A 50,867-nucleotide genomic window follows, 5' to 3' on the forward strand; every position below is an offset into this window, starting at 1 on the left:
CAGTCCTTTAAGCCTTAAAAAATTACAAACTAATGTCGCCGATTCTCTGTCTCTTGAAGGAGCCGAACTCCACTCTAAGTTTAAAACATCAATTTTCATATCTGAACCCCCTTCCCAAATATTATGTGTTGCTCCTTGGGTTCATAAGCATCAAGTAACATACTCGTTATGGCTTTAGGTAAGTTTATCTTCATATGCTCTGTTTGGCTGTCTGCAATCAAATGCTCTAAACCTTTCAGCTTGTGCATTTTAAACCATTCATAACCAGAGTTTGAAACCCCCAGCCATTTAAAGAAAGGTTTAATATTTACAGGTCTATCAGAATAAGCTTGATTAATTAGCATACCTTCTTGATCGTTGAGTCTACCATGTCTAATCTCACGGGCCACATGATCACAGATCTTTCGGTAACCAACCCTTTTATACTTTAAAACATCATGCAAACCATAATAAACAGAGCTTCCTGAACGTTCATAGATATCAAATGATGAACTATTTATCTCTGGGTGAAACCCAAAGTCAACAGAGCTTTTATTTTGTGATAAGGGATCCCATCGCATATAGTTACTAAGATACAGTCCACGAACGCCTCGGCGAGAAAGAGCACTTGTTTTAGGGTATCGGTAGTAGTTTAAGCTGCGCTCATCAACTTGCGCGCCATTACCAATCAAACATTTAGCTTCTACGTCAAACAGGTCATGCTCTCTACGGCTCCAACGACTCATTTCTGCAGCATCATGATGTGAGAACTTACCTACTTGCTCCACCGCTTGATTTTGGCCCCAAATGATTAAAGGGATTTTCCTTTCATAGGCTACGTGGATAGGAAATGATGTGTGAAGCTGCAAAAATGGCAGCATCATGTGATCAAACTTTCGCAGTGACGTTCTTACTAAATCTTTATACACCCTCATATCAGGGTTAAACACAAATGAATCAACATCAAAATGGGTAATTAGGTTGTGCAGGTTATACCAACCAATATCGTTTTTAAAATAGTCATTTACGCATATGACAAGCGGAGAAAGCCCAGCTTCAAGAACTTTGCTAAGCGTAAAGTAATCTTCAGCGTCACCTACTACAGGAACAATGCAATCGTATTTATTGTGCTGCTTTTTATATCCACGTAAGGTTTCTTCAAGCTCCTCGGCTTTCAAACTCCAATCGATTTGATTTTTTTCTTTGTGCGTTAAACAACCTGAGCATTCGTGCTCAGTGATAACCAAACCAAATGGATGATTAGCAGGGTAATGGCATTTAGGACAGTTTGATAGCATGTTTATAGCTCGTAATTGAATATTCTTTATGTAAGACTTTATTCTCAATCAGTACAGAGGCTAGGCCTTGCTCTCCAGCAATTCTCACCGACTCACGTCCAATTCCACCGCTCACTATCAACTTATGATTGCTAATTGGTATCTGATTCAACAACTCAAAATTAAATTTATCTACATGACCTTCATTAGTCACGTCCAATACAATAACTTCGTTGGCATACGCTTTAATAAAGTCGAAGTCGATATCTTCCTGAGAAACAAATATTGCTCTTTCTGAGCAATACACTTGTATGGCTTCTTGTTGCTGCCGCACAGGCAATAGACACTGAATTGCTTGATGACCAAAGAGGTCCTTGGCGGTCTCGAGTAGCTTGCTATTCTTCGATAAAAACGCTGAAGAAAACACTAGGCGTTCAATAGGTAAATCACTCAGAAGTGCTAAATGTTCAACCGTACGAATACCACCACCAAAGCTAATGGGAGTCATGGTTTTTAAACAATGTAAAACTTTGATGTCTTCTTCAAATTTCATCCATGTATCATGGTCTCTCACTGGACGAATGATAGCCACTTCATCGCACTGATACTCTTCTAAAGAATCCAGTACACCTTGCAACCCACCAAGCGGGCGCAAGGTATTCCAATCATAGGACTGCACACATTGCTGGTTGTGCAGTAACACGGTAGAACCGACTCGCATCTTTTCTCCCTAGAGAATCATATTGATTAAATCTGTACCTGAGACCTGACTTTTTTCAGGATGGAACTGAATACCGATGATGTTATCTTTTACTAATAACCCACTGTATTTTTTAAACGTTTCACTAGCTGGAATAACAAACGCTTTATCGCTCTCATTCACAACACCATATTCGTGATTGTAAAAAACACGTCCATTGAAAATACGTTTTTGAGTCAGTTGATGATGACAGCCAAATGATTGACCGTTCATTTCATTGCGATGAAAGGAAAGAGGCTCCCAGTCGTTATGTGAAATAGAGCCTGGTAAACGTTCTACGTATCCTTTGAGTAACCCAAGTCCTTCAACATGATCATCCTCTTCGGAATACTCCATCATGAGCTGAAAACCAAGGCAAATTCCCACCAAGCGCTTTCCCTGTTCAACATGATTTTTAACAGCTTTATCAAAATGCCCCGATTTCATGCGTTGCATATATGACCCGGCAGAGCCAACACCCGGAAGGATGAGCATTTCAGATTGAATATCTTCTGGCCGAGTCACGATACGAGTAGAAACGTGAGACTTCTCAATCCAGTTTTTAACTGAACGAATATTACCACTTCCTATATCTAGAATATCAACCTTCATAGTCCATCCCCACAGTGAATTTTCTTACTGGGCGCAGGCCTGGTCGAACCCTGAATATTGTTGGATTTATCCAATTATTCGCAATATTCCAAAATTCATCAATAGTAATTCCAACGTAGTCTGAGTAACTTTGAATAATGCGATCCGAACACAGACCATCGTATTTTTCTGCTATTTCGATACCTTGATCACGAGTTAACTTCCCGGAGCGAATTTTCTCGTTGACTGCGTCTGTCGCTCGACCAAAACCAAATTTGTAATACTTCAGCATCATGTTGATGTTCGTAAATTCTTCATCCAACATCGATGCGTTTGAAAGGTCACCCGTTTCAAGCTCCTCGCCCGGGCGTAGTGTCAACCCCTGCAACGAGGCGTAGACAGAATTGTCATCATTACTCCAATCATCCCAAGCAGGACCAAGATAAAAAATATTAATTTTCTTACGTTCAAATTCAATTTCATCTGGATACAGGTAATGTTTCGCCAAGTATGGGTTAGGAACGGATTCTTTCAACCACTCGGTTCCTCCCGCAGTTAAGGTATTCAATCGACGAAGGTTATTTCCATCAAACTCATCAAAACCTTCCACCGCAGCGTCACCGACTTGCAGAGCAGGGTTCTCTCCCCAAAAAATGGTGTTGACACCAAGTTCTATCGCCAAACGAGGTACCGTAGAAAATAATGACATTTCAGTCGATTTGCAGACGTTACCAAACTGCTTAAACGACTCTAAAGCCAATTGAGAGGCAGTTTGTGGTGCAGGTGTTGCAACAATGACATCAAAACCCATTTCAATCAGGTTAGTCAGATTTTGAGCCCCTATTTCTGACATCTGCTTTGGTGGGTAAGCACAACAAACCAGTAGTGGTCGTAGCCCTAATCGATCACGAACCCAGTGAGCTTGACGTGTACTGTCTTTACCGCCACTCACGCCTACAATACAATCGTAAGCACCTTTATTGCGCTGTTTTTGACGGCTATTTTTAATTTTTTCTTGTAGAAGCTTTAGCTTCAAGTCAACATTATCATCATGCTCTAAAGCTGAGTATCGGCAGGCAATGCAAACGCATTCAATCAGTGAGGAATTAGGACGTAGATCAGTCGTTAAACACGTTTTACAGTATTTCATTACTAACTCATCTCTATTACATCAAAAGAGAGTGCTGTCCCACGAGAAATATTCTGCTTTGCTTTTTTACCTAGTACTGCTGCATAATGTTTCGGTGCCAAACCAAATCCAGGGCGAATGCTACGTACGCAGTCAGGCGTCAGCTCTTCTCCCGCTTTCACGTCTTTGACAACATATAAAGAGCGACGAAATTTAACATTACCTTTTTCAGCTTCTGTTCTTTCATAGTTAACATTACCCAAAGCTTGCCAAGCTGTCTTAGTATCTTGACATAGTGCTTTTAGTTCTTGTGGTTCAAGAGAAAAACTGTCATCAGGCCCCCCACCATTCCGATCAAGCGTCACATGCTTTTCAATTAAACAAGCACCCAAGGCAATAGAGGTTACAGCAGTAGCATTATCTATTGTGTGGTCTGACAAACCAGTCAATACTCCAAATCGAGTATTCATATCTCTGATTGTTTGTAAGTTGTATTGATCCGCGGGCGCTGGGTAACCACTCACACAATGTAAGACAATAAGTTCTTTGCATCCGCTAGCGTGAGCAACATCTATCGCTTCACGAATTTCGTCTTCATTAGCCATCCCTGTTGACATTATCATTGGTTTACCTGTTTTAGCCACTCTTGCAATAAGGGCATGATCAACCAGCTCAAAAGAAGCAATCTTATATGCAGGGGCTCCTAACTCTTCAAGTAACTCTACCGCTGTAAAATCAAAAGGTGAGCTAAATATGGTGATTCCGATCTCTCGTGCTTTTTCAAATAACGCCTGATGCCACTCCCATGGAGTATGCGCCCACTCGTAAAGTTCATAAAGACTGTTACCATCCCAAAGACCACCATGTATTTGAAAGTCATCTTCATCACAGTCAATTGTTATAGTGTCAGCACGATAAGTCTGCAATTTTATTGCATCAGCTCCAGCTTTTTTTGCCTCTTCTATAATTCTAAAGGCATTATTAATGTCCCCATTATGGTTTGCAGAAAGCTCTGCAATAATATAAGGCTTAAAGTCTGGGCCAATTTTTCTTCCATCTATCTCAACAAAATCATTAATCATCCAACTTCTCCAACACTAGTTTATATTTTTGCCCATGAACAGTAATAAAAGCAGGGTATCTATCGGGGTCACTTACTCTCAACATATTAAATTGAGATTGAATACTGCTATTAATATCTAATTGACTATCCGCCGGAGTGCGTTTTCTATAGTAGCTCCCTCTAACTTCTGACTGTTTTTTCGATGTGGCATTAAAAATATTCTCACAAGCCCAGTCCAAAAGTTCAAGCTCAGCCTCAAAAAGCTTATGATTTATTTCATCAAAAAGCTCCAACCCATTTAGTGGAATTGTTTTCTTTTGCCAAATATCACCCGTATCAACTTCATCCTCAGCATTAAGCAAAGATAGTGTTAGCTCCGACTTACCACCTAGCACCTCCCAAATATGGGGACTCCACCCACGTCCATTGGGCAAGTCACTTGCATGCAGCACTAGAGTATAATTGAATTTCTCTCTAATTTTTTTATTTATAATTTCTGAACAAGAAACTAGGAATAATATATCCCCACCACTGTCAATTTCATTAGTAGATTTTAATAAATCTATTTGATACTTTTCCTTATTATATCCTTCCCAATCAAGAAGGTATTTATAAACAGGATGATTCTGGTCACTACATAAGATTGTTACTTTCATTTTCCAACTCTATAATTTTTTCTACAACTCGATTCACTCCAAGCCCATCACAAATAGCAAGATTAGCTTGTTTGAATGTCATCCATCGCTCAAGTACATCACGGTAAGCATCAATGAGCTTCCAGGAAATATCCTTGATTTCAACAGAAATAGAGGCATCGTACCTAACAAGTTGTTCACAAATCAGCCTCTGATTATCAGCTAAAGGAATTACGATATTCGGTAATCCGAGACAAGCTCTTTCCCAACTTGTTGTACCTGGAGCCCCGATCGCAATGTCGTGCTCTAACATCAAACCCGCCATATCTGAGACAAAATCCAAATGCACTACGTTGGATTGAATTGCGCACCACTGAGTAACCTCTTTATAATGAGGGGCACGTGAAGAAAGCAATACAGTAAATTGAGCATCAACCTTTTGGGATAAAGACTCCAATACCTTTAAAGTAGCATTTGGGGCATCAACTCCTCCCATAGAAACGAGTACTTGAGGTATCGTACCTGCACACTTTCGTGATAGCGCTAACGTTCGTTTGCGCGAAAAAGCGGGTTGAAGCATTGCATACTCACAGCCCAATAGCACGTTAGTACAGCTCCCTTCATAATCCGATTCAGAGCGACCAAGAGTTTGGTCAAGGATGATATCTGCATCATGAATACGAGCTAAGTCATCAATAGCAAACAATCGACAGTCTAAAGATTTCCTAATTTGGCGTTGCCACTGCTCACCTATTGCGTAGTGATCTGTAATGACAAGATCTGAACAAGTGACCGTTTCAATAAAGTCCTCAGCATCTTGGTCTACGCTTTTTTGCAACCAAGCACCATAATCGGCATCATATTTAGGAGTAATTATTTTCTGAGGCATTGGAAGCGTAGCCACATCAAACCCACGTTCTTGAATAAATGGCCGCATATCCCCTTCTAGTGGAGAGCAAGCAAAAAGAACTTCATGCCCCTTTAGCTTGAGCTGATCAGCAAGGACCAAGCATCGCATTACATGACCACTTCCAATCAGTAGGGAGGCATCTACTCGAAAAACAACTTTCATGACGACCTTAACTTTATTTATCTGCGAGTTTCAGCGCTGAATAGAGCGCCTCTGCTAACTCCCAATCTTCCCGTGTATCAATGTCCTGAACACGGCTTCGAGGCAATAGTACCGCTTTAGAGTGGGGAGAGAAAATGGACAGTTTGTTTGAGAAAGCATTGGTTTGTCCCCAATAGAACTGACCAGCATCGTGATAAGCTTCTTCAAGGTCTTGAGATCTTACCTGCTCATTCTCGGGCGCAAACATGGAAACAGAGCCTTGCTCATCTAACTTAATTGCACGTTGAATCGGGAATGGAAAAGAAGTGGCGCTAAAAGTGAACTGAACACCGGTACCTTGCAATAATTGGTATCCACATTTAAGGTCTTCTGGCAAAACAAATGGGGCTGTTGCGTACAAGCAACATGCCGCCTTAACGTCCCAGCCTTCATTTTTACACCAACCAATAGCATGCTCCATAACATCCATCGTCGTAGCATAGTCATCAGAGATATCAGCGGGGCGTAAAAAAGGCACTTCTGCGCCATATTGCTCAGCGACCTCAGCGATCTCTACATCATCAGTAGAGACAATGACCTTATCAAAGCAACCTGAAGCAACGGCAGCTTCTATGGAATATGCAATCATAGGCTTGCCATGAAAAGGCTTGATGTTTTTGCGAGGAATACGTTTACTGCCACCACGCGCAGGGATAACCGCAATTTTCATTATTTCCCCTTCAAAACTTCAGTAACTACACGAACAACCGTATCTTGTTGTTCTTCAGTCATACTGTGGAACATTGGAAGCGAGATGGCTTCGTGATAGTAGCGCTCCGACTCAGGAAAATCACCATCAGAGAACCCCATAGCTTGGTAATATGGCTGAGTATGAACAGGGATATAATGCAAGTTAACGCCGATACCATTTTCACGTAATGCATCAAAGACCTGTTTATGCGTTAAAGATATGTCATCCAACTTCAAGCGTATTACGAACAAATGCAGACCTGAATATGTATTTTCCAACTGATACGGAAGTACTAACGGCAGATCTGACAATAGTTGGTTGTAACGTTTAGACAATTCATGTCGTGCTGCAACAAACTCATCAAGCCGTTGCATCTGAGTCACACCCAACGCGGCTTGAAGTTCTGTCATTCGGTAGTTAAAGCCTAAATCGACTTGCTGATAATACCAACCACCATGAGAACCACCATCCATCAGTTCAGGATCACGAGTGATTCCATGGCTACGCAATAGAGCCATTTTGTCAGCCAGTTTTTTCTGATTGGTTAACGCCGCGCCACCTTCCGCTGTTGTTACAATCTTCACAGGATGAAAACTGAAAACAGTAATGTCGGAATATTCGCAGTTACCAATTGGTCGCTCATGATATTGACCACCGATAGCGTGAGATGCGTCTTCAATCACTTTGAAACCGTATTCTTTAGCTAATTTAGCAATAGATACCATATCACAAGACTGACCACACAAATGAACAGGAACAACCACTTTTGGCAGTGTTCCATTTACTTTGGCCGCGATTAACTTCTGTTCTAATTTGTCAGGGCACATATTATAAGTCGCCGAATCAATATCAACGAAATCAACTTTGGCACCACAGTAAAGACCACAATTTGCCGATGCGACAAATGTAACGGGTGTCGTCCACAAAAAGTCACCTTCACCCAAGCCTAAAGCGAGACAAGCAATATGCAGAGCAGATGTAGCGCTATTTACTGCTAACGCATATTGGGCGCCAGTATGTTCGGTTAGCGCTTTTTCAAACGCAGGTACTTTCGGCCCTTGCGTTAAAAAATCAGACTTAAGGACAGCAACTACGCTGTCAATATCTTGTTGAGTGATATCTTGCTTGCCGTATGGAATCACTTCATTACTCACACTGTAAATTTAGGATCAACGTGCTCTACAATGAGCTCGCGTAAGCTTTCAACGGTCTCCCAATCTGTATTCGTTCCAGAATTGTATTTGAAGCCAAACGGGACTTTTTCAGCTTTATGGTGCTCTAAGTATTCCTTTTCCGTATAGGTAAAAGAAACCGATGGAAGAATCGCGTAATAATGACCTAAATCAATCGTGTTAAGCGAGTCAGTATCGGTGATCATCTCTTCATGCAGCTTTTCACCAGGTCGGATACCAACCACTTTTGTACTGCATTCAGGTGCAATTGCTTCAGCGATATCCATAATCTTATAAGATGGAATTTTAGGGATAAATATCTCACCACCAAGATGATGATCTAATGCATACATCACCATATTCACGCCATCTTGTAGAGAAATATTAAATCGAGTCATTTCTTCATGGGTAATAGGTAATAGGCCTTCTTCTTTCTTTTTCATAAAGAATGGAATAACCGAACCTCGCGAACCCATTACGTTGCCATAACGCACAACACTAAAACGAATATCCTTAGAACCTTTAATATTATTAGCTGCCGCAAACAATTTATCTGATGCTAATTTTGTCGCACCATATAGGTTTATGGGAGCACATGCTTTATCCGTTGATAACGCAACTACATCTCTAACTCCGCATTGAAGAGCAGCTTGAATGACATTTTCTGCTCCATCGATATTTGTGCGAATACACTCTGTAGGGTTATATTCTGCAGTATCGACCTGTTTAATCGCAGCCGCATGGATGATCACATCAACGCCTTCACATGCTTGAATCATGCGATTACGATCGCGAACATCACCAATAAAAAACCTTAATTGAGGATAGTCTCTTTCTGGATACAGCTGCTTAAGATCAAATTGCTTAAGTTCATCCCTAGAGAAAATTATAATTTTAGTCACATCTTGATATCGTTCTAATATCGTTTTAATAAACTGCTTACCGAATGAACCCGTTCCACCAGTGATCAATACTGTTTTATTATTCAACATAATTACTTCCAAATTCCTTTAGTATCAACAGAGCGTATTTTTGTCTCGTTACCATGCTTAAATTCTTTATGGTCAACCAACATAACTTGAACGTCTACTGTTTCATCAATTTTATCGAACTCAACTAACTGGGCCTTTCTAAAGACAGAAGGCAATAACTTAATGTTAGGTTCTATTAACAAAATTTTTCCAGCATGCATATCTTCAATCTGTAATGCAATATTCATTGCCGGGCTTTCTCTTAAGTCATCAATATCTGGCTTGAAAGCTAACCCGTAGCACGCAATGGTCACGTCTTTAGCTCTTTTCTCAGGGTTAGCCTGAAGGAAATCAGCAACAGCTAGCATAACTTTCTCGATAACCCATTGAGGTTTGGCATCATTCACTTTGCGAGCAGTGTGAATCAACTGTGCCTCCTCCGGTGTTTTTGAGACAATAAACCAAGGGTCAACGGCAATACAGTGCCCACCTACGCCTGGACCAGGCTGTAAAATGTTAATACGAGGATGTCTATTGGCTAAAGAAATCAACTCCCAAACATTGATATCTAATTTGTCGCAAATTAAGGATAACTCATTGGCAAACGCAATTTGAACGTCTCGACAGGAGTTTTCTGTTAACTTTGCCATTTCCGCAGTGCGTGCATTAGTAACAACACACTCACCTTTCACAAACGTTTTGTACAGTTCAATACTGCGCAACGAGCACTTATTCGTTATACCACCAATCACTCGGTCATTATCAACAAGTTCACGAACCACATGCCCAGGTAGAACCCTTTCAGGGCAATGCGCTATATTAATGTCTGCATGCTCTCCTGATTGTTGAGGAAAGCTAAGATCAGGTCGCGCTTCTGCCAACCACTCTGCTAGTTTTTCCGTTGTACCCACTGGTGACGTTGATTCTAATATAACTAAATCCCCTTTTTTTAAAACAGGGGCGATTGCCATAGTCGCGGCTTCTATATATTTGAGATCGGGTTGAGGAACATCTGAATCTAAGTAATCATGAAAAGGTGTTGGCACTGCGATCAAAAATGCATCTGCAGGTTCGGGCGTCTTTACTGCTTTGAGGTAACCTTCGCTTACCGCGGCGTGGACAATCATATCGAGATCTGGCTCAACAATATGAATTTCACCTCGATTAATTGTATCAACCGTGGCTGGATTAACATCAACACCAATCACTTTTTTCTTCCGTGATGCGAACATTGCTGCTGTAGGTAAACCAATATACCCTAAGCCTATGACTGAAATTGTTTCAAATGACATTGTGTAATTCCCAGTTCTAATTCGCCAATTCGTTTAATATTCTTAGGCATGCCTGCCCATCACCATAAGGGTTGTGAGCGAAACTCATTGCTTTGTACGAATTGTCATCGGTAAGCAAAAGATCTAAGTTTGCCACGATTGTTCCCGTATCAGTCCCAACTAGTTTTACTGTTCCGGCTTCTACCGCTTCTGGACGTTCAGTAGTGTCACGCATGACTAATACCGGTTTTCCTAAAGACGGCGCTTCTTCTTGAATGCCACCAGAGTCAGTAAGAATGATATTGGCCCTACTCATAAGGTAAACAAAAGGCAAATACTGTTGCGGTTCAATCAAATGAATATTATCAATATTTGATAATATTCGATTTACAGGTTCTCTAACGTTAGGGTTTAAATGCATCGGGTACAATATTTGGACGTTAGTGTATTTCTTTGCCACCGTAGCCAACGCTTGGCATATAGATTCAAAGCCATCGCCAAAGCTTTCTCTTCGGTGACCAGTGACTAAAATTAGTTTTTTTGTTTTGTCCAAAAACGGAAACTTGGATGCGAGGCTTGTGCCCAACTCTTTATCTTGAACAATTTTACTTTGAATCATCAAGAGCGCATCTATTACGGTATTACCAGTAACAGTGATATTGCTTGATGTAATATTTTCACTTAATAAATTATCTCGTGAAGTCAGTGTTGGAGCAAAGTGGTATTTAGCTAATGCCCCAGTAAGGCGACGGTTACCTTCTTCGGGCCAAGGCGAGTAGAGGTTTCCTGTCCGTAAACCCGCTTCAACGTGACCAACAGGGATTTGTTCATAGTAAGCCGCTAAGCTTGCCGCAAAAGTAGTCGCGGTATCACCATGAACCAGTACAACATCAGGTTTAAAACTCTGCAACACTGGTTTAATCTCGAGTAATATACGGGCAGTCACCTCATTTAGATTTTGACCTTGCTTCATCAAGTCAAGATCAAAATCTGGTACTATTTCGAACAGTTCAAGAACCTGATCAAGCATTTCACGATGTTGAGCCGTGACACAGCATTTAGCCTCGAATCGTTCATCTGCATTTAAAGCATGAATAACAGGAGCCATTTTTATTGCTTCTGGGCGCGTACCAAACACTGTGAGGATTTTCTTCTTTTTCATGAGTTAATATTCAACCTTCAGCCCATCAGGGTTACTTGATCATTGACAATAATGCCGTTGTTTCTTGTCTTAACGAAAGTAAATATAAGCGAGAAATCACCTAGCTGTGTATACCCTTTGCACACAATAGATATGCTTATAAAATGTATGTCACTTTACGATCTGTCTTGCTTCAAAAACTAGCGAGGCAATGGAACATTTCCTTTAAGACAAGTACGCTACCGCCCTTGAGTCACGCCCCCAAAAGCAACCACTTAAAATTTATTCGTGCTCCTCAAAATCAACACTAGTGTTCCTTCTCCGTCACTAGAATTGACGTGACATTTGAGGTTAACGCGTCAAATTGTACCTGAGTTCACGAGTGAGTGCGACAGCTTATCATGACGCTAGATGGGCAAATAATTCAGTCTCTAACCTCTGATTTTAGTTGATGTTAAAAGATCAGTCACTTTCTCAATCAAGGCGTATTTACTACGACTTTCACCATGAATCAAATGCAATTGCTTTAGCCCCATATCCGAACCTTTGACAAAGTTAACCAAATCACTCTGACCAGCGTGCGCAGAGTAGCCCGACATCGTATGGATACTCGCATTAACCGTTATTTCACTTCCATCAATTAAGACGGTTGAAGCGCTTTGTTGTAATGCACTTCCCAGCGTTCCCTTCGCCTGATAACCGGTAAATATGACGTCCGTTCTCACGTCTGGTAACAGCGCTTGCAAGTAGTTCATCACTCGTCCGCCTTGGCACATACCCGATGCGGCAATGATAATGGCTGGCTCCCCGGTTGAGGCCAGTCGATTAACCAGTTTTAGGTGTGCTCGATGGTCATCAATAACCACGTGTTGTTTAAAATTAAGAGGGTGACGTCCCTGCGCATGCTTTCGTTTGGCTTCTTTGCTCCACAGTTTCCGATACTTTTTGTACGCATTAGTGACTTTGGCGGCCATAGGAGAATCGATAATAATAGGCAGCTGTGCATTCAAGTTGTGAGAATGCAGCAAAGATTCAATATCAAACAGCAATTCTTGCGTACGACCGACACTAAAAGCAGGAATAATAATCGCACCGCCGTTCTGCAAGCTTTTGTTAATCAAAGTAAGTAATTGCTCACTTCGAGTGGCAATACTTTCATGGTCTTTGTCACCATAAGTACTTTCCAAAAACAGATAGTCGGCTCGCTTGGGCGGCACTGGATCCGGTAACAACGGCGTATTGCTGGGTCCCAAATCACCTGAAAATACCGCAACCTCGTGGTTTGGGAGTTTAACCTCTACGTACGCACTCCCAAGAATATGGCCTGCCGGGTTAAAACGAAGATAAGTGAAATAGGCATTATTTGGGTCTTTAACTGGTATCCACGTCCCGTAAGTCACAGGGCATAAGTGCTTACTAACAAGATCGAGAGTGCGTGTTCTTTGATAGCGGTTTAGCCCTAATTGAAGTTTTAGGCCATCCTCTAGCATCAGAGGCACTAAGTGAGCTGTTGCTTGAGTGCAATAGATAGGACCACGAAACCCAGTGGCCAATAACCAAGGCAGCCGCCCGATATGATCAATGTGGGCGTGAGTAAGCACTAACGCTCTCACCTTTTTTATGCTGAACTCAATGTCTAGGCATTTGCCACCAGCGTCTTCACCTTGAAATAAACCACAATCAATCAGTATTGAATCTTGCCCTATCATCAGCTCATGACAAGAGCCCGTCACGGTGTTTTTTCCGCCATGGTGAACCACGTAAACATCGGGAGTTAACTGGATAGGCGTGTCTGTTTTTTGCATCGGTGTCCTTTTCATCGGCTTAACATTAGTCGGTACTTTCTCGCATATTCAAATGAACTCAATCCAATGAATAACGCTATACGTACTCGGTCGCAGTTCCTCATACTAAAATTCAACTTTCCCACGCAATGACCAAAGCTTTAACGGCGCTCCACAACCTCGTCATTCCTGCACAGGGATAACAATAGAAAGATAGGTGAGCGTTGATATAGAAATGAACCTTGATATAAAAATGAGCATTGAGCTAGAAGTGGCCGTTGATATGCAAGCAACCACCTTTAGATAGGTCACGGTCAGTACATAGATAACAAAATGACAAGCGATAAGTAAGAGCACAAACAAACAAGAGTGAGTGAGACGACGAAACTAATATGCAAAACCACTATGGCTAGACAACACGTAACAAACACGATAAGTTAACAAAACCGCAACATCACATTACAACTACAATATTGCACTGATGGCTTGCTTGTCACAGATGCTTTTAAGTTACTGCTATCAAGGAAGATTTATGGACTGCAGCTCTCTGACACTTTGGCTAGAATTGCCTGATACTCGCTTTGCCCTCGCTTGGGGACCAATACAAACGTTGGCCGCTTCAAAAAATCAATGGCAACACACCACAGCTGCAAAAGCTCAAGGGCAATATTCACTAGAGTTAAAAACCAAAAATAAAGTCATCAATAAACCTGTCGACGATTCAGAAGTCATGCAAATTTTAGCAAGCTGGCAGACGATACCTGAACACGAACAAAGTACATTAATCGGTCAGGACCTCGACTTGCATTGGTAACAAGCAACCAATAACTCACATAGAAATGGGGCACTTATCCGCCCTTTTCTGTAATGACCACATAAAGTCAGGCTTCACTTTAGCGTTCATCCGATGAAGCACGTTACATTCCGCGTAACTGATGTGCTTGCCTTCTTTTCATATATCCCAAACTTATTAATAAGTTTTATTATGCGCACTCACACTTATTGATAGCCTTGTAAATTAGAGCTTCATTCCACTTTTAAAATCCGCGTTTAATAAAATTATACTCCCTGCCGTATCCTTATAATGTTCATTATGAATAACCAAGTAACTTGATAAAAGATTTAAATAGACAGACCTCAAGGATAAGCGGTCGTCATCAATATTGGGAATGTAACTATTATGGGATTGTCACTCACACTTCGCTACGCTTCATTTCGCCATAAAAACAAAGGTGCTGGCCGCTTTGTTGAATTTATCGTCATAGCCTTGGCCCTCGCTGCCATTGCCATGCTATTGGTCACGGAAAATATCCAAATTATCCTAGCTTCGCTTTGCACACTTTTCTTTTGCTTAGGATCATTTTGGTTTTTTAAGAATGCAGACCAAATGCGACGAGCGATGCCAGACTAACGGTGCCTTTCAAGGTAGCCAAAACCACTTAAAAAACCAGACATTAACCCATCGGTGAACAATGCCTGGTTAGGGTTAAATGACTATGACTAGGACGCGAATAAGGTCCTAGTCAGCCATCAAGTCGTTGGCTTTTATCACCCCTGACTCGACCGGTTTTTATCGCCTCAAACATCGTCTGAATAATTGGGCTGATATTGCCTTTCTTATCGGTTAAAAAGTAGCTATGCCCAGCAGGGTAATCAAAGCGATTATTAAAGCCATCGCAGTCAAACTCGTACACCTTTTTCGGCAATAGCGATAAATTTTCTGGCCCTGTCATACCCAAACGGCGGGATGCAGTAATGTTTTTCAGGTTCGCGACTTTCGATGCCGACATCGCTAAATCATCACTGGCATAAAATACGAGTACATTTTTGCTAGCATCGACAATGTGTCGACCGGGTTCCTCTTCTTGCAAGCAGTGGTTTTCCACATCCGCTGCGACCATAAACACGTTTCTAAACAGTTGTGGCATCCCTCCTAATCGCTCATCCTCTACCCAAGATTTCATGGCGTTTTTTAATACGCGATTGCCCATGGAGTGCGCCAACACATTCATGCGCTTCAAACAGGGAAACTGTTGCTGCACACTGCTGCGGCGCCACACATCAAATTTATAAAATAAACGCGCAAAAGCAATACCAGAATGATCAGCCGCCTTTTGGTCATCCCAATAATCATCCACTAAGGCAGCACCATGATCATCGTCACACGGCCAAATAATCGGCACGACCAAAACTAAACCTTTTTGCTGCTGATCTAGCACCGTTTGCAGTTCGTTGGTGCGCTCAAAGACGTCCGGCTCCATATTGTTATTAAATCCGTGCAGGTAAAATAAAATCTGAGTCTCATTGGGTAGTGCCTTGAGCTTGGCAAACAAGGTTTCTGATAATACTTCCACATAGTCCCCGCTGGCGCGACGCTCACAAAAGTAAAGCCATTTAGAGATATCGGTATTTTGATAATTAAAAGAAATGGCACGGTTCTTTTTAGAACGCGCTGATTGGTTGGGAATTCGGTTGGTAATGAAAAGCATAGGGTTCCTCTCACAATGGTATTCATCAAAGGTTAGTTAGGAAAACCGCTTTAACATGAGAGAACTCGCTAGCTGCGAGTGAAGAAGCATTTTGCTGTTACCACCGCATTCAAAGTTGCAGGGTTCTGCCTTATCGCCCCGCCGCCCCATCACAAAGTTGTACTTAAACAAGTACGTAATATATTGAAGTGTGTTTTAGCAAAAGAGAAGACCAGTATGATGTGTAATGAATTACTCAGAGGTACGCTCAAACCTTAAGAATGTTTGCGATTAAGTCATTAATGACTGCGATACCAACTGTACTAGAAAATCTATCTGAAAGTAGAAGTTAATTACGTGGGTGGGTCAGTTTTACTTCGGCGATAACGTCGATAAGTGGGTCAATTTTAAACTGGCGTTGACACTGGATTTAAATCGACATATGTCATACAGCTAAGCAAGGCTTGAGACTTAAAGCACCCTTCCCAGAACCGGCCTTTACAGCCCTCTTCTTTATTGGCCTCACGTGCGACATACTCATTAAGATTACGCATAAACCAAGAGATATTGCTCAATCGGTCACGCCACTCATCTATGAGTTCGAGCGTTTTGCGCGTTTCAGCTTTGGACTTTAACTCGCCTTTGAGCCAGCGAGTAACTAGCATGGGTGCTTTGTATAACGTAGTCCAACGCTGAGCCACCTCTTCATCACTCCAAGACTTTGCGGTAGCGGTATCGACATGCAGTACTAAATGGTAGCGTCAATTATATGGGTGTCCAATTTATTCTCGTTTATTCTGCTCTTCTAATAAGGCTTAATAATGGTAACGACAGGAAATTATTGTTACTGCGTTATCATCAATTGCGTACACAAGCCGATTAGTGTCATCAATACGGCGAGACCAAAAACCAGATAAGTTCTCTTTTAACGGCTCTGGTTTACCAATACCCTCAAATGGAGAGCGCTTAACATCATTGATGAGTTTATTGATGCGCTTAAGCGTTTTCTTTTCTTGCGTTTGCCAATACAGGTAATCATCCCAAGCGTCGTCAGTCCACGACCGTATACGCTGACTACTACTCATCAATTAACTCTCGTGCTGTTGTTCTACCTGCACGGTACTGTTCTATCGAGCGGTTTAGATGCTCAGCGTTTTTAGGAAAGCGTAGTAAGTGCACTGTCTCCATAAGGCTATTGTAGTAGTCTAAAGACATCACCACTGCATCTTCAGAGTCACGACGTGTAATAACTGTTGTATCAGCATCGTTAACTACACCGTCTAAAACGGCTTTGAGACCATTTCTAGCTTCAGTAAAAGATACGATTCTCATAAGAATCTCCACATGTACATTTAATGGAACAAGTGTAGTCTTTATCACTCTACTTGTACAGTGAGTTGAACATACGATTTTTTTGGAAAATTGGGAAATCTATGGCTGTCCTGTATTTTTTCTCTCAATCAACTTTGAAAAACAGAATGTCGCTTAACCGAGTGTCCAGTGTTGCTGGGGCAGATCAAACATGACTAAATATGGATGGAAGGATAGCAAGTTTGGTGATGGAAGCTAAAGTAAAAGCCACAAACAAAAAAGGCAACCTGATGAGAGGCTGCCTTTGGGTTTTATGATGCTTTCGCTAGTTTTATAACGCTATGTTTATAACACTAGGCTTTTTGCACCATCACGCTTTCATCAAAGTCGATCACATTATCTTGTCGCTCGACTTGCCTCGATACCCAAACCTTATCGCTAATGCCATCTGACGGGGCAAAACCCGTGGGTGCATCTAACAATAATTGGCGAATTAGCTCGTGGTTCATATCATGGCAAGCGTTGTCTAGGCGCTCTAACAGGCAATCATACTCAGCAAGCGGTAAGCGCACCTCTTTTGCGGTCATAATCCGCGTGTGCGCGGTTTGGCTAACGTTGTCGCCAATCAGCAACTCTTCATACAGTTTTTCACCGGGTCTTAAGCCCGTGTACTGAATTTCTATGTCGCCGTTTGGGTTAGCTTCATCTTTCACTTCCATCCCCGACAGGCTAATTAGGTTTTTCGCTAAATCGGTGATTTTGACTGACTCGCCCATATCAAGCACAAACACGTCGCCACCTTTCCCCATGGCACCGGCTTGTATCACTAACTGCGCCGCTTCAGGAATGGTCATAAAGAAGCGAGTAATATCCGCGTGGGTCACCGTGAGCGGGCCACCGTTGGCGATCTGCTTTTTAAACAAAGGAATCACTGAGCCAGATGAACCCAGCACATTACCAAAGCGCACCATACAAAAACGCGTACCGTTTTCTTTTTTCGCTTCTTCTTCCGCCAAGGCTTGCAGGCCAAGTTCCGCCATGCGTTTCGTTGTACCCATCACATTGGTTGGGCGCACGGCTTTGTCGGTTGAAATGAGCACGAACGATTTCACATTGGCGGCAATCGCTGCTTTTGCGGTGTTGTACGTACCGTAGATGTTATTACGCACACCTTCTATCACATTGTATTCGACCAAAGGCACATGCTTGTACGCTGCGGCATGATAAACCGTGTCGACTTTAAAGGCTTCTAGTGAGGTTTGCAGGCGATGAAAACGCTGAACCGAGCCCAATAATGGAATAATCGCCACGCCGAGATCTTCACTGTCATTAATTTGCGTGAGCTCACGATCGATTTGATACAAGCCAAATTCAGACAGCTCAAACAAAATTAACGACTTCGGCTTTTGCAATAAAATCTGTCGGCAAAGCTCAGACCCAATCGACCCCCCAGCGCCTGTGACCATCACCACCTGATCACGAATGTTTTGCTCCATTAACACCGACTGAGGCGCCACGGCATCTCGCCCTAGCAAGTCTTCAATCGGTACGTCTTTTAGTTCATCAATGGTCGCTTTACCCGACACGATGTCTAACATGTCTGGCACGGTTAAGACTTCTGCGGGTAACGGGGCTAGCTTTTCAATAATCACCTTACGACGCGCGCGAGATGCACTGGGTACCGCCAGCAAAATCTGTTGCACTTCGTATTTTAAGATTAAGCTGTGCGCGTCATCCATAGGGATAACAGGCAAGCCTAGTATGACGGTATTGGTGAGGGTTCTGTCGTCATCAATAAAAGCGCGCACTCGGTATTGCTCGGAGCTTCTTAGTGCCAGCGCTAACTGCCTGCCGCCAGAGCCTGCGCCATAAATCACTACTTCTTTGCTGCTGCGGGTGTTTCTGGTGGCGAACAATGAGCGCACCATTAACCTTGGCGCGCCGCAGAAGAGCGCTAAGAATGCGCCGTAGATGATAGGGACGGTTCTTGGGACTTGTTCTTGGAAGTAGAACGCCAGCACCGCCAGCACTATCGCAGACAAGGTTGCGCCTAATGTCACGACAAAGAGGGCATGAAAGGTGAGATAACGCAGCAACGCTCGGTATAAACCCAGCTTAGTGAAAATAATGATCGTCGATACAATAACCAGAACCGATATTATGTCATAGTCGGTATTATTGAGGTAACTAAATTCGCCTAATCGTGTCCACATTGCTAGGTGCAGCGATATAAAAATTAATACTGCATCAATGAAAACACTGATCAGTCGTTTTTGCCCGCGCGATAGTTGCCATATAAAATGGATATGCTGCATAAGTTTTCTCTTCGCCAACGAATGTTTATTTTAGAATAATGAGCATCGTCAGCCGCGATTGGTTAACGATGGAATTATAGAATAGAAAGTACAAAGAAGGAACGGCAACTCTGATGTTAAGCCGACATCAGAGTCGATATGAAAATTGCTCACACTATTATTAACGCTGTGCTTGTTGTAAGACGCTCTTAATGGCGTAGCACATTTTTTCTACTTCTTGCGACGTTAACGTAGGGTGAACTAAAAACATTAGACTGGTTTCTCCTAGCGCCACGGCATTAACTAAACGCTGCTTTGGTCGCCACGGCGTGCCATCAAAGGCTTTTTCTAAATACACTTCTGAGCAGCTACCTTGAAAAGCAGGTACGCCTAGTTCCACAATAGCGTCCACAATTTTGTCTCGTGTCCAGCCTTCTGCGAGCTGTTGCGGTTCAACGAACAAGTAATGCTTATATTCCGCATGTTCACTATATTCCGGCACCTGAACGCGACGTACCACTAGCAAATCTGCCACCGCATCATCAATTGCTTTGCCATTCGCTTGGCGCGTTGCTGTCCAGTCTGCCATACTAGTAAGCTGTATGCGACCAATCACGGCTTGCATTTCTGTCATGCGCCAGTTGGTGCCAAAGCTTTCATGTAGCCAACGAAAACCCGGTTCGTGCTCGCGATTATAAATCGCGTCATAGCATTTTCCATGATCTTTGTAAGACCACATAAACGACCATAACGCTTTGTCGTTAGTGGTAACCATGCCACCTTCACCACCTGTGGTCATGATCTTATCTTGGCAGAAAGACCACGCACCAATATGACCGATAGACCCGACACTGCGGCCTTTGTACTTTGCACCGTGTGCCTGGGCACAATCTTCAATCACCTTGAAGCCGTGCTTTTGAGACAGCGCCATAATGGCATCCATCTCTGCTGGCATTCCTGCAAGGTGAACCACGATTACCGCTTTGGTTTTTGACGTTAGCACCGCTTCGATGGTTTCTGCGGTAATGGCCTGGCTATTTAAATCCACATCCGCAAACACAGGGCTTGCACCCGAGGTGACAATGGACGAAGCAGACGCTAGGAAAGTACGCGATGTAGTGATCACTTCATCACCCGCACCAACATTTAATGCCTTAAGCGCGACATCTAACGCAAGGGTGCCATTACCCAATGCAATGGCGTACTCGCAGCCTGCCCAAGCTGCGAATTCTTTTTCAAACTCACGACCTTCTTGACCAGTCCAATAATTCACCTTGTTTGAAAGTACAACCTTACTTACAGCATCCGCTTCTTCTTTAGTGAAGCTAGGCCATGGAGAAAATGGTGTGTTAAGCATCTTAAAATACCCGTCAATCCCGTGAAAACGGGAATCTATTTTTTGATAAGCGCATGAGCTGGAGTGCCCACTACGGTTTGAAAACTTGGAACATTATTGATAACGGTTGAACCAGAACCGACGATGACTTCGCGGCCAATGACGACAAGCTGATTAACTTGGCTTCCTATCCCGATCCAAGAGCTTTCCCCAACTTCAACACCACCGGCTAAGTTTGCGCCAGGGCTAATGTGGACGCCTTCAGCGAGCTTGCAATCATGATCGACAGTAGAGCCTGTGTTAATAATACAGCTCGCACCAATGCAACTAAAAGGGTTAACAACCGCATTCGCCATCACGACCGACCCGGCACCAATAGTGGCATGTTCACTTAATGTTGCTCTAGGGTGAGCAATCACATCAAAGACTGCACCCGCTTGGCTTAACTCTCTTTGTTTGGCGCAACGGGTCGTATTATGACCAATGGCGACAATAGTAATGTCATACTCTTTCACGTTAGCGAGAAGCGTGTTTGTATCACCAGACACCGCCCAATGTTCGACAGAGGTCAGGTTTGGCCAACGATCATCAAAGAAGGAAATGTTTCGATAGCCATTTAACTCTGCTATCTCTGCCACAACCTTGCCATGTCCACTGGCACCTAGAATGGCGCAGCTTTTCATGATTGGCCTTTACCTTGATTCTGAGAACCAGTAAAAGGCTCTATGGTGACGTGGCCATCTGCGGATATCCCTTCTTTTACGAAGACCTTTTTTACCGTTAGGAACAAAATTTTAATGTCTAGCCAAAGGGTCCGGTTATCTACATACCAAACGTCTAACTTGAACTTATCTTCCCAACTTATCGCATTTCGTCCATTAACTTGCGCCCAACCTGTTATACCCGGATGAACATCATGACGACGAGCTTGTTCTTTATTATAAAGAGGTAAATATTGAACAAGTAATGGACGCGGCCCAACCAAGCTCATATCACCTTTAAGTACGTTCCATAAGCCAGGTAACTCATCAAGACTAGAGTCTCTGAGCTTTTGTCCGAAAGGTGTCATTCTTTCTGAGTCAGGTAAAGGGTTACCTTCTTTGTCGGTAGCATCTTTCATAGAACGAAACTTAGTCATTTCAAAAACAGTTCCATTCAAACCAGGCCTTTTTTGTTTGAAAAGAACAGGAGAGCCAAGGTTCTTGCGAATCTTCCACGCAACTAAAGCAATGACAGGAAATAGCAAGATAAGCGCGATAAGAGAAGCAAAAAAATCAAACAGTCTTTTCATCGTCCACTCCTGAAGAAGCCACCTCTGTTGCATTAACACCCGTCACCCAATTAACCCATTTATCCGCTAATAGAGCGCGGTCAAACTGGTTTTCAGCGAGTTGACGTGCATTCGCCCCCATTTGAGTCAGGATTTCTCTTTGATCTGCCGCTTTCTCTAACGCGTCAGCAAATGCTTTGGGGTCTTCAGGCTGAACAGAAAACCCACATTGCGTTTGATCAATCATTCCCGCTAACCAACCTGGGTAATTATTGATAACAGGCAATCCTGCCGATATGTAGTCGAAAAACTTGTTGGGAGATGTACCGTAATAAAAGGCTGGAATATTCGCTAATAACTGCATACCTACATCTGCACTTGCCATTAAACCAGACAGTTTTTCTTTATTTACCGGCGGATGAAATACTACATTATCTAATGTTAACTCTGCCGCTCGTTTCTCAAGTTCAGGCTTTAATTTACCTTGTCCAACTAAAACCAGTTTAATGTCCTCTCGGCCGCGTTGACTGAGCTCAACGGCAGTATCTAAAACAGCGTTGAGACCATTTGCCATGCCATGAGTGCCTGTAAAAATCGCCATCAGGTCGTTATCTTTAACTCCCTCAGGACGCCAAAGTTCGCTTGGTTGGCTAAAGATAGATAAATCACAACCATTAGGCACCATCGTTATTTTGCTTTCATCAACGCCGCGCTTTTTAATCCCCTCAACAATACCTGGAGATAAACCAATACAACGATGCGCGCTACGGTAAGATGCCCACTCTAAGAAGGACATCAGCGCCAGAATGACAGGATTTTTGATTACCCCCATCTCTTTGGGTAATTCTGGCCATAGATCTCGCACTTCAAAAACAAATGGCTTGCCACGTAACCAGCGAGCAAATATACCCGGAATTCCAGCGGTAAGAGGCGTTGTGGTAGCAAAAAGTACATCGTATTTTTCAGTAAAGGCAAGGCCAATACTTTTCAAGGCAAACTTAACAAACGTCATGCTGCGTTTTAAAAAGCCATCTGAGTTTGAATAAGCCAAATCAAATTCTATGATGCGAATACCATCAACAATACCTTCGCGTCTACCCGCGGTAAACACAGAATCGAGGCCGGTTTCGCCGCCACCGTAAGTACCACAAACCATAGTGACATTATGCCCATGATGAATCAGGCGCTTAGCCATTTCATAGGAGCGTATACCAGTCGAACCTTTTGGTGTTGAGAAATGTTGATGAAAATAAAGAATATTCATGAGTGAAATTGGTACTCTGTTGTAATGTTGCCATCTGACGAAATCTCTACCTCAAGAACGGAGATAGAAGTTTCTTGGTAGTAATAGCGGGACTCTCTGCCTTCTACGATTTCTAAACGTTCAATCTTTACGTCGCTATCGATTTTGATCTCGTGGTTGCCATTCGTCACCTTGTGACCTTGCACCACCCAATTATCAGGACTTAGTCGCCATCGAAGGATTGCTTTACTTTTAATGCCTTGCACTTGGTCTTTTACAGTAAGAGAGGTTTCCGTAAGAGAGATATGTCGCTGATGCTCGCACCCCAAATAGTCTCGATAACCTGCTTGCCCAGTTAACTTATGCTCATCAAAGCTAACATCCTTTGCTTTCAACCAAGCCCCTAACAGGAAACGACTAAGCCTTGGCATTTGCTCATTACCATCAAATTGAATCGTGTTGTGACTTTGTGTCCCGCCATAGTAATCAATGTAGTCTTGCCCCGCGTTGTAGCTGAACGTGCCACCGTCGCGTAGTAGATTGATACCATCTAACCAAAGGTCAACGTGAAGCGCATCGTTTTGTGCAGGCCTAAATCGAAACTTAGGGTAGTTGAATAAGGCAAATGCACCAACTTGATTTCTCAACCCAATATAGCCGCCGTGTTGAAAATGAAATGATGTAGGTTTAGATAGGACTTTCTCTGGCTTTTTAATCTGCAATAAAGAAAGCGCCTCATCATACTCACCTTTCTTTTGCCAAGCAGTCGCTTGAAGGAAGATAACAGAAGCTAACTGAACAGATGGTCGGAAGTCTCGATAATCGCTGCACGAGAGCGGTAATAAGCGAGCGCCATCGTTGTGGCCAAGGTTGGGGGCATCGCCAGTTGATGGTTCAATTAACTGGTAAAGCCATTGAGTCGCAAAGCCTATTTTTTCGGTCAATTCGCGAGTAAATGGATCGAGTTCTAGTTCTCGACGCCAAAGCTCTGCCATTGAATAGGTATCTAACATAACTCTGTGGTAGTTCACGGAGTATTGACTGAACGTCCCATCTTTAGCGACAAGATGTTTCGCCCTGTTCTCTAGCCACTTACGCCCCTGTTTTTGCAAACAGGCGCCACTTTTATCCCCATTAATAACCAACCAGCTTCCACCAATAAACAAGGCCGCGGCCTCTGATGTACCATGATTATTGTCTTGCGCTACGGCATAAGAGATCGTTGGCGCGATTCGTTGTAGGTGTGCTTTTATCAATGCCAAAAGTGCTGGCTCAGGGTTATGAACTTGGTTAAGCAGTTTAGCGGTAAATGCCAAGTGCATCACCCGTATTGAAGCTTCTTGCCCACATTTCCAGTTTGGCCCCAAATAAGGCGCGTTCTGGTCCATCCAACTTCTGGCGGTAGCGTTAAGTTCTTCTAAAGCAGCACCCCTACCTGCAAGGTAGTCTCTCGCTAAACCCAGAGCCCAATCAAACCTTGATGCTTCCCAAATGCCTTTGATATCACCAACATTTGAATCAAAGTCAGCCAAGCTAAACCAAGGCTTATTCATCTCCGAGAAGCGATGCTCAGTTAATACACTTTGATCCCACCTCAGTTCACTCGTAGACAATTTTGGCAACCAACCAAATGGTGACAGTTTGTATTGCTCTGCACATTCACTTTGGCTTAAGGACACCATTGGGCGGAACAAAATCCCCGATACAAGGGCTTGAGAAAGACGCTTAACAGGGTTCAATCCACTTCGGACACCGATTTGATAGATAGCAACTCGAGCTAAATTGAAAACTCCCAGATCTTTTGCTGTTTGCGCTTTTAGTTTAAGGCTCATCGTTGATTTCGTAACTGCTCAGCAATTTCAATGGTCACTTTGGCCACTTCAAACAGTTCACGCGCTGTAATCGGCGCTTCAGTGCCCTTCTCAATCGATTCAAGGAAAGCCGCAGAACACGGTGTTTGACCTTTATCTTGCTTCCAAAGATTCATTTTTTTGAATCCAGGCCAGCCAAAACCTTTGAGTTTACGGAAATTATCTAGCTGTAAGACACGACCAGCGGAAAAAACTTCAACCCGTTCTTTCGGGAAACTAGCCGCACCATTTGCTAAATACTGAATAGTGCCGAAAGAACCATCAGCAAAACCAAGAATAATAGCGGCCTTATCTTCCGTGATATCAACGCTATCAACATCACCCATTCGGCGACATTGTACTGACGTAATTTCTGAGCCAGCAAGGAAGCGCATTAAGTCAATGAAATGACAAGCTTCACCAATAATACGACCACCACCGACTTCATTATCTTGTGTCCAGTGCTCTGCTGGAATCGCTCCTGCATTCATGGTCATCATAAAGCTCTTTGGTTCTTTAACTGATGACAGCAGTTCTTTCATTTTTTGAACTTGAGGAGAGAAACGACGGTTAAAACCCACCATCAACTTTGGTGCTGCTGTTTGGTTTGCAACAGAATAATACGTTGCCTCTACCTGTGCCAGCTCTTCAATAGTGATAGCTAATGGCTTTTCAACAAAAACGTTCTTACCCGCATTTAATGCATCACATACAAACTTAGCATGACTATTATGACGGGTAACAATGGCAATGGTATTGATTTCAGAATCATTAATCATCGCAGCTGTGTCAGTAGTGGTTTTAGCAAAACCCGTTTTTTCACCATGCGTTACGCCGTTAATACCGCCTGATGTCGCAATGGTATGTAACTGTGCTCCACCTTCTTTAAAGGCAGGGATAAGCATGCGAGATGCATAGTTACCAGCGCCAACAAACCCGACAATGGGCTTATTCGCTTCAAATGTCGCTGTTACATCAAGCTCAACCGTCGACTGATGCCTTGTGTTAATTTCACTTTGGTATTGCAGTAAAATACCTAATGCTGATTTATCAGAGGTTAGTAAATCATAAGCTTTAGGTGCATCTTCAAACTTGAATCGATGTGTAATAAGCGGTTTTACATTAACCTGGCCAGATGACATCATATCCAAAATAGCTTCAAAGTTACGTTGCTCAGTCCAGCGAACAAAAGCCAGTGGGTAATCATTGCCATTGTCTTCATAATCTGGGTCATAACGACCAGGACCATATGAACAAGAAACCTGGAAGTTAAGCTCTTTTTCGTAAAAGTCAGCACGGTTTAATTCAAGTCCAGTTACACCCACTAATATGATGCGCCCACGTTTACGTGACATACGTGCGGCTTGTGTAACCGGATCATTAGATTTTGTTGATGCTGTTATGATGACACCGTCTACACCATTACCACGGCTAAACGCCATACCAGCAGCAACTGGGTCTTCACCTTTGCCAGGGTTACAAACTTCAGCGCCAAACTGCTTCGCAAGCTCAAGCTTTGCATCATCAAAGTCGATCGCCAGAACACGGCAGCCTTGTGCACGTAGAAGTTGCACGGTTAACAGACCAATGAGACCAACGCCAGTAACAACAAAAGCTTCGCCTAACGTTGGTTCAGCTAGTCTGATACCCTGAAGGCCAATACTAGCAACAACAGTAAAAGACGCTTCTTCATCTGAAACGTTATCTGGAACAAGTGCGCACAAGTTTTTAGGTACACGAACCACATCAGCATGAGGCCCATTAGAGACAACACGATCGCCTTCTTTAAAGCCCGCAACACCAGCACCTACTTGATTTACGACACCAACATTACAATAACCAAGCGGTAATGGTTGGGCCAACTTAGACTGTACAGCTTCAACTGTTGTTATAAGCCCATCTGTTTGTACTTTTTCAAGTACCATTTTAACTTTATCCGGTTGCTTACGTGCTTTGTCTAATAGGTTAGCTTTACCAAAATCTACCAACATTCGCTCTGTGCCTGCTGAAATAAGTGAAACCATTGTGTCAATCAAGACATTTCCCTTAGTTACACTCGGTGATGGGGATTCGACCAAATTTGATCCCCCCTTTGCCATATCTTGCAATACTTGTAACATCTACTCACCTAAATTTTATACGCCTTTACCGATATATCAGCCAATTCACACCATGAGTGATTGGTCCTAACATAATCCGACGATGCTTTACCAAATAATTCTAACGCCCTTGGGTCTTCTAGCATTTTAACAATCGCCTCGGCCAAAGCGATTGGTCTCTGCTGCACTTCAATCAAAGCTCCAAAGTCACGGGCTTCTTGCATGTAACAACCCGGAGTAACTATACAAGGGATAGAATAACTCATTGCCTCCAAAACAGACATAGCCATCCCCTCAGAATAAGAAGCATGGATAAAAACATCCGATGCACTGAAAAGAGCAGGTTTAAATTCGTCACTTACAAAACCATACCAGATCACATTGTCGGAGATGTTATTGGAAATAATTATTCTTTTTAATTCATTAGTGTAATATTCATCCTGGTTAGGATCTCCAGCAATTATAAGAATAACGTTAGAGTTGCTAGTCAAAGCAATTTTTAATGCATCAACAATATAAGTTATCCCTTTCTTCCTAACTATACGACCAACAAACAATAAAACCTTTGAATCATAACTAATAGAAAGCTCTTGCTTAAGCTTCAATCCGGCTTTCTTATCATCTGGATTGTAATACTTTGGAAATCCTATTCCGTTTGGAAGAACTAGAACATTTTCATTCAACCCAAAATAACGCAACTGTTTTTTTTCATCATGCGTTAATGCAAAGACACATGATGAATTTCTTAATAAGTACGACTCAAAAAATTTTATATATACGCGTTTTTTAAGATGCTGAAATTTAAGCCCTGAGAAAAGTTTAACATCTAGAGCCCCATGCGTATGACATGCTAGCTTAACATTATTATTAACCGAAAAATAAGCAACCTGAAAGTTAATAGGGTGAAAGGTGCTATGGCAATGAATAATATCAATATCTTTTTTAATCAACATCAAACTATTTATTAATTCAAATGACAATTTAACACCAAAAACTGTATATGAATCAAAATATTTAATTTTCAATCCTTTATAATCTATATCTGGACAGTTCTTGTTTTCTTTTAGCGCCCAAATTTCAACATTAGCACCATTTTTATACTGAGCCAAAGCCAAATCAACGACAACCTTTTGCACACCACCACGAAAAACGCCTGGAACACAATCGTAAACAACATGTATAATCAAAGATAACCTCAAAATTAACGAAACTTAGACCTAGAAACACAATATGCGACAATTATTGGCAAATTGTAAAAAATGCCAAACATGACAAATGAGACCAGTCCATCTCTAAAAACCTGTATCCAAGTTGTCATAAAAACAATATAAACAAATAACTCTGCATTATTCTTAGTATAAAATTCAATAGAATTATACCATCGAGAAATTAACCAACCTAAAAAAGCAGGGATTAATATCACACCTAGATAACTAAAGTTAGCGTAAGCCTCACCTATATAAGTTATAACTCGCCCTTCCAAATCGTATGGTCTTTGAGGAGTCGAAACTTCAATAATGTGGTCACCTAATCCTGGTTTGCTTGGGTATATAAATCTTGGTATTGGCAAGGAAATTATTGACAAGTATGTTTTACCAAAATATAAACCATCAGACCTATCATAAAGTGTTAGGGCTCCTGAATATTGATCCAAAAGGTAACTTTCCCTATTTCTATAATCTTCCTCTAAACCAACAGCAATATAAAAAGAATGCTTTACTTTTTCCATGTCCCCTTCTTGATAAGCCTTACCTACATCTTTCAAAAAAGGAAAAACCATTATAAAAACTAAAGATAGGATTAGGTGATGAAACTTAGGAAATAAAATTTTGTGATAATTACAATAGAATAAATAACATAAAAACAAAGGAATAATTAATTGTATTCGATGATACCCCTGAACTGCAACAATTGTTACATATATAAACAGAGGTACGTAAAAATACCATCTAATCCCTTTAAAATAAACCAGCATTAGTAAGATTGATGGAATCCAAAGCGATGGTATACTAATAAATCCACTATTAAAATTTAAATTTGTGGTCTTAGTCATTACAAATGACAAAATTCCAACAGGAAGAAAAAAGATGCAAACTAGAAGGATAGAACCATTTGAAAATCTAAAGTTAGGGCGTTTGATCGGTTTTAAAGATATAGTTCGTTCAAAATACTTAACCTTATTACAAGCTAGAAAGAAAGAAATAGAGAATACTAGTAAAGAAATATCAGCGAGTATGACACCTCGCAATATTTCATTATCAGTTATAGATTCAAAATAACCTCTGGTTTCATACATTTTTGGCGAACCAAATAAAACAGACCAACCGCGAATAGAAAATGCATAAACATGGAAAAATAAGTATATAAATATCGGATTGAAAACATTTGATTTTTTTACAAAATAAAAAAACACAACAGTTACGAGCAATGCATCGAATAATAAAGCAAAGGCTAACAAAAACTACCCCTTTGAATTGATTTTGTGTTGAAAAATCACATCTAAAAAGCTTATTGCAGAGTTTTCTATGCTATACAACTTTGATAGTCGATTACATTCTTGATGACTTTTCAAAGTATCTAACTCTCCTAGCATCTCGATGTGTTTTTTTATTTTTTCGGGTTCACTCACAGAATAAATGAAGCCATTAATTCCATGATTAACTAATGTCGAAGCTGAGCCACAATCATCAGAAACAATAACTGGAGTTCCAAAGGCTATAGCCTCGTTAACGACCAACCCCCATGGTTCATCTCGTGACGGTAATATCAACGCATCGGAAGCACAGTATAAATCCTCTAACTCTTTCGTCTGTAAATGTCCCAAGAAAAACACATTCTTAGATGCTATAGAGCGTAATTTCTGTCTCATCTCTCCTTCACCAGCAATAAATAAATAGTAATTTTTGGGTAAATCATCAATTACTGATATTAACAGTTCAACATTCTTCCTCTCTATTAACCTCCCAGAATAAACTAGGATAATCGAGTCCTCTTTAAGCAATTTATTACACAGAAAATCTGCACGAGCACGGTTTCTTCTACCTAGAGAAATTTCAACAAAAGATCTAGTCGACAGATATTGGTTTATAATCTTTCCATCCAAATCCTTATTAATACTTTCTATATACTCTCTAGAAACCAATCCATTAGCTAAAATTTTATATGCATTAGTAAATATAAGTAACTTTAAAAATCGAGTGATTACATTCCCTCCACCTTTAACTCTAGATGGGGAGATACCATCAAAAAAAATAGAATACTTCTTATTGAAGATGATACATAAAAAAATCAAAATGAGACAAGTAAAATCCTTGTATCCACCAATAATAAAAGAATCATGCCTTCTAAAAATATCAATTATCCCCTTATTTAAAACGCTTCCTTTAAAAGAAAATCGTTCTCTCAACTCTACATAACTGAAGTCACCTTTAACCGTCCAATCACGATCATCGGTCATCCCCTGAGTATAATAAACCGTTAATTCATCATATTGTTTTGATATTTTAGAAAATAACAATTCACGATATGGCGTGCAGATGTTAGTAATAATTGCTACACTTCTCACAAGTTCAATACTCCCTTCAATTTATTGGTAACTTTCTCTAACGAATAATCTTCTACTCGCTCTATGGCGTTGTAAGAAAGGTCTTGTAAAGTAGCAGAAGAATCCCGAAACTTTAAAAGAGCTTCAACAATTGCATCCTCATTCCTACTTTGAATTTGATAACCATTGGTACCATTTTGAACAACCTCCCCACAGCACTTTGTTGCAATAACAGGCAAGCCTTTGCTCATAGCTTCTAATTGAACCATTCCAAATCCTTCTGAGAGGGTTGGGAATACTAGCACATCACACCGCTCATATAGTTTGTTTAGTTCCTCATGACTCAAATGCCCTAATAAATTTACGTTCCAGTTTTGCTTCTTATAAAAATCAATATTTATATCCAAGCTGCCTGCCGCATAAAATTCGAAAGCAGAGCAATCTAACATTTTTGAAGCTTCACCAAAGTAATAAAAACCTTTTGCAAAACTAATGTTACCCACAAACAACGCTTTAATAACCTTAGATTTACTTAGGGTCTTTGGGATGCTTGTCGAAGAGCCAGAAAAAGTTAGAGGTACAATATTAATTTTTTTATCATTAACCCCATGTTTTATAAGCGACTCTTTACTATATAATGAGTTTACTATTATTTTATCAGCAAGAGTCCACTCTTCTCGAATCCGTTCAATAAAAGAATCATTAGGAACTAAATGCTTATGATCTTTTAACGCACCTCTAACTTCGAGTTCACTGTGAAGAACGTCATACCACTCTAATCCAGGATCTACTTGTCCCAATACAGAGTATGCGCCAACTTCTTTGTTAAACTTCATTAACTCTAGGCTTTCGCAGGTGTAACCGAAAGTAGCTGACTTATCATTAACGTTGTGCTGTAGATTGGACACTGACCATGAAGAAAAATCACGCCCTTCCGAAATCCAACGATCAAACCTATTTTTTCCCTGGTGTTTAACTATGTACTTCATAATAATCGAATTACAATTCCTAGATAGCACATTAACGTCAGACAATTCTTCTCTGTAATATTTTGAAAATTTTGGTATATTTTTAATGCTTCGTTCAATAAGTGTAGAATCACTAAACCAAAGATTAGTAGATAATGAACTTAATATAGACAATTGGTTCATCATAGTTGGAATTGAGTAATTTTCACGCCTATCTTTTTGACACACATGCCAAGTATCATACACTTTCATATTATTAAAACCTAAGGATCTTGAAAATTTCAAATTTATGAACAAACTTTCCAATGAATATACATGACATAATTACAAAAAAAACATATGGCACAAACATAATCAAACTGAAATCATATTTATCGGTAAAAACGAAAAATAATAATGGCATAACTAAAGGAGCATGCCAAATATATATTGAAGAAGAAAACTTACCAACATATGGTAATGCTGGGATACAAAACCCTAACGAATTAATAATTTTTATCATCAAATACAAAAGTAACAATAAAATTATTGACGTTGCATAGTAATATCCAGATAAGATAATTAAAGTTAATAACAACAAAAAAAATATAAAATCGTAATTTCGTTTTTCAGCCTCAATACGCTTAATGAGCGCTCCTATTGAGTATATAAATGAGTATAGATAAATAAGATTGAAATTTCGACCATAAGGAACTGATTCATAACCAGCATTAACAAATAAACACAGTGAAAAAAAACAAAATAGGTATAACGAATATTTCCCAAGAAAAACATCAAAAATGCAGTATGAAACACTGATACCAAACAAAAAAACAAGAAAGTATAACTGAGGTGCTACAGGGTATATATAGTACGTCCAAAAATCTACACTGCCTAATTTCCCTAAAACAAAAAAAGACACGCCATAAAATGTGCAGAATATCAAATAGGGTATAAGTAAACTAAAAAATTTTTTCTTAGAAAAGTCAATTAGGAATTCTATGCTCTTATTTTTATTCGAGTATAAGTAACCAGAACAGAAAAAAAAGGATAAAACAGACCAATAAAAAGCGTACTTAATATCTTCTATCATTGCAGCTGTTACATCGCCTAGCGAATGATTAAATGAAAAATGAAGAATGACGACGCCTATTATTGACAAGCCCTTTAAAGAATCTATGTTACGTTCCCTCAAAATAATTACCCCCACGTTTTCTATTTAGAATCGCCCTAACTCTAGAAGTATTCCTCTCGAAGCAAAACCAAAAACAAAAACAAAAACAAAAACAAAGTGTAATCATTACCGTAATTAAGAACAAACAAAAACTAAATATATTTAGATCCAACCTTTCATCAATCTTAAAAAATGATATAAGCAATAGCAATACAGGTAAATGTATAGCATACATAGAAAAGGATACAGCTGATAATCTATGTGCCATTACTCTTACTTTTGGACTCCTACAGGCATACTCATCATTATGAAATAGAATAAACAACCCAAATGATATCGCTATAAAAAAATCTTCAACATTATTTTCTAAAATATCTAAAGTACTAAAACCTACCGATGAAATAAAAAGAAAAAACATAATTAATGACAAGTTTTTTATTTTTACATATCTATTTGAGAAATTTACGCTGATAAAACCAACCACAGCGCCAATCATCCAAATAGAAAAATAATAATTACCTTTCTCTCCAAGGATATACATTATAGAAAAAATAAAAAAAATGCATAGAGTTTTATAAACTAATAAATTAGATTTAATTGTTATTAAGATCAATGGAAATAATATATAACTCCAAAACTCGTAAGATATACTCCATAAAGAACCATTACTTCCTGCAACAGGGATTATATTAGTAGGAATGAAAAATAAATTAGAAATAACATTTACAAAATTTATACTATCCAAGACAACATATGTAATAACACTACTTCCAATTTCCCCTAAGTATACTTTACTTTCAGGGAAAAGATAAATTCCGATAATATCAAAAGCAACCCCTAAAAATACCGCAGGGACAATAACCACCAAAAGTCTAGTTAATCTGTCTTTTAGGTATATACTCCAGTACCAACCATCATCATTCATCTTATAAATAACACTGCGACTTATTAAAAAACCACTTAAAACAAAAAAAACCAAGACCCCTTGGTGGCCCAAGCTTGTTATCGAGTAAAACAATAAGGGAAAGACTGAAAGGCTCCCATCCCAATTAATAAAAAGTAAACTCCGAAGGTGCCCTATTAAAACAAGTAGTGCAGCTATGCCTCGAACTAAATCTAAGGCAATATATTCTTTTTTTTTCATAAATATAATTATTCACCTTATTGTTCTAAGCTAAAAAAACTCAAGTTTTCATGAGATACATATAATTCACTAGAGCAAGAATAATGATAAACGGTGATTCTGTTATTTTTCGACAATAACTTTAATATTAGAATCTCAGATATCACATCATTATACATCATGTACTTTAACATGGAGTTACTTAAATTAAAAATTTGAGGGTGGGGCTTAAATATATAATTAGAAAAGTCACTACCATTTTTTATTTTAAGAAAATCCTTAGCAAAATCATAATTCAAATCATTTGAGGTTAAAAATAAGCATACATCGGTATTTATCGGAAATTTTTCATTTTCCAAATCAAATATCCTATCAATTACACTCTCATTATAAAAATAACACTCTGTAAAACTCATTGGGAATGGGATAATATTAGCTTTAGAATTTCTATTTATAGTAAGATATCGTTCTTTATTATGTAAAAAAATTCCATCGGTTTTTTTTCCCTCTCCCATAACCATATTAAACACACCTAACAATCCTAAAATATTATATATTTTGTACCATTTGGTTGCTTTAGTAACTTTTATCACGCCTGAATACGTGCCAATTCCCTCTTCGTATACAAACAATCTATTTCCGCGCTGGTTTTTCTTTATAAAGTCACAGGAAGTGTAAAGATCACTATCTACATAAATATCAAAATCAGAGTCTAAACCTATATGATTCCATATTTCATCTCGATTTTTTACTTTATGTATAAGATGCCAAGAATCGTCATACTTACAAACTCGATCAATAAAATCATCTCCCCCTCTAAAATTAGGCACGAAGACAAGTACGTTTTTCTTATCGTTCTTGTGTTTAATAATATTCAGACAGTTTAGATATTGCAGAGGCTTTGTACATATAAACACATTCATTTATCGTTCTTCCAATTTCATAAGAGATATTCTACTCACAATGAAAACCAGTATGAAAAAAAATAACATCCCAAAGCCAAATAAATATATTGCGATGTCTGAATGAATATCATTCAACCGAATAAACAACAATAGTAAAACACCAAATATAGCTGAAGACATCTGTATTTTTAGTATCATTTTATTCAATGACATACTCCGAAGAAGAGTAAAAAAAACAGCTCGATATGTTATTAAAAAACTAAAAAGTAATGCACACGGCACGTATTCAACAGATTTAGAGTAATGAACACCAAAAACAACAGGTATTACATAAGGTGATGTGATGTAAATCACAAAGCCAACAGAAATAATTGATAGAACACAAATTATATTTACTTTATAAAAATAATTCAATTTAATTTCAGCCTGTTTCATTATTGAGATCGACATGGTAGATAATGACTGCTGGATAATAGTTAGAGGTGTTAAAACAATAGTGAGTGCAATTGTGTAATAAGCCATTATGTCTGAAGTATAGAATGTGGATATTAATATTTTATCAAACTGTTGATTTATTGCAGTTACTAATACAGAGCTTGATACAACGAAGATTAATCTCCATCTAATATTACTATTGGATGATTTTATATTTTCAATTCTTAGCATTATCAAAAGCAATACAGAGTTTGAGAAAATGAGAGAAATTAAAACGTTGTTAACACTTAATGACGTGATAGACATAATTATGCCAAGCACCATTAAATGAGTAAAAGGGACAATGACCTTGTAGATTGATACTTTAGAAAAACTCCCTAATATAGTAGCTCTAGATATTAATACAGTTGAAATGATACTTATAGGAAATAGTAATAAAAAATACCAATAAAAATCGAAATATAGGTTAATAATGAAAGAAGATACGACAAATACTAATAAGGAAAAAGCAAAAATCTCTGCTAAGCTCACATAGGATGATTTGGATCTACTTTCCTCTGAAAATATTAACTCCTTTATAGTACCACTTCCTATAGAGGTAAATAAAGATACCCAAAGTACGATTTCAGCCAAATAGCCTCTTGAAGATACATCCATATTTCTCGCAATTATCACACCTGTGAACAGGCCTATAATAGCTATAGCTGAGTTAGAAAAAAGTAGCTTTACAATTCCTCTGCTATTAATGATTGATGTAAGCTTACTTGGTAAAACACTCATACATCATTACTCAGTTTTTTGGGTCATGGCGAGCTCTACTGCCATAACATCATCTGCTATATCAACGGCTAATGAGCCAGCTTCAACCTCAACCATATCCACCACGTAATCCGATTCTAAAAAGCGTAAAATTTCAATGTCTTCAACTTGCTCATGGCGCGTTTTCACTTTGTTGCTATAGAAAAATGCTAATTGTTCTTTTGAGAAGGCGTAAATACACACCTGCTTGTAACCAAACTGATATTCACCCGTTTTAGTCTGAGGAATGCCAGCTCTACTCATGTACAGTAGCTTACCTGATTGGCTGAATGTAACCTTAGGTACGGTAAAAGAGCGGAACTCTTGCTCTGAACTGATAGCGCACATGGCGTTAGTCACATTACCGCTTTTTAAAAAAGCCTTAATCACTGTATTGATGTCATCTGGATTGATAAGTGGCTCGTCTCCTTGAACATTCACGATGAAATCACAGTTAAGCTTTAAGTTGGCTTCTGCCAGTCTATCGGTGCCCGTTAAGCATTCCGAGCTTGTCATCACGACTTGACCACCAAATGCTTCAACGGCACTTTGGATACGAATGTCATCGGTTGCCACGTATACTTTTTCTTGACCCGCAGCTAAGCAGCAACGCTCCCAGACGTGCTGTATCATTGGCTTACCACAGATATCAACTAATGGCTTTCCCGGAAACCGACTTGATTCGTAACGTGCTGGAATGACGACAGCAAAGGTTTTTTCATTACTCATGATTAAAATCTCACAGTTGAAAAATCATCGATAATCAAGTGTTGATGCAAGTGGCATTGCTCAATCATCTTCTCTTTTACATTGGAATAAGGCGCGTAAAACACAAAGTCGATTTGGTTCTGTTGAGCTGACAACATATCGGATTCAGCATCACCAAACATGACTGCATTTGTGTTGTTTTCTTGCTCAAGAATATTGCGGATAAGCTCGGTTTTTTGTGTTGGTGAGCCAAATACACCATCAAAGCGAGCATCGAGATCTCTCTGGACAAAAACATCTCTTAACTCACTTTGTTCAGAGCCACTCGCGACATATCGTTTGCCCTTGCACTGCTCAAGAAACGACATAAAACCGGGCGTCAGCTGAGCAGTTAAGTATAAGGTACGGCACTGTTTGGAGAAGTCCGTCAAAATCAGCTGCTCAAGTTCACTTCTTTTTTCTCCTTCAATAGTGAGGATGTTATCCAGAAAGTGAGCAACATGATGAAAGCGAGACTTACCAAAGTTATGGCGGAAATAGTCGACACACTCCACGATGAGGTCTCGAGCCGAAAAATGCGCCTCCAGCGCATTTCTCATAGCTTCTATTTTCAATTGGTTGGAGTCTAAAATGACTCCATCACAATCAAAAATGTATAACTCGTATTCACTTAACTGGGGCATAAACAGAGCCTTTAGCTATCGGGTAGCTAGTTGGAGTCAAAGAGGTGATTTCTAAGCTCCTCTCGTGAGCATGGTAAAGGTTCAATATGTCTACCATCTCTTGTTGACGAACGTCATCTTGAGCATAACCATCAAAACCAACCACTGAAATCGTATTCACGTTTGATTCCAATAAAGCACCAAGAACGTAGGCCGTTGTGATGTCGTATGGTGTTGTCGTGTAAGTGCCTTGAGTTGCAAACGTCTCTTTTACAACTTCGAGTCCATAATCAATTAAATTTACATCTTCAAGCTCTGACAACTCAGAAGTCGTAAAGCGACATTTTGGAAGGATGATTGGTTTATCTAACCCTTTGTAAAGCTTTGACTCTGACAAGAATTTTGAGTTGTGAGAAATCGCGTAGTAATCCACTAACTCAGGTGCAATATGCGCTGTTGTATTGATTGAGATAACAACAGGCTGAGTATTTTTTATGTACATCTCAATCGCTGATGCGTATTTCTCTGTATTTGAAGCGTTAGCAATGATGAGGACATTTTTGCCATTAAAGAGCCCTTGTGTATCTTGGCTTCCGGTCACCTCAACCTTGCTGTCGGAAAAGCTCAGTGCTGTATCAAGTACCACACCGTTGTATGATGTGGTGCCCTCTAGCTTACTAAGGTAGTCAATTGCGCCAATGATTTCGTCAGTTCCGTAGTGCGTACTAGATAACAGATTCTGAATATAAGTTGGATGTACATCATTTTGAGCGCCTAAAAAATACAGCAAGTTGCTGCCCCAACCATATTCTCTTTGCATTGCTTCAAAGTGGCGGATAACCAATTCATAGATTGGCTTTGGTTGGTATTTTGAATCACCTTTATCGAGATAAGCAAGAAGGCTTTCAGTTTGAGTGTTGCCTGCGCCGCGACCCATACCTGTCACTGTCGTATCTAGCCAAGAAACACCGGCTTCCATTGCTGAAAGTGTATTATCTAAGCCTTTTCCCATATTGTTGTGAGTGTGGATACCCATAGGGCCTGTCCAATGAGTACGAAGCGCTGTTACGATACGCTGCACTTCTTGGCTATCCATATTGCCCAATGAATCAGCAAAGTAAAGGACATCTAAGCCTTCCCAGTTGACTGCCTGACATGCTTTATCAGCAATCACGTCGTTGGGCTTACCGCCAGCTTGCATGAGATTGAAGCCTACGAGATAACCTAGTTTTTTTAGGTGAGCAACGATAGGTGCTGAAAATTCTACTTCATTGAAATGTGCGGCAACACGGACTAAGTCAACTTTACTGTCAGCCGCTGGCACGAATAGCGCATCAATTGTTTCTTCGATTGGCATACCTGACTCAAGGATAGTTTTGGCATCAACCATCACACCGTATGTTGGACCATTAGGTAGAGTTAAAGTATTGATGAAATCTTCAGTCGTGTAAGCGAATGCGCCTAGAAAACCAGCTTTAGGAAAGTTACGTAAGCCTAACTCAACGTAATCGATATTTGCACTTGCTACGCTGCTAAGATATTGTTCGATGACTTCTGGGGCAAAATCCCAATTGTTGTAGTAGCCACCGTCACGCAATGTACAATCTAATATATACATATAAATATCACTTATTTAGAATTTAGAATTTAGAATTTAGAATTTAGAATTTAGAATTTTTGACATCCCAAATCCCTTTAGTGTCTATAATAAAATTTGATGGCCTAAGAGAATACTTAAACTCTTTATGATCAACTAATAACACATGTATTTGAGCTTCTTTCAATGCATAATCCATACAAGTAAGCTCAACATTGTTAATACTACCAGTTATCTGAGATATATTAGGCTCAACGGCAATAACACGACCAACATGTTCTTGTACTATATTTTTTGTAATTGCCATTGCAGGGCTTTCACGCAAGTCATCAATATCAGGTTTGAAAGCTAAGCCATAACAAGCAACAGTCACTTCACGGGCTTTTTTGTCTGGGTTAGCTAGCAGAAATTCTGCAATAGCCAATTTCACTTTATTAATAACCCACTCTGGTTTTGCATCATTCACTTTACGTGCAGTATGGATTAGTTGTGCTTCTTCTGGTGTTTTCGACACAATAAACCAAGGATCAACCGCAATACAGTGCCCACCTACACCTGGACCAGGCTGTAAGATATTAATACGAGGGTGACGATTAGCTAAAGAAATGAGCTCCCAAACATTAATGTCCAGTTTGTCACAAATAACTGAAAGCTCATTTGCAAATGCTATTTGAACATCACGACATGAGTTTTCTGTTAACTTTGCCATTTCAGCGGTGCGAGCATTGGTGATTACACAATCACCTAAAACAAAGGTTTTGTACAATTCTACAGAACGCTCTGAACAGCGAGTTGACATACCACCAATAACACGATCATTCTCTACCAATTCACGTACAACATGGCCCGGTAAAACTCGCTCTGGGCAGTGTGCAATATTGACATCTGCATTTTCACCTGCCACTTGAGGGAAAGTTAAATCACTTCTTGCTTCAGCTAGCCACTCAGCCATTTTTTCAGTTGCACCGACAGGAGAGGTTGATTCTAAGATCACTAAATCCCCTTTCTTTAAAACGGGGGCAATAGCTTTACTCGCAGTTTCAATAAACCTTAAATCTGGTTCTGGAATTTCACCTTCCGCGCATTCTTTAAAAGGCGTAGGTACTGCAATCAAAAATGCATCTGCAGGCTCCGGAGTAGTCACGGCTTTTAAATAACCTTCCGTGACTGCTGCATGCACAATCATATCCAGATCTGGTTCGACAATATGAATCTCACCACGGTTAATGGTATCTACTGCATTTTGGTTAACATCGACACCAATTACTTTTTTCTTACGTGATGCAAACATCGCTGCTGTCGGTAGCCCGATGTAACCTAAGCCGACAACTGAAATGGTTTCAAAAGACATTATCATTCCCTAAAGTTTTATTTTGCTAATTCGTTCAAGATTCTTTGACAAGCTTTACCGTCACCGTATGGGTTGTGTGCAAAGCTCATCGCTTGATAAGCGCTTTCATCCGTTAGTAGCTGATTTAAATTCTCAACAATCATCTCGACATCAGTGCCGACTAACTTTACCGTGCCTGCTTCAACCGCTTCTGGTCGCTCGGTCGTATCACGCATTACCAATACAGGTTTACCTAAAGAAGGTGCTTCTTCTTGAATACCGCCCGAGTCGGTCAAAATGATGTGTGCGCGGCTCATTAAATAGATAAAAGGGAGATACTGTTGTGGTTCGATAAGATGAATGTTATTAATGTCAGCAAGAATACGATTCACAGGTTCACGAACGTTTGGATTAAGATGCATCGGATACAGAATTTGCGTATCTGGATATGCTTTAGCTGTGATAGCAAGTGACTCACAAATACGCTCAAAACCACCACCAAAACTTTCACGACGATGACCCGTCACAAGAATCAGCTTTTTGCTTTCATCCAAAATTGGGAACTGAGCAGAAAGCGTAGCGTTCAAATCTTTATCAGAATCAATCTTGTCTTTGACCATCAACAAGGCATCAATCACCGTGTTACCCGTTACTGAAATATCTTCTGGATTAAAGTTCTCTTTGAGCAGGTTTTCTTGTGATGTTGGCGTTGGTGCAAAGTGGTACTTTGTTAATGCGCCAGTTAGACGACGATTCCCTTCTTCTGGCCAAGGCGAGTAAATATAACCTGTGCGAAGACCAGCTTCCACGTGACCAACTGCAATTTGTTCGTAATAAGCGGCTAAGCTTGCAGCAAAGGTTGTTGCCGTATCGCCATGCACTAAAACCACATCAGGTTTGAATTCTTCTAGTACTGGTTTAAGCTCTAACAAAATACGCGCCGTCACTTCATTGAGTGTTTGACCGGCTTTCATTAAGTTCAAATCGTAGTCTGGCGTGATTTCAAACAGTTCTAATACTTGGTCAAGCATTTCACGGTGCTGAGCTGTAACGCAACACTTTGCTTCAAAGCGCTCATCGGCTGCTAGAGCATGAACAAGAGGTGCCATTTTGATGGCTTCTGGACGTGTGCCAAAAACCGTAAGAATTTTTTTCTTAGTCATTTTATGAAATTTCCAACCGACAGGTGAAATGAAAAGAGGCAATTTTCATAGCTTTTAGTCTCAGCATTACAATTACACTGAGACACTTTTTATTCATTTTGAGACAGTCTATTGCGGACAATCTCTTATAAAACCTAGATTTTGCTTACTTTCTTAAAACCGCCCCCAATAGACCCTACTTTTTATCACTCGTATACGCATAGTTATAATACCCATACCCGTAACCACTAGACGCCTTCTTCTCAATCGCGTTAAAAATCACGCCTTTTACTTCAATACCGGATTGCTCAAAACGCCCTTGTGCAACTTCAATTTCTTTAAGGGTATTTTGTCCAAAACGGGCAACCATTAACGTCGTACCTGCTAACGCTCCCACAATACTTGGGTCAGTCACAGCAAGGACTGGCGGAGTATCAATAATCACCAAATCGTAATTTTCTGAACTCCACTCGATAAAGTCTTTGAAGCGAGGATGCATAAGCAGTTCTGAAGGGTTTGGTGGAACTTGGCCACGTGAAATAATATCGAGATTATCAATGCCTGTTTTCTTGATTACTTGCTCAATGGATAGCTTACCGCTTAATAGCTCAGATAACCCATCATCCCATTTCAGGTTAAATGGTTTTTGAAGGTAGCCTTTACGCATATCAGCATCAACCAGTAATACTTTCTGCCCTGTTTTAGCGGCAACAGCAGCGAAATTAGTCGAAACAAAGGACTTACCAATACCAGGCGCAGGCCCAGAAATCATCAAGATATTGTTTTTTGCTTCCATCATCGCGAAATGTAAGCTGGTTCGAAGGCCGCGTAGAGCTTCAATGGATAAGTCTGCAGGGTTGCTTTCCGCCAGCAGTGCGCTCTTAGCATTTTTTCGTTTTAATAGTTGATTCAATTGAAGTTGCATATCGGATTTAGGCACGCTGGCATAAACAGGCAAGCCGATGGCTTCAATCTCATCTGGTGATTCTACGCCTCTATGGAAGGCTGCACGCACTAGCACCAGTGCTACACTCAGCATGCCACCTAGCAATGTCGCTAATACGACAATCAGCGGTTTTTTCGGTTTCACGGCATGGGTTTGCGATTGTGCGGAATCGATAATACGCACATTACCCACCGTACCGGCTTTCATGATACTTAGCTCTTGTACCTTGTTTAACAGCTGCACATAGATTTGCTGGTTCACTTCTACATCACGTGTCATGCGCAGTACTTCACGCTGTGTTTTAGGCAGCTTTTGAATTTGTTTGTTTAGACGTTTTCTCTCACCCAATAACGTTTCACGCTTTTCAAGCAAAGATCGGTAAGCAGGGTGGTCTTTTGTGAAACGTTGGCTTACTTCACTTTCTTTAAAGGTTAGTTCATTGAGTTGCGCTTCAAGCTCTACCATTACTGTTAGTGTCGACTGAGCTTCCAAGCCCAAATCGATAGAGTCATTGTCTTGACGATATTGGTTTAGCGTATCTTCTGCCGCCGTTAAGCTAGTTTTAATATCCGGTAAGTGACCCTGCAAAAACTCTAAGCTTTTCTCTGCTTCTGCTGATTGGCGTTCTACATTTTGTAAAAAGTAATTTTGGCTAATGTCGTTAACAATACGCTCGATTAAAGGTTTATATTCCCCTTCCATCGAAAGCTGTAAGATACCTGTTTGTTTACCACGCTCAGAAACAGAAAGCGTAGCCTGCAAGCCACCAATCGCATCAATTCTGGCTTTTTTGCCTAACACATACTCTTGGCCTTGTTCACCCTTTAGAAAGGTGACAAACAATCGATAACCATTACCTTCCGCTAACGTCCCTGCCTTTCCGCTCAGTAGCGTTTCACCTTGCGCATCTAATAAATCAAACCCTTTATTCTTTTCATCCGTTTGCACAAGTATTAATGTTTTGTCGTCAAGGTAATGCCAACGCTCAGCCACGTCTAAACGACCCACATCGATTAGTGCTTGTCCGCCAGTTATTCTAGCCAGTCCCTTACCAATCACTGGCAGGTACTTAGGTACAGCAACCGTGGTCAGATTCAATTTGTCTACGGTTTGACCCAGCACCATACGAGATTTGATTAATTCAATCTCAGTCGTTGCGGAAGACTCTTGCGCAAACATATTCTCTAGGCCTTCACCTAAAAGCGAAGACACACCACCACTCTTTTGCTCAACTTGAATTAAAGCATCGGCTTTGTAGATCGGTGTGGCGAGCAGTGCGTAAGCAATACCGAAACAGGCGAAAACGAAGGTTGTTACGATGATTAGCCATTTGGCGTCGAGTAGGATGCCGAATAGTTTGCCGAGATCGATTTCGTCGGAGAAGGAAGAAGGCATTTGCGGTGTTTTTTGGTTTTGCATTGGGGGATAAGTTCCGAGTTAAAGCAGTTAAAGGGTAAATGGTCCTGTGGTCCTGTGGTCCTGTGGTCCTGTGGTCCTGTGGTCCTGTGGTCCATTTTTTCGTGCTTGACGTCAAATACAAGCCTAAATGACACTCATTTTACGATACCCTTTCTGAGTTTGATGAGCTTGGCTAACATCACTGAGATATGCTTCGCCTCGTTTATAAATGTGAGCCCTTGCTCTTTACTGAAATACCCAAGTTCAATTCCTATATACACTTGAGTAATGAGCTCTCCACACGAACCTTTTGCATAATACAAAAATCTTGCAGATTCAGCTGGTGTTTCTCGCTCTTCACCTTCAGATATATTCGAAGGAATAGAAAGTGCACTACGAGAAAGTTGGTCTTTAAAACCGTAGTTTTTACAATGTTCAAGTTGCCGTACGATATCAACCGTCAGTCGAGAACTTTTCTTCCATACTTCTAACCGCTCAAACCCTAGTAGTCTCATCGCATTCTCTGCTCAAAGCCCAACCAAAGTAAAACAGGGCAAGTATTTGTTCACATCCCAAAGGTCCATAGGTCCGCTCTTCTCCGCTCCTACAGCTTTTTTACCCATTCCTTCGCACTTTGCTCAATCAACTCATACGCATGATCGAACGCTTCGCGGCTTTGGCGGTAGGGATCGGGGATATCTTTTTGTCCTATCCATTGGCCGAAGAGCATAGTTTTGCCGCGTGCTTCTGGGGCGATGCTGGTTAGGGCTTCTAGGTGACCTTTTTCCATGACTAGGATTAGGTCGTAATCTTTGCACAATTCACTCGTGAGCTGTTGTGATGCGTGGTTTTCTACATCTACGCCGTGCTCGGCGGCTACTTGGATGGCGGTTTTGTCGGCGGGTTTGCCGATTAGGCCGCTTTTCGCGGAGGCGATGCCTGCTGACGCGACGGTTTTGTTGGGTAGTAGTTGCGCTAGCATGCGCTCACCGATAGGGGAGCGGCAGATGTTGCCTACACAGACGACTAAGATTTTGTTGAACATGGTTAAAAGCGGTCCTGGTTAAAAACGGTTCTGTGGTTCTGTGGTTCTGTGGTTCTGTGGTTCTGTGGTTCTGTGGTTCTGTGGTTCTGTGGTTCTAGCAAAAAACTAAAACAAGGTATGTCAAGTGCTTACATCTCTCGACATACCAACACCATAGGGCCATAGCACCATAGGTCCGCTATTACTTCCCCTAATTCCCCCACGCGCGGTAGGAGTTACCCGTATCAGCAATATTCTTCATGCCTGTTAGCGTTGGGAGCAATTGGGTCATTAAACGGTTCCAGCGTGCCAGTGGTGTCGCGGTGACGTAAACTACGTCGTATGGCTGGAGTTCAAATTCAGTACCTAGGAACAATGCTGTAGCATCTTGCATGTTGAGTTGGTAGATGTTGGCTATTTTTTCTTGCTCATCAGCGCGAGTGGGGCGAATAACAAAAATTCCTGTTGCTTCTGCTGCGACTTCATTTATGCCACCAACACTACTTAATGCTTCTGTTAGACTCATGCCGTTACGTTCCATCTTAAGTGTTTGTGGTTCGCCGACTTCACCCATCACGAATATTTTCTGTGCATCGTTGCGGGGCACGTGGATGATATCACCAGGTTGCATTAAACGATTTTGGGTTAAATCACCTTTTTGCATCAATGCGTATAAGGAAACACGCTCTTCTACACCATTTCTAGTCAGGCTAACATTACGCCAATCAGCATCAGTCTCCAGACCACCCGCTAAGTTAATAGCATCAAGGAGGGTCATGGGAATATTAGTCACAGGTTTCTGTCCTGGGCTATCAACCTCGCCCGTTACGTATACTTTTTTAGAGCGAAATGCCGCTACGTTCACATCAACTTGTGGGCTTTCAATATATTGAACTAGTCGAGCTGTTATGTCTTTTCGTATTTCACGGACTGTTTTTCCGGCTACGTCAACAAAACCAATGTAAGGGTAGAAAATAGTGCCGTCTGCGCTTACCCAGTTACCGGCTTCGGCAGAGCTACGATAGGAACCGGCAGGGATCGTTAATTCTGGGTGGTCCCAAATGGTGATATTCAGTATATCACCAGGCCCAACACGGTATTGATACTTTGCCACTTCAAGATCTAAGGCTGGGTTTGGTGTTGAGACAGGCTCAGGAATTTTAAAAGAAGCCACTCGTTCCGGCGTTAACGGATACACGTTAACACGCTCAGATAAGTCGGTGGTTTCACCTTCCGCTTGAATGACGTTTTTACCACTGGTCGAGATGTGTCCACCAGGTAAGGTACAACCGGCAAGTAATAGTGGGAATAGTGCCGTAATGGTGAATTTTTTAACGTTATTCATGAGGTGTATTAAGTTCCTGGGATTGGGTTCCTAGTTCCTGGAATAGAGGAAAAGCTCCGTATTCCTGGAAATATTGTCCTTTGGGGTCTATTGTTCTGGGGATGGCTTTTATTATCAAGGGTTACGTGATATTTGCTTACGAATTTGAGCAGCAGATCGTCATGCGTTGAAAGACGCTACCGCCCGAAGGTGTTAAGCATATAACCCTATTATGCATCCGTTCTCATTGTTCACTTCCTCCAAGGAAGTGCGTGCCCTACTAGCGTAATGAACCAGTATGACGATGTTGTGTCATGTGTTTCGACATCTAAGGCCTGAAATCGGCACTACACGAAAAGTCATGCGATCTAGGTTCAATTTCTTGAGCTGTATTATCCACACTCAACTATCTATTACAATGAATAAGTTACTGGTTGCTTATCTTATTTTGTTATGAATCTGGGTCCTGCAAGATTTTGTTTTTGGGGTTATTAGTTGTCAACCAAAAACAGGCAACTTATTTATATTGTCGATAAGCTTTTTCTAGGAACCAGGAACCGCTTTTCTCTAGTCCCTTCTTTAAAAACGCTACCGCCCTGCGGTGTTTTGCACATAACCGCATGGTGCTTTTTTAGGGGATTGTATGTGAACACGTAGAAACATCCAGTTACATGCTATGCATAAAACGGATAGTTGAACTTTTTACTGACATAGGGAGGTAGTGTTAAGGCAATATTTTTATTTATTTTAAGCCATGTTGCTCATTAACACTTACTATCTAATATGAACGTCACTGTTCTACATCGATGCTTTTGCATTCTTATGTGTTGTCTATCCTTACCGCTTCTATTATTTATAAATCGCTCCAAAATAGAAGCGGTATTTTGACATAAAACAGAACTAAGATCACACTGATATTTAGGTTTTTGTGGCCTGTGGTTCTGTGGTTCTGTGGTTCTGTGGTTCTGTGGTTCTGTGGTTCTGTGGTTCTGTGGTTCTGTGGTTCTGTGGTTCTGTGGTTCTGTGGTTCTGTGGTTCTGTGGTTCTGTGGTTCTTCAAGATTTTCAAAAAGCCATGCCCCCTGTCAACAACAGCTCACACATAACTGACAATTTCCAAATCAATCAAAACAACCACACCCTAGGGCCCAGGACCACTCTTACCCAACACCCTATCCCAACAAAATCATCACTACACCACAAACACATACTGCTTATTTCCCACAGAAATCAAAGTACCCTCCCCAGGACCTAGGACCGCTCTTCCCCCCAGGACCGCTTTCCCCCCTCTACTCAACCTCACTCGGCCTCTGCAACCAAGGCGATCTCGCATCCGTCAAATCAAATAACTGATACTTCCGACTTAACATCTGCCCGCCATCACGCGTAATCGGCTGCCATGAAATATTGGCGCGATTGCTGCTCGGCTTCACCGTCATGATGTCGAACGGAATGGAAACGTAGAAGCCCTTGGTAAAGCTGCCTTCGCCGAAGTCTTCTGTGCTCATGTTGGTGAAACTCGCATAAGCACCCGCGATCACGCCGCTGTCAAATTGCTTGGAGAAATCGACTCGTGTACCTAGGTCTCCTGCTAAGAATTTACCGACGCCCACCTTAAGTAGCGTGTTATCAATAAATGACCATTGCGGCATGTAATAGCCCGTAAGGAAACCCGTGGTGCCTTGGGTTAATACCTTATAATAACGGCCATCTTTTTCACTGTATTGCTGCTCTTCGGTAAAGACACCAAACCAGCTATCCGGATCACGCTGAGATACTAGGTTGACGTCGGCGCCTATGGCCCAGTTTTGGTTAAGCGGTCGGTATAACACCTCACCACCCGCACCGGCAAACATGCTCTCTAGGTAGCCGCCGTAGGCTTGGCTATAGAAGCCATTGCCAATTTCGTCCAACCACGTTAATTGTAGGTTATTCATACGGACAGGGTTATCGGTTACGTACGAGCGAAATAGCGTTCTTACCCTTGGTACGTCAGTGCCATCAGGTGGTACTTCGTAGTTAAAGCTGTCGTAGTTATCCACCACATTAATATGCACACCACCAGAGAAGTTGACGTTTCGGGTCAGCCAGTATTCTGCACCAACGTTAATGCCGATTTCGTACAAGTAGAAGTTTTCTGCTGAACCAAAGGATTGCGCTAGCGTGGGTGACACATAATAGTCAAAGGACTTAAAGCCATCGTAAACCGTGTTCACTTGTTTACTGTCACTTAGATTGACCTCTTCACGGCCTGTTGTGGCTTCATTGAAGGATTTATCAATGCTTTGCGTCAGGGCAATCTCTTGATAAATCGGGGCATCAATGCGTGTGGCTGTCGTTGGCACATTTTCTGATGTTTCTACAATCTCATAGGTCTTGATATTACTTGGCAGATTATTAGACAAAATCGCAGCCGCACGTTCTTGGGCTTCTGCTCTGTCTCGGTACTTGGTTTGGCGGGCGGTAATAATGGCTTTATCGCCATCGACGGTGATTGTCGGCTCTTTATACCCAGCATTACTTTCTAACTGATTGGCTAACTGCTGCCAATCGACATCTTCTAAGCGTTGCGATACGTCGCTGGGTCTTGGCTGAACTTCTGGCTCATCCAGCCACACGGCTTTCATATCATTGAAGTTAGTACGTAGCGTTACCCCAAGCGCGAGAGTATTGCCTCGCTCATAGCTGACACGCGCATCCCCCCAATCTCCTATTCGATACAATGCCCCCACGTTCCAAGGCGTTGCCGGTGTCATATCAGAGTGGCCTCGAACATGAGGCGCATCTTGTGAGTAATCGTTACTGTCGTACTCTAATTTAAAACGTAATGGCTGCCATGGGGTTTGATACTCGACACCACCGAACAAGGCTGCTGGCCCTCGGAACCAGCGATCGTAACTAGCCATTCCACCATTACCTTTTGTATCGCTTGCTCTTGTACAAAAACCATCACTCACCTGACAAAATGGATTGGGTACATTGTCTCTTGTGCCTAGATAACCCCATCCCATTCCGAGCGTAAAATCGAAATTTTCATATCGTTTCGTCGCAGCAACAAACTCGCCGTCAAACAACCCCGTGCCACCAAAGTCACGAAAACCGACCGATGTTTCAGGTAAATAGTCCGTTTCTTGCCAAAGTCGAACCTTGAAGTCGATACCTTTATCAGCCCAATCGGTGTCCCCGCTAAAGCTTGGATCATTACTGTACGGGATCCCTTGAACGATGGTGTAACGAATGGTGGTTTCAAGCCAAGGCATTAGCTGCAAGCTCACATTATATTTATGATAATCGTTGTTCCAATTACCATTAATACTGAATTCGCCTTCGCGTGCCATTCGCCCAGTTGGCATTTGCATCAAACCCACGCCACCAAAGTCAGACTGAGAAGGTGTAAGTGTGGCGGGTTCAAACGGGTCTGCCGATACTGAGCTGCTTAATACCGCACTGATTGATAACGAAAGAACTGCGAGTGCCGGTAAGGAAGCCGTGATCTTATTCATTGTTGTGGGTTACCTTATGGCGGTATAGCTGAGTGAGGTCGTCATTGAGCGTAGACAATTCAGATGGTACTGAATCAAAAGGAATAAAGACTAATGCGCCAGGCGCAAGAAAATGAGGTGTGAAATTCCAATGCCCGTAGGCTGCAATTTGTACTTCACCATCAGGCTGAATCACTATGGCTTCACTATCACTGGCTGAATTAAGACGAACATCCCCTAGCACTCGGAAGTAGTCGGCAAGAAACCATTGCGCTCGATGAGGACGAGATGCCACATGCTTGATTGCCCCAACAAAATTCACGTTGTCGTTTCTTACCCCAATATTCAATTGATATTGCCCATTGAGTAACGGGTTTTGTTTCAGCTGCGACTGCACAACATCGTAATCTAGCGAGGTAAATTCACGGTAGTGAAACTCAACAGCGTTAATTTGCGCAGCAACGAGATTCGCTCGTTGTTCTGGGTCTTCGTTTTGAAATATCGCGAGCTGCGACAATACATTTTGCTTGAGTGCCTCTACCTTGGCTTGCTTTTCAAGATCAAACAATTGCGCTTGTAAGGGCTCAAAATTTACGCCCTGGTTTGCTGCTTGTAATTGAACATCTTTCAGCACGGTTTCTAGACGCGCTGGTTGGTCGTAATCCAAACGAATGCCTTGTTCGGGAAGCAATACTGACAGCTCTGACTGTGTTGAAGAGTCAGACGCGATGGCAGAGTAAGCAAACAGGGATAGTGTGATTGCTATAAGTTGTTTTTTACATCCTTGGAGCATGGGGCTTCCTTGGTGGTTGTTTTTGGGTCCTGGGTCCTGGGTCCTGGGTCCTGGGTCCTGGGTCCTGGGTCCTGGGTCCTGGGTCCTGGGTCCTGGGTCCTGGGTACTGGG

At 41.2% G+C, this 50,867-nt stretch carries 46 protein-coding genes (1 of these 46 cut by a window edge); 2 read left to right on the top strand and 44 right to left on the bottom strand.

Annotated features, from left to right (window positions below; all coding sequences use genetic code 11):
• The 14 genes from ACE1OE_RS16570 to ACE1OE_RS16635 all read right to left on the bottom strand — a co-directional run.
• Positions 1-99 carry the beginning of a BFO_1060 family glycosyltransferase gene (locus tag ACE1OE_RS16570; protein ID WP_449211681.1) on the bottom strand. 1,263 nt of this gene lie to the left of the window's left edge, so the window shows 99 of its 1,362 coding nt (coding positions 1-99); it begins with the start codon at positions 97-99; the stop codon falls past the left edge of the window.
• The gene (locus ACE1OE_RS16575; protein WP_449211682.1) at positions 96-1,277 is read right to left on the bottom strand and encodes an N-acetyl sugar amidotransferase; all 1,182 of its coding nucleotides are present in this window, start codon (positions 1,275-1,277) and stop codon (positions 96-98) included. Before ACE1OE_RS16575 ends, ACE1OE_RS16570 begins: the two co-directional genes overlap by 4 nt.
• Positions 1,258-1,977 (bottom strand): HisA/HisF-related TIM barrel protein, encoded by a 720-nt coding sequence (locus ACE1OE_RS16580; RefSeq protein WP_449211683.1) that lies wholly within the window; start codon positions 1,975-1,977, stop codon positions 1,258-1,260. Before ACE1OE_RS16580 ends, ACE1OE_RS16575 begins: the two co-directional genes overlap by 20 nt.
• Positions 1,978-1,986: 9 nt before the next feature.
• Complete coding sequence (gene hisH / locus ACE1OE_RS16585) at positions 1,987-2,607, bottom strand: imidazole glycerol phosphate synthase subunit HisH (protein ID WP_449211684.1); 621 nt, start codon at positions 2,605-2,607, stop codon at positions 1,987-1,989.
• Positions 2,597-3,736: an N-acetyl sugar amidotransferase gene (locus ACE1OE_RS16590; protein ID WP_449211685.1), complete on the bottom strand. Its 1,140-nt coding sequence runs from the start codon at positions 3,734-3,736 to the stop codon at positions 2,597-2,599. Before ACE1OE_RS16590 ends, hisH begins: the two co-directional genes overlap by 11 nt.
• Positions 3,737-3,738: 2 nt before the next feature.
• Positions 3,739-4,797 (bottom strand): pseudaminic acid synthase, encoded by a 1,059-nt coding sequence (pseI, locus tag ACE1OE_RS16595; protein ID WP_449211686.1) that lies wholly within the window; start codon positions 4,795-4,797, stop codon positions 3,739-3,741.
• Positions 4,790-5,434: a formyltransferase family protein gene (locus tag ACE1OE_RS16600; protein WP_449211687.1), complete on the bottom strand. Its 645-nt coding sequence runs from the start codon at positions 5,432-5,434 to the stop codon at positions 4,790-4,792. Before ACE1OE_RS16600 ends, pseI begins: the two co-directional genes overlap by 8 nt.
• Positions 5,412-6,485 carry a UDP-2,4-diacetamido-2,4,6-trideoxy-beta-L-altropyranose hydrolase gene (gene pseG / locus ACE1OE_RS16605; protein WP_449211688.1) on the bottom strand — a complete coding sequence of 358 codons (1,074 nt, stop codon included), beginning with the start codon at positions 6,483-6,485 and terminating at the stop codon, positions 5,412-5,414. Before pseG ends, ACE1OE_RS16600 begins: the two co-directional genes overlap by 23 nt.
• Positions 6,486-6,498: 13 nt before the next feature.
• On the bottom strand, positions 6,499-7,194 hold the full coding sequence (gene pseF / locus ACE1OE_RS16610; protein ID WP_449211689.1) for a pseudaminic acid cytidylyltransferase: 696 nt from the start codon (positions 7,192-7,194) through the stop codon (positions 6,499-6,501).
• Positions 7,194-8,369, bottom strand: coding sequence for a UDP-4-amino-4,6-dideoxy-N-acetyl-beta-L-altrosamine transaminase (gene pseC, locus ACE1OE_RS16615; protein ID WP_449211690.1), 1,176 nt, complete (start codon positions 8,367-8,369; stop codon positions 7,194-7,196). The genes pseF and pseC overlap by 1 nt, the downstream gene beginning before the upstream one ends.
• A complete protein-coding gene (gene pseB, locus ACE1OE_RS16620) occupies positions 8,366-9,379 on the bottom strand; it encodes a UDP-N-acetylglucosamine 4,6-dehydratase (inverting) (protein ID WP_449211691.1) in 1,014 nt (337 codons plus the stop codon). The genes pseC and pseB overlap by 4 nt, the downstream gene beginning before the upstream one ends.
• A 2-nt stretch (positions 9,380-9,381) precedes the next feature.
• Entirely contained in the window at positions 9,382-10,650 is a 1,269-nt protein-coding gene (wecC, locus tag ACE1OE_RS16625) for a UDP-N-acetyl-D-mannosamine dehydrogenase (protein WP_449211692.1), read from the bottom strand.
• A 16-nt stretch (positions 10,651-10,666) separates the two neighbouring features.
• Positions 10,667-11,791: a non-hydrolyzing UDP-N-acetylglucosamine 2-epimerase gene (gene wecB / locus ACE1OE_RS16630; protein WP_449211693.1), complete on the bottom strand. Its 1,125-nt coding sequence runs from the start codon at positions 11,789-11,791 to the stop codon at positions 10,667-10,669.
• A gap of 410 nt (positions 11,792-12,201) precedes the next feature.
• The gene (locus ACE1OE_RS16635; RefSeq protein ID WP_449211694.1) at positions 12,202-13,575 is read right to left on the bottom strand and encodes an MBL fold metallo-hydrolase; all 1,374 of its coding nucleotides are present in this window, start codon (positions 13,573-13,575) and stop codon (positions 12,202-12,204) included.
• Between the two features lie 511 nt (positions 13,576-14,086).
• Between ACE1OE_RS16635 and ACE1OE_RS16640 the strand changes: the two genes are divergently transcribed.
• Entirely contained in the window at positions 14,087-14,368 is a 282-nt protein-coding gene (locus ACE1OE_RS16640; protein ID WP_449211695.1) for a hypothetical protein, read from the top strand.
• A 366-nt stretch (positions 14,369-14,734) separates the two neighbouring features.
• Complete coding sequence (locus tag ACE1OE_RS16645) at positions 14,735-14,965, top strand: hypothetical protein (RefSeq protein ID WP_102467747.1); 231 nt, start codon at positions 14,735-14,737, stop codon at positions 14,963-14,965.
• A 112-nt stretch (positions 14,966-15,077) separates the two neighbouring features.
• Here ACE1OE_RS16645 and ACE1OE_RS16650 read toward each other — a convergent pair whose 3' ends face one another.
• The 30 genes from ACE1OE_RS16650 to ACE1OE_RS16795 all read right to left on the bottom strand — a co-directional run bounded on the left by ACE1OE_RS16650 (position 15,078) and on the right by ACE1OE_RS16795 (position 50,756).
• A complete protein-coding gene (locus tag ACE1OE_RS16650) occupies positions 15,078-16,043 on the bottom strand; it encodes an alpha/beta hydrolase (RefSeq protein WP_449211696.1) in 966 nt (321 codons plus the stop codon).
• A 386-nt stretch (positions 16,044-16,429) separates the two neighbouring features.
• Positions 16,430-16,723 carry a hypothetical protein gene (locus ACE1OE_RS16655; protein ID WP_449211697.1) on the bottom strand — a complete coding sequence of 98 codons (294 nt, stop codon included), beginning with the start codon at positions 16,721-16,723 and terminating at the stop codon, positions 16,430-16,432.
• A 114-nt stretch (positions 16,724-16,837) separates the two neighbouring features.
• On the bottom strand, positions 16,838-17,107 hold the full coding sequence (locus ACE1OE_RS16660; protein ID WP_449211698.1) for a Txe/YoeB family addiction module toxin: 270 nt from the start codon (positions 17,105-17,107) through the stop codon (positions 16,838-16,840).
• Positions 17,100-17,354: a type II toxin-antitoxin system Phd/YefM family antitoxin gene (locus ACE1OE_RS16665; protein WP_449211699.1), complete on the bottom strand. Its 255-nt coding sequence runs from the start codon at positions 17,352-17,354 to the stop codon at positions 17,100-17,102. Before ACE1OE_RS16665 ends, ACE1OE_RS16660 begins: the two co-directional genes overlap by 8 nt.
• Before the next feature lie 332 nt (positions 17,355-17,686).
• A complete protein-coding gene (locus ACE1OE_RS16670) occupies positions 17,687-19,648 on the bottom strand; it encodes a polysaccharide biosynthesis protein (protein WP_449211700.1) in 1,962 nt (653 codons plus the stop codon).
• 160 nt (positions 19,649-19,808) lie between these two features.
• On the bottom strand, positions 19,809-20,984 hold the full coding sequence (locus ACE1OE_RS16675; protein ID WP_449211701.1) for a DegT/DnrJ/EryC1/StrS family aminotransferase: 1,176 nt from the start codon (positions 20,982-20,984) through the stop codon (positions 19,809-19,811).
• 35 nt (positions 20,985-21,019) lie between these two features.
• A complete protein-coding gene (locus ACE1OE_RS16680) occupies positions 21,020-21,646 on the bottom strand; it encodes an acetyltransferase (RefSeq protein ID WP_449211702.1) in 627 nt (208 codons plus the stop codon).
• Complete coding sequence (locus ACE1OE_RS16685; protein WP_449211703.1) at positions 21,643-22,254, bottom strand: sugar transferase; 612 nt, start codon at positions 22,252-22,254, stop codon at positions 21,643-21,645. Before ACE1OE_RS16685 ends, ACE1OE_RS16680 begins: the two co-directional genes overlap by 4 nt.
• The gene (locus ACE1OE_RS16690; protein WP_449211704.1) at positions 22,238-23,497 is read right to left on the bottom strand and encodes a glycosyltransferase family 4 protein; all 1,260 of its coding nucleotides are present in this window, start codon (positions 23,495-23,497) and stop codon (positions 22,238-22,240) included. Before ACE1OE_RS16690 ends, ACE1OE_RS16685 begins: the two co-directional genes overlap by 17 nt.
• Positions 23,494-25,308 (bottom strand): heparinase II/III family protein, encoded by a 1,815-nt coding sequence (locus ACE1OE_RS16695; RefSeq protein ID WP_449211705.1) that lies wholly within the window; start codon positions 25,306-25,308, stop codon positions 23,494-23,496. The genes ACE1OE_RS16690 and ACE1OE_RS16695 overlap by 4 nt, the downstream gene beginning before the upstream one ends.
• The gene (locus ACE1OE_RS16700; protein WP_449211706.1) at positions 25,305-27,446 is read right to left on the bottom strand and encodes a bi-domain-containing oxidoreductase; all 2,142 of its coding nucleotides are present in this window, start codon (positions 27,444-27,446) and stop codon (positions 25,305-25,307) included. The genes ACE1OE_RS16695 and ACE1OE_RS16700 overlap by 4 nt, the downstream gene beginning before the upstream one ends.
• 8 nt (positions 27,447-27,454) lie before the next feature.
• A complete protein-coding gene (locus tag ACE1OE_RS16705; protein ID WP_449211707.1) occupies positions 27,455-28,612 on the bottom strand; it encodes a glycosyltransferase in 1,158 nt (385 codons plus the stop codon).
• Between the two features lie 14 nt (positions 28,613-28,626).
• Positions 28,627-29,883 (bottom strand): O-antigen polymerase, encoded by a 1,257-nt coding sequence (locus ACE1OE_RS16710; protein ID WP_449211708.1) that lies wholly within the window; start codon positions 29,881-29,883, stop codon positions 28,627-28,629.
• Between the two features lie 3 nt (positions 29,884-29,886).
• Positions 29,887-30,990 (bottom strand): glycosyltransferase family 4 protein, encoded by a 1,104-nt coding sequence (locus ACE1OE_RS16715; RefSeq protein WP_449211709.1) that lies wholly within the window; start codon positions 30,988-30,990, stop codon positions 29,887-29,889.
• Positions 30,987-32,189: a glycosyltransferase family 4 protein gene (locus tag ACE1OE_RS16720; protein ID WP_449211710.1), complete on the bottom strand. Its 1,203-nt coding sequence runs from the start codon at positions 32,187-32,189 to the stop codon at positions 30,987-30,989. Before ACE1OE_RS16720 ends, ACE1OE_RS16715 begins: the two co-directional genes overlap by 4 nt.
• 4 nt (positions 32,190-32,193) lie before the next feature.
• Positions 32,194-33,126: an acyltransferase family protein gene (locus ACE1OE_RS16725; RefSeq protein ID WP_449211711.1), complete on the bottom strand. Its 933-nt coding sequence runs from the start codon at positions 33,124-33,126 to the stop codon at positions 32,194-32,196.
• Positions 33,098-34,234, bottom strand: coding sequence for an acyltransferase family protein (locus ACE1OE_RS16730; RefSeq protein ID WP_449211712.1), 1,137 nt, complete (start codon positions 34,232-34,234; stop codon positions 33,098-33,100). Before ACE1OE_RS16730 ends, ACE1OE_RS16725 begins: the two co-directional genes overlap by 29 nt.
• 17 nt (positions 34,235-34,251) lie before the next feature.
• Positions 34,252-35,043, bottom strand: a complete 792-nt coding sequence (locus ACE1OE_RS16735; RefSeq protein WP_449211713.1) for a hypothetical protein — start codon at positions 35,041-35,043, stop codon at positions 34,252-34,254.
• A gap of 93 nt (positions 35,044-35,136) precedes the next feature.
• A complete protein-coding gene (locus ACE1OE_RS16740) occupies positions 35,137-36,333 on the bottom strand; it encodes a lipopolysaccharide biosynthesis protein (RefSeq protein WP_449211714.1) in 1,197 nt (398 codons plus the stop codon).
• Between the two features lie 6 nt (positions 36,334-36,339).
• A complete protein-coding gene (locus ACE1OE_RS16745) occupies positions 36,340-37,080 on the bottom strand; it encodes a 3-deoxy-manno-octulosonate cytidylyltransferase (RefSeq protein WP_449211715.1) in 741 nt (246 codons plus the stop codon).
• 2 nt (positions 37,081-37,082) lie between these two features.
• On the bottom strand, positions 37,083-37,742 hold the full coding sequence (locus ACE1OE_RS16750) for an HAD family hydrolase (RefSeq protein ID WP_449211716.1): 660 nt from the start codon (positions 37,740-37,742) through the stop codon (positions 37,083-37,085).
• On the bottom strand, positions 37,726-39,339 hold the full coding sequence (locus tag ACE1OE_RS16755) for an aldolase catalytic domain-containing protein (protein WP_449211717.1): 1,614 nt from the start codon (positions 39,337-39,339) through the stop codon (positions 37,726-37,728). The genes ACE1OE_RS16750 and ACE1OE_RS16755 overlap by 17 nt, the downstream gene beginning before the upstream one ends.
• Positions 39,340-39,382: 43 nt before the next feature.
• On the bottom strand, positions 39,383-40,669 hold the full coding sequence (gene wecC / locus ACE1OE_RS16760) for a UDP-N-acetyl-D-mannosamine dehydrogenase (protein ID WP_449211718.1): 1,287 nt from the start codon (positions 40,667-40,669) through the stop codon (positions 39,383-39,385).
• Positions 40,670-40,686: 17 nt separating this feature from the next.
• Positions 40,687-41,811, bottom strand: a complete 1,125-nt coding sequence (gene wecB / locus ACE1OE_RS16765; RefSeq protein ID WP_449211719.1) for a non-hydrolyzing UDP-N-acetylglucosamine 2-epimerase — start codon at positions 41,809-41,811, stop codon at positions 40,687-40,689.
• 175 nt (positions 41,812-41,986) lie between these two features.
• Positions 41,987-44,155, bottom strand: coding sequence for a polysaccharide biosynthesis tyrosine autokinase (locus ACE1OE_RS16770; protein ID WP_449211720.1), 2,169 nt, complete (start codon positions 44,153-44,155; stop codon positions 41,987-41,989).
• A 134-nt stretch (positions 44,156-44,289) separates the two neighbouring features.
• Complete coding sequence (locus ACE1OE_RS16775; RefSeq protein ID WP_449211721.1) at positions 44,290-44,649, bottom strand: four helix bundle protein; 360 nt, start codon at positions 44,647-44,649, stop codon at positions 44,290-44,292.
• Positions 44,650-44,738: 89 nt separating this feature from the next.
• Positions 44,739-45,179 carry an arsenate reductase/protein-tyrosine-phosphatase family protein gene (locus ACE1OE_RS16780; RefSeq protein ID WP_449211722.1) on the bottom strand — a complete coding sequence of 147 codons (441 nt, stop codon included), beginning with the start codon at positions 45,177-45,179 and terminating at the stop codon, positions 44,739-44,741.
• A gap of 190 nt (positions 45,180-45,369) precedes the next feature.
• The gene (locus tag ACE1OE_RS16785; RefSeq protein WP_449211723.1) at positions 45,370-46,503 is read right to left on the bottom strand and encodes a polysaccharide export protein; all 1,134 of its coding nucleotides are present in this window, start codon (positions 46,501-46,503) and stop codon (positions 45,370-45,372) included.
• A gap of 1,267 nt (positions 46,504-47,770) precedes the next feature.
• Complete coding sequence (locus ACE1OE_RS16790; RefSeq protein WP_449211724.1) at positions 47,771-49,984, bottom strand: YjbH domain-containing protein; 2,214 nt, start codon at positions 49,982-49,984, stop codon at positions 47,771-47,773.
• On the bottom strand, positions 49,977-50,756 hold the full coding sequence (locus tag ACE1OE_RS16795) for a capsule biosynthesis GfcC D2 domain-containing protein (RefSeq protein WP_449211725.1): 780 nt from the start codon (positions 50,754-50,756) through the stop codon (positions 49,977-49,979). Before ACE1OE_RS16795 ends, ACE1OE_RS16790 begins: the two co-directional genes overlap by 8 nt.
• Positions 50,757-50,867: the final 111 nt, after the last annotated feature.

Source organism: Vibrio sp. E150_011 (genome assembly GCF_053544015.1).

Coding starts and splice junctions, on each gene's coding strand:
- wecB (WP_449211693.1), bottom strand. CDS start 11,791: ATGAAAAAGAAGAAAATCCTCACAGTGTTTGGTACGCGCCCAGAAGCA.
- pseF (WP_449211689.1), bottom strand. CDS start 7,194: ATGAAAATTGCGGTTATCCCTGCGCGTGGTGGCAGTAAACGTATTCCT.
- ACE1OE_RS16670 (WP_449211700.1), bottom strand. CDS start 19,648: ATGCAGCATATCCATTTTATATGGCAACTATCGCGCGGGCAAAAACGA.
- hisH (WP_449211684.1), bottom strand. CDS start 2,607: ATGAAGGTTGATATTCTAGATATAGGAAGTGGTAATATTCGTTCAGTT.
- ACE1OE_RS16740 (WP_449211714.1), bottom strand. CDS start 36,333: ATGAGTGTTTTACCAAGTAAGCTTACATCAATCATTAATAGCAGAGGA.
- ACE1OE_RS16580 (WP_449211683.1), bottom strand. CDS start 1,977: ATGCGAGTCGGTTCTACCGTGTTACTGCACAACCAGCAATGTGTGCAG.
- wecC (WP_449211692.1), bottom strand. CDS start 10,650: ATGTCATTTGAAACAATTTCAGTCATAGGCTTAGGGTATATTGGTTTA.
- pseG (WP_449211688.1), bottom strand. CDS start 6,485: ATGAAAGTTGTTTTTCGAGTAGATGCCTCCCTACTGATTGGAAGTGGT.
- ACE1OE_RS16730 (WP_449211712.1), bottom strand. CDS start 34,234: ATGAAAAAAAAAGAATATATTGCCTTAGATTTAGTTCGAGGCATAGCT.
- pseI (WP_449211686.1), bottom strand. CDS start 4,797: ATGATTAATGATTTTGTTGAGATAGATGGAAGAAAAATTGGCCCAGAC.
- ACE1OE_RS16750 (WP_449211716.1), bottom strand. CDS start 37,742: ATGCCCCAGTTAAGTGAATACGAGTTATACATTTTTGATTGTGATGGA.
- ACE1OE_RS16770 (WP_449211720.1), bottom strand. CDS start 44,155: ATGCAAAACCAAAAAACACCGCAAATGCCTTCTTCCTTCTCCGACGAA.
- ACE1OE_RS16720 (WP_449211710.1), bottom strand. CDS start 32,189: ATGAAAGTGTATGATACTTGGCATGTGTGTCAAAAAGATAGGCGTGAA.
- wecB (WP_449211719.1), bottom strand. CDS start 41,811: ATGACTAAGAAAAAAATTCTTACGGTTTTTGGCACACGTCCAGAAGCC.
- ACE1OE_RS16665 (WP_449211699.1), bottom strand. CDS start 17,354: ATGAGAATCGTATCTTTTACTGAAGCTAGAAATGGTCTCAAAGCCGTT.
- ACE1OE_RS16590 (WP_449211685.1), bottom strand. CDS start 3,736: ATGAAATACTGTAAAACGTGTTTAACGACTGATCTACGTCCTAATTCC.
- ACE1OE_RS16745 (WP_449211715.1), bottom strand. CDS start 37,080: ATGAGTAATGAAAAAACCTTTGCTGTCGTCATTCCAGCACGTTACGAA.
- ACE1OE_RS16660 (WP_449211698.1), bottom strand. CDS start 17,107: ATGAGTAGTAGTCAGCGTATACGGTCGTGGACTGACGACGCTTGGGAT.
- ACE1OE_RS16635 (WP_449211694.1), bottom strand. CDS start 13,575: ATGCAAAAAACAGACACGCCTATCCAGTTAACTCCCGATGTTTACGTG.
- ACE1OE_RS16695 (WP_449211705.1), bottom strand. CDS start 25,308: ATGAGCCTTAAACTAAAAGCGCAAACAGCAAAAGATCTGGGAGTTTTC.
- ACE1OE_RS16790 (WP_449211724.1), bottom strand. CDS start 49,984: ATGAATAAGATCACGGCTTCCTTACCGGCACTCGCAGTTCTTTCGTTA.
- ACE1OE_RS16780 (WP_449211722.1), bottom strand. CDS start 45,179: ATGTTCAACAAAATCTTAGTCGTCTGTGTAGGCAACATCTGCCGCTCC.
- ACE1OE_RS16775 (WP_449211721.1), bottom strand. CDS start 44,649: ATGAGACTACTAGGGTTTGAGCGGTTAGAAGTATGGAAGAAAAGTTCT.
- ACE1OE_RS16700 (WP_449211706.1), bottom strand. CDS start 27,446: ATGTTACAAGTATTGCAAGATATGGCAAAGGGGGGATCAAATTTGGTC.
- ACE1OE_RS16680 (WP_449211702.1), bottom strand. CDS start 21,646: ATGAAAAGCTGCGCCATTCTAGGTGCCAGTGGACATGGCAAGGTTGTG.
- pseB (WP_449211691.1), bottom strand. CDS start 9,379: ATGTTGAATAATAAAACAGTATTGATCACTGGTGGAACGGGTTCATTC.
- ACE1OE_RS16600 (WP_449211687.1), bottom strand. CDS start 5,434: ATGAAAGTAACAATCTTATGTAGTGACCAGAATCATCCTGTTTATAAA.
- ACE1OE_RS16685 (WP_449211703.1), bottom strand. CDS start 22,254: ATGAAAAGACTGTTTGATTTTTTTGCTTCTCTTATCGCGCTTATCTTG.
- ACE1OE_RS16640 (WP_449211695.1), top strand. CDS start 14,087: ATGGACTGCAGCTCTCTGACACTTTGGCTAGAATTGCCTGATACTCGC.
- ACE1OE_RS16690 (WP_449211704.1), bottom strand. CDS start 23,497: ATGAATATTCTTTATTTTCATCAACATTTCTCAACACCAAAAGGTTCG.
- ACE1OE_RS16645 (WP_102467747.1), top strand. CDS start 14,735: ATGGGATTGTCACTCACACTTCGCTACGCTTCATTTCGCCATAAAAAC.
- ACE1OE_RS16675 (WP_449211701.1), bottom strand. CDS start 20,984: ATGCTTAACACACCATTTTCTCCATGGCCTAGCTTCACTAAAGAAGAA.
- ACE1OE_RS16650 (WP_449211696.1), bottom strand. CDS start 16,043: ATGCTTTTCATTACCAACCGAATTCCCAACCAATCAGCGCGTTCTAAA.
- ACE1OE_RS16795 (WP_449211725.1), bottom strand. CDS start 50,756: ATGCTCCAAGGATGTAAAAAACAACTTATAGCAATCACACTATCCCTG.
- ACE1OE_RS16575 (WP_449211682.1), bottom strand. CDS start 1,277: ATGCTATCAAACTGTCCTAAATGCCATTACCCTGCTAATCATCCATTT.
- ACE1OE_RS16755 (WP_449211717.1), bottom strand. CDS start 39,339: ATGTATATATTAGATTGTACATTGCGTGACGGTGGCTACTACAACAAT.
- ACE1OE_RS16785 (WP_449211723.1), bottom strand. CDS start 46,503: ATGAATAACGTTAAAAAATTCACCATTACGGCACTATTCCCACTATTA.
- wecC (WP_449211718.1), bottom strand. CDS start 40,669: ATGTCTTTTGAAACCATTTCAGTTGTCGGCTTAGGTTACATCGGGCTA.